Annotated in this window: 62 protein-coding genes, 3 tRNA genes and 4 pseudogenes (2 of these 69 cut by a window edge); 24 read left to right on the forward strand and 45 right to left on the reverse strand. The window is 48.6% G+C overall.

All coding sequences use genetic code 11. The annotated features are described in order from the left end of the window. From JVX88_RS11075 to JVX88_RS11085, 3 genes are all read left to right on the forward strand, one after another. Positions 1-238, forward strand: partial view of a hypothetical protein gene (locus JVX88_RS11075; RefSeq protein WP_211627365.1) — the 3' end only. The gene continues 764 nt to the left of window position 1, outside the view; 238 of the gene's 1,002 nt are visible here — the last part of the coding sequence; its start codon lies beyond the left edge, outside the window; the stop codon is at positions 236-238. A gap of 39 nt (positions 239-277) precedes the next feature. Beyond that, a complete protein-coding gene (locus JVX88_RS11080) occupies positions 278-1,030 on the forward strand; it encodes an FkbM family methyltransferase (protein WP_211627366.1) in 753 nt (250 codons plus the stop codon). A 133-nt stretch (positions 1,031-1,163) separates the two neighbouring features. Next, positions 1,164-2,114, forward strand: coding sequence for a hypothetical protein (locus tag JVX88_RS11085; RefSeq protein ID WP_211627367.1), 951 nt, complete (start codon positions 1,164-1,166; stop codon positions 2,112-2,114). On the opposite strand, the gene JVX88_RS11090 is transcribed toward JVX88_RS11085, so the two are convergent. Then, on the reverse strand, positions 2,002-3,348 hold the full coding sequence (locus JVX88_RS11090; RefSeq protein WP_211627368.1) for an HAD-IC family P-type ATPase: 1,347 nt from the start codon (positions 3,346-3,348) through the stop codon (positions 2,002-2,004). The genes JVX88_RS11085 and JVX88_RS11090 overlap by 113 nt on opposite strands. Positions 3,349-3,845: 497 nt before the next feature. Between JVX88_RS11090 and JVX88_RS11095 the strand changes: the two genes are divergently transcribed. Together JVX88_RS11095 and JVX88_RS11100 are read left to right on the forward strand one after the other, a co-directional pair. Then, entirely contained in the window at positions 3,846-5,708 is a 1,863-nt protein-coding gene (locus tag JVX88_RS11095; protein ID WP_211627369.1) for a hypothetical protein, read from the forward strand. A 287-nt stretch (positions 5,709-5,995) separates the two neighbouring features. Then, positions 5,996-6,784 (forward strand): response regulator, encoded by a 789-nt coding sequence (locus JVX88_RS11100; RefSeq protein WP_211627370.1) that lies wholly within the window; start codon positions 5,996-5,998, stop codon positions 6,782-6,784. Here the strand turns inward: JVX88_RS11100 and JVX88_RS11105 are convergent. Together JVX88_RS11105 and JVX88_RS11110 are read right to left on the reverse strand one after the other, a co-directional pair. Then, positions 6,666-7,166, reverse strand: a complete 501-nt coding sequence (locus JVX88_RS11105) for a trypsin-like peptidase domain-containing protein (protein ID WP_211627371.1) — start codon at positions 7,164-7,166, stop codon at positions 6,666-6,668. The two genes, JVX88_RS11100 and JVX88_RS11105, sit on opposite strands and share 119 nt — an antisense overlap. Before the next feature lie 155 nt (positions 7,167-7,321). After that, on the reverse strand, positions 7,322-7,687 hold the full coding sequence (locus tag JVX88_RS11110) for a DUF5658 family protein (protein WP_211627372.1): 366 nt from the start codon (positions 7,685-7,687) through the stop codon (positions 7,322-7,324). A gap of 300 nt (positions 7,688-7,987) precedes the next feature. Here JVX88_RS11110 and JVX88_RS11115 point away from each other — a divergent pair, with 300 nt between their 5' ends. After that, positions 7,988-8,890 (forward strand): LysM peptidoglycan-binding domain-containing protein, encoded by a 903-nt coding sequence (locus tag JVX88_RS11115; protein ID WP_211627373.1) that lies wholly within the window; start codon positions 7,988-7,990, stop codon positions 8,888-8,890. A 52-nt stretch (positions 8,891-8,942) separates the two neighbouring features. On the opposite strand, the gene ispH is transcribed toward JVX88_RS11115, so the two are convergent. Then, the gene (gene ispH, locus JVX88_RS11120) at positions 8,943-9,806 is read right to left on the reverse strand and encodes a 4-hydroxy-3-methylbut-2-enyl diphosphate reductase (RefSeq protein ID WP_211627374.1); all 864 of its coding nucleotides are present in this window, start codon (positions 9,804-9,806) and stop codon (positions 8,943-8,945) included. A gap of 152 nt (positions 9,807-9,958) precedes the next feature. On the opposite strand from ispH, the gene JVX88_RS11125 reads away from it, so the two are divergent. The 5 genes from JVX88_RS11125 to JVX88_RS11145 all read left to right on the forward strand — a co-directional run bounded on the left by JVX88_RS11125 (position 9,959) and on the right by JVX88_RS11145 (position 16,014). Beyond that, positions 9,959-11,410: a helicase-related protein gene (locus JVX88_RS11125; protein WP_211627375.1), complete on the forward strand. Its 1,452-nt coding sequence runs from the start codon at positions 9,959-9,961 to the stop codon at positions 11,408-11,410. Continuing rightward, on the forward strand, positions 11,392-12,015 hold the full coding sequence (locus JVX88_RS11130) for an NDP-sugar synthase (protein WP_263975491.1): 624 nt from the start codon (positions 11,392-11,394) through the stop codon (positions 12,013-12,015). Before JVX88_RS11125 ends, JVX88_RS11130 begins: the two co-directional genes overlap by 19 nt. An 810-nt stretch (positions 12,016-12,825) precedes the next feature. Further along, positions 12,826-14,181: a CmpA/NrtA family ABC transporter substrate-binding protein gene (locus JVX88_RS11135; RefSeq protein ID WP_211627376.1), complete on the forward strand. Its 1,356-nt coding sequence runs from the start codon at positions 12,826-12,828 to the stop codon at positions 14,179-14,181. A gap of 93 nt (positions 14,182-14,274) precedes the next feature. Beyond that, positions 14,275-15,174 (forward strand): nitrate ABC transporter permease, encoded by a 900-nt coding sequence (gene ntrB / locus JVX88_RS11140; RefSeq protein ID WP_317134622.1) that lies wholly within the window; start codon positions 14,275-14,277, stop codon positions 15,172-15,174. 279 nt (positions 15,175-15,453) lie between these two features. Then, the gene (locus tag JVX88_RS11145; RefSeq protein WP_317134623.1) at positions 15,454-16,014 is read left to right on the forward strand and encodes a nitrate ABC transporter ATP-binding protein; all 561 of its coding nucleotides are present in this window, start codon (positions 15,454-15,456) and stop codon (positions 16,012-16,014) included. 34 nt (positions 16,015-16,048) lie between these two features. Here the strand turns inward: JVX88_RS11145 and JVX88_RS43995 are convergent. After that, positions 16,049-16,156, reverse strand: a pseudogene (locus JVX88_RS43995) (hypothetical protein); the annotation flags it as partial. A gap of 98 nt (positions 16,157-16,254) precedes the next feature. On the opposite strand from JVX88_RS43995, the gene galU reads away from it, so the two are divergent. The 4 genes from galU (at position 16,255) to JVX88_RS11170 (ending at position 21,317) form a co-directional block, all read left to right on the forward strand. Beyond that, a complete protein-coding gene (galU, locus tag JVX88_RS11155; protein WP_211627377.1) occupies positions 16,255-17,124 on the forward strand; it encodes a UTP--glucose-1-phosphate uridylyltransferase GalU in 870 nt (289 codons plus the stop codon). A 122-nt stretch (positions 17,125-17,246) separates the two neighbouring features. Further along, a complete protein-coding gene (gene ribB / locus JVX88_RS11160; protein WP_211627378.1) occupies positions 17,247-18,374 on the forward strand; it encodes a 3,4-dihydroxy-2-butanone-4-phosphate synthase in 1,128 nt (375 codons plus the stop codon). Positions 18,375-18,400: 26 nt separating this feature from the next. Next, positions 18,401-20,644 (forward strand): hypothetical protein, encoded by a 2,244-nt coding sequence (locus JVX88_RS11165; protein ID WP_211627379.1) that lies wholly within the window; start codon positions 18,401-18,403, stop codon positions 20,642-20,644. Further along, positions 20,625-21,317: a hypothetical protein gene (locus tag JVX88_RS11170; protein WP_211627380.1), complete on the forward strand. Its 693-nt coding sequence runs from the start codon at positions 20,625-20,627 to the stop codon at positions 21,315-21,317. Before JVX88_RS11165 ends, JVX88_RS11170 begins: the two co-directional genes overlap by 20 nt. Here the strand turns inward: JVX88_RS11170 and JVX88_RS11175 are convergent. Together JVX88_RS11175 and JVX88_RS11180 are read right to left on the reverse strand one after the other, a co-directional pair. After that, entirely contained in the window at positions 21,314-21,826 is a 513-nt protein-coding gene (locus tag JVX88_RS11175; protein ID WP_211627381.1) for a hypothetical protein, read from the reverse strand. The two genes, JVX88_RS11170 and JVX88_RS11175, sit on opposite strands and share 4 nt — an antisense overlap. 174 nt (positions 21,827-22,000) lie before the next feature. Continuing rightward, positions 22,001-23,131 (reverse strand): glycosyltransferase, encoded by a 1,131-nt coding sequence (locus JVX88_RS11180; RefSeq protein ID WP_211627382.1) that lies wholly within the window; start codon positions 23,129-23,131, stop codon positions 22,001-22,003. Positions 23,132-23,178: 47 nt separating this feature from the next. On the opposite strand from JVX88_RS11180, the gene JVX88_RS11185 reads away from it, so the two are divergent. From JVX88_RS11185 to JVX88_RS11195, 3 genes are read left to right on the forward strand one after another with little or no spacing between them, the layout of a single operon-like run. Then, positions 23,179-24,144: a glycosyltransferase family A protein gene (locus JVX88_RS11185; RefSeq protein ID WP_211627383.1), complete on the forward strand. Its 966-nt coding sequence runs from the start codon at positions 23,179-23,181 to the stop codon at positions 24,142-24,144. A 23-nt stretch (positions 24,145-24,167) separates the two neighbouring features. Continuing rightward, positions 24,168-24,992: an ABC transporter permease gene (locus JVX88_RS11190; protein WP_211627384.1), complete on the forward strand. Its 825-nt coding sequence runs from the start codon at positions 24,168-24,170 to the stop codon at positions 24,990-24,992. A gap of 2 nt (positions 24,993-24,994) precedes the next feature. After that, entirely contained in the window at positions 24,995-25,168 is a 174-nt protein-coding gene (locus JVX88_RS11195) for a hypothetical protein (RefSeq protein ID WP_211627385.1), read from the forward strand. 183 nt (positions 25,169-25,351) lie between these two features. On the opposite strand, the gene JVX88_RS11200 is transcribed toward JVX88_RS11195, so the two are convergent. The 17 genes from JVX88_RS11200 to era all read right to left on the reverse strand — a co-directional run bounded on the left by JVX88_RS11200 (position 25,352) and on the right by era (position 37,786). Then, on the reverse strand, positions 25,352-27,286 hold the full coding sequence (locus JVX88_RS11200; protein ID WP_211627386.1) for an LVIVD repeat-containing protein: 1,935 nt from the start codon (positions 27,284-27,286) through the stop codon (positions 25,352-25,354). Positions 27,287-27,291: 5 nt separating this feature from the next. Then, positions 27,292-27,927, reverse strand: a complete 636-nt coding sequence (locus tag JVX88_RS11205; protein WP_211627387.1) for a DUF305 domain-containing protein — start codon at positions 27,925-27,927, stop codon at positions 27,292-27,294. A 290-nt stretch (positions 27,928-28,217) separates the two neighbouring features. Beyond that, a tRNA-Cys gene (locus tag JVX88_RS11210) sits at positions 28,218-28,292 on the reverse strand. A 97-nt stretch (positions 28,293-28,389) separates the two neighbouring features. Beyond that, positions 28,390-28,465, reverse strand: a tRNA-Gly gene (locus tag JVX88_RS11215). Positions 28,466-28,545: 80 nt separating this feature from the next. Beyond that, on the reverse strand, positions 28,546-29,622 hold the full coding sequence (locus JVX88_RS11220) for an ABC transporter substrate-binding protein (protein WP_263975492.1): 1,077 nt from the start codon (positions 29,620-29,622) through the stop codon (positions 28,546-28,548). Further along, positions 29,619-29,957, reverse strand: coding sequence for a hypothetical protein (locus JVX88_RS11225; RefSeq protein ID WP_211627388.1), 339 nt, complete (start codon positions 29,955-29,957; stop codon positions 29,619-29,621). The genes JVX88_RS11220 and JVX88_RS11225 overlap by 4 nt, the downstream gene beginning before the upstream one ends. A 12-nt stretch (positions 29,958-29,969) precedes the next feature. Continuing rightward, positions 29,970-30,593 carry a hypothetical protein gene (locus JVX88_RS11230; protein ID WP_211627389.1) on the reverse strand — a complete coding sequence of 208 codons (624 nt, stop codon included), beginning with the start codon at positions 30,591-30,593 and terminating at the stop codon, positions 29,970-29,972. 248 nt (positions 30,594-30,841) lie between these two features. Beyond that, positions 30,842-31,327 (reverse strand): hypothetical protein, encoded by a 486-nt coding sequence (locus JVX88_RS11235; protein WP_211627390.1) that lies wholly within the window; start codon positions 31,325-31,327, stop codon positions 30,842-30,844. After that, positions 31,317-32,018, reverse strand: coding sequence for a hypothetical protein (locus JVX88_RS11240; protein ID WP_211627391.1), 702 nt, complete (start codon positions 32,016-32,018; stop codon positions 31,317-31,319). Before JVX88_RS11240 ends, JVX88_RS11235 begins: the two co-directional genes overlap by 11 nt. A gap of 10 nt (positions 32,019-32,028) precedes the next feature. Then, complete coding sequence (locus JVX88_RS11245) at positions 32,029-32,307, reverse strand: hypothetical protein (protein WP_211627392.1); 279 nt, start codon at positions 32,305-32,307, stop codon at positions 32,029-32,031. Between the two features lie 80 nt (positions 32,308-32,387). After that, entirely contained in the window at positions 32,388-33,140 is a 753-nt protein-coding gene (locus JVX88_RS11250; RefSeq protein WP_211627393.1) for a hypothetical protein, read from the reverse strand. Between the two features lie 27 nt (positions 33,141-33,167). Then, positions 33,168-33,662, reverse strand: coding sequence for a hypothetical protein (locus JVX88_RS11255; RefSeq protein WP_211627394.1), 495 nt, complete (start codon positions 33,660-33,662; stop codon positions 33,168-33,170). Positions 33,663-33,830: 168 nt separating this feature from the next. Next, complete coding sequence (locus JVX88_RS11260) at positions 33,831-33,971, reverse strand: hypothetical protein (protein WP_211627395.1); 141 nt, start codon at positions 33,969-33,971, stop codon at positions 33,831-33,833. Between the two features lie 2 nt (positions 33,972-33,973). Continuing rightward, complete coding sequence (locus tag JVX88_RS11265) at positions 33,974-34,165, reverse strand: hypothetical protein (protein WP_211627396.1); 192 nt, start codon at positions 34,163-34,165, stop codon at positions 33,974-33,976. A gap of 11 nt (positions 34,166-34,176) precedes the next feature. Then, positions 34,177-34,542 (reverse strand): ATP-binding cassette domain-containing protein, encoded by a 366-nt coding sequence (locus JVX88_RS11270; protein WP_263975493.1) that lies wholly within the window; start codon positions 34,540-34,542, stop codon positions 34,177-34,179. 298 nt (positions 34,543-34,840) lie between these two features. After that, on the reverse strand, positions 34,841-35,779 hold the full coding sequence (locus tag JVX88_RS11275; RefSeq protein ID WP_211627397.1) for a glycosyltransferase: 939 nt from the start codon (positions 35,777-35,779) through the stop codon (positions 34,841-34,843). A gap of 1,020 nt (positions 35,780-36,799) precedes the next feature. Then, on the reverse strand, positions 36,800-37,786 hold the full coding sequence (gene era / locus JVX88_RS11280) for a GTPase Era (RefSeq protein ID WP_211627398.1): 987 nt from the start codon (positions 37,784-37,786) through the stop codon (positions 36,800-36,802). A gap of 709 nt (positions 37,787-38,495) precedes the next feature. Between era and JVX88_RS11285 the strand changes: the two are divergent. Beyond that, positions 38,496-38,663 (forward strand): annotated as a pseudogene (locus JVX88_RS11285) (DNA polymerase III subunit beta); the annotation flags it as partial. Between the two features lie 42 nt (positions 38,664-38,705). Here JVX88_RS11285 and deoC read toward each other — a convergent pair. Together deoC and JVX88_RS11295 are read right to left on the reverse strand one after the other, a co-directional pair. Further along, complete coding sequence (gene deoC / locus JVX88_RS11290; protein ID WP_211627399.1) at positions 38,706-39,536, reverse strand: deoxyribose-phosphate aldolase; 831 nt, start codon at positions 39,534-39,536, stop codon at positions 38,706-38,708. 18 nt (positions 39,537-39,554) lie between these two features. Continuing rightward, complete coding sequence (locus JVX88_RS11295) at positions 39,555-40,322, reverse strand: RpiB/LacA/LacB family sugar-phosphate isomerase (protein WP_211627400.1); 768 nt, start codon at positions 40,320-40,322, stop codon at positions 39,555-39,557. 90 nt (positions 40,323-40,412) lie between these two features. Between JVX88_RS11295 and hpt the strand changes: the two genes are divergently transcribed. Further along, the gene (gene hpt / locus JVX88_RS11300; protein ID WP_211627401.1) at positions 40,413-40,991 is read left to right on the forward strand and encodes a hypoxanthine phosphoribosyltransferase; all 579 of its coding nucleotides are present in this window, start codon (positions 40,413-40,415) and stop codon (positions 40,989-40,991) included. On the opposite strand, the gene JVX88_RS11305 is transcribed toward hpt, so the two are convergent. Next, on the reverse strand, positions 40,988-41,446 hold the full coding sequence (locus tag JVX88_RS11305; protein WP_211627402.1) for a hypothetical protein: 459 nt from the start codon (positions 41,444-41,446) through the stop codon (positions 40,988-40,990). The genes hpt and JVX88_RS11305 overlap by 4 nt on opposite strands. 182 nt (positions 41,447-41,628) lie before the next feature. On the opposite strand from JVX88_RS11305, the gene rplU reads away from it, so the two are divergent. Then, complete coding sequence (rplU, locus tag JVX88_RS11310) at positions 41,629-41,919, forward strand: 50S ribosomal protein L21 (RefSeq protein WP_211627403.1); 291 nt, start codon at positions 41,629-41,631, stop codon at positions 41,917-41,919. A 19-nt stretch (positions 41,920-41,938) separates the two neighbouring features. Continuing rightward, on the forward strand, positions 41,939-42,223 hold the full coding sequence (gene rpmA, locus JVX88_RS11315; RefSeq protein ID WP_211627404.1) for a 50S ribosomal protein L27: 285 nt from the start codon (positions 41,939-41,941) through the stop codon (positions 42,221-42,223). A gap of 415 nt (positions 42,224-42,638) precedes the next feature. Here rpmA and JVX88_RS11320 read toward each other — a convergent pair whose 3' ends face one another. Then, the gene (locus JVX88_RS11320) at positions 42,639-42,827 is read right to left on the reverse strand and encodes a hypothetical protein (protein ID WP_211627405.1); all 189 of its coding nucleotides are present in this window, start codon (positions 42,825-42,827) and stop codon (positions 42,639-42,641) included. Between the two features lie 304 nt (positions 42,828-43,131). Here JVX88_RS11320 and JVX88_RS44000 point away from each other — a divergent pair. Beyond that, positions 43,132-43,230: pseudogene (locus tag JVX88_RS44000) on the forward strand (hypothetical protein); the annotation flags it as partial. Positions 43,231-43,396: 166 nt separating this feature from the next. Here the strand turns inward: JVX88_RS44000 and JVX88_RS42990 are convergent. The 9 genes and pseudogenes from JVX88_RS42990 to JVX88_RS11365 all read right to left on the reverse strand — a co-directional run. Beyond that, positions 43,397-43,591 (reverse strand): annotated as a pseudogene (locus tag JVX88_RS42990) (class I SAM-dependent methyltransferase); the annotation flags it as partial. 20 nt (positions 43,592-43,611) lie between these two features. Beyond that, a complete protein-coding gene (locus JVX88_RS11330; protein WP_211627406.1) occupies positions 43,612-44,646 on the reverse strand; it encodes an NAD-dependent epimerase/dehydratase family protein in 1,035 nt (344 codons plus the stop codon). Beyond that, complete coding sequence (rfbF, locus tag JVX88_RS11335) at positions 44,570-45,421, reverse strand: glucose-1-phosphate cytidylyltransferase (RefSeq protein ID WP_211627407.1); 852 nt, start codon at positions 45,419-45,421, stop codon at positions 44,570-44,572. Before rfbF ends, JVX88_RS11330 begins: the two co-directional genes overlap by 77 nt. Before the next feature lie 1,142 nt (positions 45,422-46,563). Continuing rightward, positions 46,564-46,980, reverse strand: a complete 417-nt coding sequence (locus tag JVX88_RS11340; RefSeq protein ID WP_211627408.1) for a hypothetical protein — start codon at positions 46,978-46,980, stop codon at positions 46,564-46,566. 62 nt (positions 46,981-47,042) lie between these two features. Next, complete coding sequence (locus JVX88_RS11345; RefSeq protein WP_211627409.1) at positions 47,043-47,588, reverse strand: hypothetical protein; 546 nt, start codon at positions 47,586-47,588, stop codon at positions 47,043-47,045. A 72-nt stretch (positions 47,589-47,660) separates the two neighbouring features. Next, positions 47,661-48,197: a trigger factor gene (locus JVX88_RS11350; protein ID WP_211627410.1), complete on the reverse strand. Its 537-nt coding sequence runs from the start codon at positions 48,195-48,197 to the stop codon at positions 47,661-47,663. Positions 48,198-48,233: 36 nt separating this feature from the next. Then, complete coding sequence (locus tag JVX88_RS11355; protein ID WP_211627411.1) at positions 48,234-48,395, reverse strand: hypothetical protein; 162 nt, start codon at positions 48,393-48,395, stop codon at positions 48,234-48,236. After that, positions 48,357-48,441: transfer RNA gene (locus JVX88_RS11360), tRNA-Leu, on the reverse strand. The genes JVX88_RS11355 and JVX88_RS11360 overlap by 39 nt, the downstream gene beginning before the upstream one ends. A gap of 110 nt (positions 48,442-48,551) precedes the next feature. Next, complete coding sequence (locus tag JVX88_RS11365; RefSeq protein WP_211627412.1) at positions 48,552-48,815, reverse strand: hypothetical protein; 264 nt, start codon at positions 48,813-48,815, stop codon at positions 48,552-48,554. Between the two features lie 240 nt (positions 48,816-49,055). Between JVX88_RS11365 and JVX88_RS11370 the strand changes: the two genes are divergently transcribed. Beyond that, positions 49,056-50,549, forward strand: a complete 1,494-nt coding sequence (locus tag JVX88_RS11370; protein WP_211627413.1) for a UDP-N-acetylmuramoyl-L-alanyl-D-glutamate--2,6-diaminopimelate ligase — start codon at positions 49,056-49,058, stop codon at positions 50,547-50,549. Here the strand turns inward: JVX88_RS11370 and JVX88_RS11375 are convergent, their stop codons facing one another. From JVX88_RS11375 to JVX88_RS11410, 8 genes are all read right to left on the reverse strand, one after another. Beyond that, positions 50,550-51,323 carry a queuosine precursor transporter gene (locus tag JVX88_RS11375; protein WP_263975494.1) on the reverse strand — a complete coding sequence of 258 codons (774 nt, stop codon included), beginning with the start codon at positions 51,321-51,323 and terminating at the stop codon, positions 50,550-50,552. It lies immediately after the preceding gene. Positions 51,324-51,356: 33 nt separating this feature from the next. Continuing rightward, on the reverse strand, positions 51,357-51,620 hold the full coding sequence (rpsT, locus tag JVX88_RS44005; protein ID WP_211627414.1) for a 30S ribosomal protein S20: 264 nt from the start codon (positions 51,618-51,620) through the stop codon (positions 51,357-51,359). Positions 51,621-51,811: 191 nt separating this feature from the next. Continuing rightward, positions 51,812-52,144, reverse strand: coding sequence for a flavin reductase family protein (locus JVX88_RS11385; protein WP_211627415.1), 333 nt, complete (start codon positions 52,142-52,144; stop codon positions 51,812-51,814). Continuing rightward, positions 52,128-52,301, reverse strand: a complete 174-nt coding sequence (locus JVX88_RS11390) for a hypothetical protein (protein WP_211627416.1) — start codon at positions 52,299-52,301, stop codon at positions 52,128-52,130. Before JVX88_RS11390 ends, JVX88_RS11385 begins: the two co-directional genes overlap by 17 nt. Positions 52,302-52,306: 5 nt before the next feature. Further along, positions 52,307-52,981, reverse strand: a complete 675-nt coding sequence (tsaB, locus tag JVX88_RS11395; protein ID WP_211627417.1) for a tRNA (adenosine(37)-N6)-threonylcarbamoyltransferase complex dimerization subunit type 1 TsaB — start codon at positions 52,979-52,981, stop codon at positions 52,307-52,309. 1 nt (position 52,982) lies between these two features. Continuing rightward, positions 52,983-53,849 carry a nucleotidyltransferase family protein gene (locus JVX88_RS11400; protein ID WP_211627418.1) on the reverse strand — a complete coding sequence of 289 codons (867 nt, stop codon included), beginning with the start codon at positions 53,847-53,849 and terminating at the stop codon, positions 52,983-52,985. A 138-nt stretch (positions 53,850-53,987) separates the two neighbouring features. Beyond that, positions 53,988-54,494, reverse strand: a complete 507-nt coding sequence (locus JVX88_RS11405; protein WP_211627419.1) for a PqqD family protein — start codon at positions 54,492-54,494, stop codon at positions 53,988-53,990. 380 nt (positions 54,495-54,874) lie between these two features. Further along, positions 54,875-55,051: the 3' portion of a glycosyltransferase family 4 protein gene (locus tag JVX88_RS11410; RefSeq protein WP_211627420.1), read on the reverse strand. Its footprint extends 1,053 nt past the window's final position; only the last 177 of its 1,230 coding nucleotides appear in the window; the start codon falls outside the window, past its right edge; the stop codon is at positions 54,875-54,877.

The following is a 55,051-nucleotide window of genomic DNA, read 5'->3' on the forward strand; positions in this document are numbered from 1 at the left end:
GTTCAAATACTTTGAAAACTGCTTTCTGCTCCATCTCCCTGTTGATAAGGATTTCCTTGCAAAGGTGGAACCAGAGCAGGCCGAAAATCGAGAGACTTTTCTTAAGCAGTATAAATCTTATCTATCAACAATCTGGATCGTCAAAGGGCTTCAAAAAGTAAATCGGCTCTACCGAGCGTCCTATAACAGTAAACTGCAACAGAGATCTAAGAATTTGGTTCGACAGATCCCCAACTGAAATTGAATAAGGCAGTATATATAGAGGAGAGTGAAATTAATGAACACTTTAATAAAGAAAGTTCGCGTAGCATTAACTCCTAGAGATTGGCTCTTGAAAACAACCCTGTCAAATGGCGCGGTTGTCTACGGGAAAAATCGAACCGGATTTGGAGGACGTGGAATTTATATCAAAGGTGAATCAATAGAGCCTGAGTTTGAACACCTGGAAAAGTTCCTGGACAGAGACGGCGTATTTGTTGATGTTGGCGCAAATACGGGGATATATACCATTAAAGCAGCCAAGCATTTTGGTCCGAGTGGTGTCGTACTGGCCCTTGAACCATTTCCTGATATTATGGCAACTCTGTTTCACAGTATTCAGGTCAACGGTTTTACCAATGTCAGGTTGAGAAATGTTTGTGCAGGTGAACATACAGGATCGGCGATGCTATGGATGAATCTGGATCAACCGAATTCATTCAGCTTGGTCAAAATGCAAGCAACAAAGTCTTGCCTGTCAACCCTAACCGTCGCATTGGATGAACTGTTCGAATGGGAGAAACTCGAACGCCTTGACTATTTAAAGATTGATGCGGAAGGTGCCGAACAACAAGTACTTAATGGTGCAAAGAAAATCATTGAGAAATATCGTCCCATAGTCTTAATGGAAGTTTGGCTGGGTAAGATTTCGTTTAACCCACCCGATTATTCTGTGTTTCACGCATCTGGTAGTCCTAACAATATTTATATTCCTAACGAAAGCTCCAAGGTTCATATCCCAAAACAACTAGGATGGGAGCAGGTACAGTGAAATGTTCAAATACCTTTCTCCCTTGGCTAAAAAATTTAAGCTTAATCCTATCTTAGGATTTTTATTAATCCCTCTATTTTTTTGGTTTTTGCTCGTTGGTTGGCAGAGGTGGTTAGCAACTTCTCCCCAGCCCTTGCCAGACAGAAGCGATAATGAAGGCAAAACGCTGGCATTTGGGAAATACTACGAAGCTGCGATCGCACCTGTAGGGAGCGCAAGTAATGGGGCTGCTAGTTATCGACTCTGGATTCCTGATGGAGTACAAACTATCCGGGGTCTAATTGTAAAACAGCATGGGTGTGGCGATCCAGCCGCAGTGACTGGGTTGGAGCATGCTAATGATTTACAGTGGCAAGCATTGGCATTAAAACATCAGTTGGCTCTGGTGGGGATCAAACTTCCGACTGGCTACCCATTATGTACGGACGAGGCGATTAGGGACCGGGTGACAGAGCAGGCTTTTTTAAAAGCTTTGCCAGCTTTAGCCAAGGAAAGTCATCACTCAGAGCTAGATCAAGTACCCTGGATTTTCTGGGGACACTCTGGCGGTGCTGATTGGGGTATGCAAATGCTCCGTCACTACCCCGAGCGAGTCATTGCAGTCGTTAACATGAGATGCGGAGGAATTCTCAATACCTCAGGTGAGTCAGAGATATTAGACTTAGAGCCTGAATCAGCGGCAACAATGCTTGGCGTACCTGTTCTTTGGGCGGTGGGAGGAAAGGATCCTCATGTTGAGGAGTGTGTTGACCTTCCTAAGCAAATCTTTTCCAAATACAGAAGTGCCAACGCTGCCTGGACGATCGCGATCGAGCCAAATGCTCAGCATGAATCGGGCAATTCACGGTTCCTGGCGATTCCCTATTTGGATGCAATTTTATCTATGCGATTGATGCGAGGATCTCAGCTTCATCCCATTGATCCGACCCAGGGTTGGTTAGGCAATCCGAATACCTATGAAGTGGCGGCTATCAATCAGTATCAAGGGAACCCGCTACAGGCTGCTTGGTTGCCCAATCAACCTGAGGCAAAACAAACTCGGCTTTTCCAACCCACACTGGTTTACCTTCAAACAGACCGCTGATCCCTTTGCCGATCTGGGCCTGTACTTGGCTGGCCTCTGACCAACGAACCGACTGCTGTTGGGCCAGCCCTACAATTGCCGCTCCAATCGGATGCTCAGAACGGCTCTCAAGGGCGGCAGCTACCTGCAACAGTTCAGCTGAGCTAACCCCCGGAGCGGTAATCAGGTCTATGACTTGCAGAGTGCCGGTGGTGAGGGTGCCGGTTTTGTCGAAAGCGATGGCCTGCACCTGACCCAAGGTTTCGAGCTGAGCACCACTTTTGAACAAAATGCCCTGCTTGGCTCCATTGGCAATTCCTGACAGCAGCGTCGGCATGATTGCCGCCATTAGAGCACAGGGAGAGGCCACCACCAGAAAAATCAGGGCGCGGTAGATCGTCGTTTCCCAATTCCACTGCCACAGCAGGGGCGGCACCGTCGCTAACAGCACACCCACCACCACGATCACCCGAGCATAGCCCCGCTCGAAGCGTTCGATAAACTGCTGGGAAGGCGGTGTCTCGGTTTGGGCGGCTTCCACCATGCGGATGACCCGCTGCAACAAACTGCTTTCTGGCGGCTGGTCGAGTTCTATCACTAGGGCACCGGTTCCATTCAAAGTTCCACCATAGACCGGATCACCCAGAGATTTCTCGACTGGAATCGATTCGCCGGTAATCGCGGCCTGATTCACCGTACTTTCTCCTTCCACCACACGCCCATCGGTAGGAATCAGCTCACCGGGCTTGACGAGAAAACGGTCGCCCAACGTCAGGGCAGGGATGGGAACTGTTTTTTCTTGCCCCTGCTCGATCTGACGAGCTGTTTCGGGTGTGAGCGTCATTAAGCCGCGAATACTACGCTCGGTCCGCTGCATGGCATAGCTTTCTAATGCCCCGCTAATGCAGAAAATCAAGATCAGCACTGCCCCATCGATAATCAGGTGGTACTCCTGTCGCCAAAGCCCCAGCCCTGCCGCACCCAATGCCGCCACAATCATCAGCAGATCAACATCGAGTTCTTTTTCCTCAACTAGGGTGGTCAATCCTTCGCGGGCACTATCGTAACCCCCTACTCCATAGGCCACAGCCAAGCTCAGCAGCGCCAACCCGATCCAGTTCCAATGCAGCAACAGCCCACCCAACAGAATCAGTAGACTACAGGCAATCGCCGCCAAGGCTTCGGGATGTTGAGACAACGCCCTGAAAAACCGGGGTAGTTTGGCCGCAGAGAGATTCGAGAAAAAAACCGCCATTGATTTAACTTGTAAGCTAACTTGCTAGATACACCAACCATTGGCAGCTTAAACCTTAACATCAGTGTCAATGTCAAGCGGTGAAGAATGTCAAGCGGTCAAGTGGGACGGAGAGGCAAGTAAGTAGATCGACATCAATAATTTGACGATCCGTAGTGCCAGCGTTTCGCTGGTACGGGCATCTTGCCTACACTGCATTTACCGTTTAATCTGGTTGACCTACTTGGCCGGGAATAAGTAGGAAATAGGTGAAAATAAATGTCCCTTGTGGCAGAGGAAGAGTTGAGGTACATCTTTGTAAAATCTAGCGGTAGTGACAAATACTGTTTGCTAAACGCAGATTGCTAGACATGTCTTGCCAGATACAAGTTTCTGGAAGATTGGTTTTTCACGCGATGTGTACTCTATTTGTCTAGTGGTAAAACCGCAACTACACAAACAATATCCGCACAAACAATGTCCGCCTTTGCGGACGCAAGCTAACCTTTTAATTTGCCATGCTGGGTGACACACTGCATAATTCCTATTCACCCGATATGAGCTGGAGTAGTAGCTCAGCGGTAGCGAGTCAAATCATCGCAGCGTTAATTGTTGGATTACTAATTGCCTATGGCGCTCAGTTGATGCTGACCAACCTAGGCGTTGCTATTGGTCTGAGCCTCTATCGATTTGGCAATACGGGATTGAGCAGCAAATCGAAATCGCCATTAGAGACACCGCGATTAATTCCCAGTATAGCTACCCTTACCGGCCTGGGAATTTTACTCACTACCGATGGCGTGTTATTTGTCGCCTGTTTTTTGGCGGTACGCTTTGCTCAGGTGCACGACTGGTTCGCGGGTGTGGTTGTGGGAATGGTGATTTGGGCCGCCTATTTTGCAATTTTGCTGTGGTTGAGTACGGCTGCGATTTCCACATTAGTCAGCCAGCTTCTAGGATTTACCGTAACGGGTATGAGGGGTTTGCTAAATCTAGTGCGGTATGGCTTGGGTTGGAATCAGGTCAGCCTAGACCGAAAAACAATAGCGGCCCTGCGGCAACAGGTGCAGGTAGTAGTGGATACGAGCGAGCTACAGCAAACGCTAGAGGATTATTTAGCCAAGTTGCCCCTGCTGAGTTTGGAGACAATGCGGCAAGATTTGAAAACCTGGCTTGAACAATCTCCTGAACTGCGGGTTTCTGGTTCGGCTCAACCCTTTGATGCAGCGATGACAAAGCAGCAAATAAAGCAACGCGCTCAGGTCAGTGATGCAGCATTGCAACAGGCAGTGAATGTTTTGCAAGAGGTTTGGCAGGAAGTCATTGCGCAAAAGACTGAACAATCTACTCCGGGTGAGCGAAATAAGCCTGAGAGTGAATTAGAGGATATAGAATCTGAACCTAATCAAGAATTGCAAGTTCAAGCAAAAGAGAAAAATTTTGTAACGCAGAACGCTGACCAAGCCCGTCCACTTTCCAGTCGAGTCGAAACACTTAGTGAATCGCCAAATCAGCTAATTAGTGAATTGTACAGTCAATTAGAGTCCTATCTTCGTTATACTAATCCGAAAAAGTTGACGCCTAAGCGAATTGAGCGCAAGCTGGAAAAGCTGTTGACCATAGTGAAAACCCAACTGACGTCGTTTGAGCTGCCTGCCTTTGACTCAACTGGCCTTGCCGCTATACTGAGTCGCCGCAAGGGTTTGAGTAAAAAGCAGCGGCAGCAGATTTTGCAGAGTATCGAACGAATTTGGACACGAACGGCAGTCGTTGCCAATGTTGTGGATGGTATGACGAATCAGTCCCCTTCTGCCGAATCCATCTCAGAACCCGATCCCGAAAACTCTTCAACGCTTCCTCCCGATGCCTTGATCGAAAAACTGGCTGCTTATCTGGAGTCAACGCTGGACCTCCCCGACGCAACCGATCAGCTCAAGCAAAATTTGATTCATTGGTTAGCTCAGTTTCAGTCTGAGCAGTTGGTCAAGGAGCTATGGCATACCCTGCGCCAGCCCATGAGCGAGAAAACGCTAACGGCTGGATTAGAGCAGTGGCGGCAATCCCTAACCCAACTGTGGCAAGAGCAACTCAGGCGAGGTGAAGCCGTGCTGCTAGAAGGACTACCATTATCATCCCTGTCTTCATCTACGCAAACTGTCCTTCAGTCCCAAATTGACTGGGTAAAGCAACAGACGCAGCACTATCTTGAAACGGTACAACAAACCATGCAATCGCAGCTGCAGCAGTGGCAACAGCAGGTTGAGCGCCGTCTGGAATTGGCGCGAAAAATGGCGCTTGTGGCAGCTTGGTGGCTGTTTTTGATCACCCTAACTGCAGCCGTCAGCTCAGCCGCCGCCGGAGGATTGGCAGCCGCAGGCTAGAAACTTAGCCAAAAAGTCACGGTAGTGAACGAATCCTCATATCGAAAAATTCTGCCAATTTCACTCGCCCCTGCGCCATTTCTCGGCGGAAGACTGGACAATTCTTCGTCACTACAGCGATGCTGATACTTCCTTAGATTCAACCCAATTTTTGGATTGCAACTCCTGCGTGCACTGCCATGCCAACTGCGGGGAACTCTAAAGCTGAACTGCCAGCACGGCACCCAGTTAGATTGACACCCCCTTTAGCCTCACGTTTGGCAAACCGCTAGCGCAGAGAAACGGCGATGAAGACAATTTTGGTGATTGAAGATGATCCCTTGATTCGCGAATCGATTGGCGACGTGCTGGAACTGGAAGGCTACCAGGTTGTGACGGCTGCTAATGGCGCTATTGGTGTCGCACTGACTTTTCAGCATCTGCCTGATCTAATTCTTTGTGATGTATCCATGCCTGAAATGGATGGCTTTGAAGTGCTGAAATCGCTGCAACAACATCCCGAAACCAATACGATCCCGTTTGTGTTCCTGACGGCTCGCACCACCAAGGCCGATCAGCGCCAGGGCATGAACCTGGGAGCCGATGACTACTTGGCAAAGCCTTGTACGGTCCCTGAACTACTCAACACGATCAGCCGCCGATTCGAGAAGCGGGCTGTTGTGCAAGCCAAGTCCGAAAAACAGCTGGAAAACGTGCGGCTCAACATTGCTCAATCTCTGCCCCATGAGCTGTATACACCACTGAACGGAATCTTGGGATTTTCTGAGCTGCTGCGCGACTACGATAGCCTCGATCAGGCTGAAATTCAGGAGATCGGTGAGGCGATTCACACCTCAGCATTGCGACTCCATCATCTGCTCAAAAACTTTGTGCTCTACAGCAAACTGGAACTCATTGCCCATCATCCAGAACAGGCAAAATTCTTGCAAATTCCAAAGGTGCAGTCTGCGGCGGCGATCATTCAAGCCACCGCTCAACAGGTTGCTCAGCAAACAGGCCGCCTACTCCAGCGAGATCGGTATCCGGATCGCCGCCAACAAGCGTTGCGGGATAAACGCGGTCACCTCCAAAGCTGACCGTTATCCTTTGGGCACGCTCAATTACGTGAAAATTGGTAAGAATATGGCCTTGATCGTCAATAACGGAACCGCTTCCGTTTCCCGAACGTTCCTGGACCGACCACCAATCCTGGACCAGCGTCGTTGTAGATATGAAGGCAACGCCGGGCGAGATCGCCTTGTACACCTCTATGCTGTTCTGCTCGTCGGAAACAAGTGACGGATCAGAGATCGTTACCGGTGTTGCCTCGGCAAAGGATCTTCCAGACGGATCTGCTATGGTCCAAAGCTCGTAAAGCTTGATAGCTGCGAAGGTTCCACCGATCGCTATAAATGCGGTCGCCAATGACAGTAATAGTATTTGACGTATAGATAAATGATAAACCGGACTACTGGACATCAAGCTCACCTCCAACCAAAGTCTAGATCAATACCAAAATTGGATGCAATTTATTAAAACGCCGGTTGTTCTGAACCGGTTACCACTTTAGAAGTTGTACCGGAAGGATCAACTGCTCACAGTGCTGGTCGGATCTGGTTATCACGGCATTGCTTTCAGAAGGATACTGCAAAAATAGACCTTGACCAGAAGCCAAGGTTATGAAAGAAAGATTCTGAGATGAGTCCGAACGCCGCAAGCCCTGTCAGCAAATGGATGCCCATCAAACCGATGTAGATGGCCAGAGCAAATGAGACCAATGGTTTCGCGATCCGTTTGTACCCAAATTTAAGAATTACGAGGGCGGTGATAGTTCCCATCCCGAGTTTTGCGAGAAAGAAGGTATAGTCGCCGATCTCAAGCAATCCGGCCATTAAGTGATTGGCCTCTGTTGCTGTACCGGTTCGCACCCAAACCAAAGTGAGCATGGCATCCAACATATTCAAGAGAAATAGCAAGAAAGTCTCACGAAATAAGTGCATAAGCCTCCGAGTGCAAACGATGTTTAAACCTCCTTCCTAATGAAAATTACCCCCGAGAACGAACTCGGGGGCGGAGGTGTGAAATAAAAATGAACGACTGACTGCCCCTTTTATATAACTAAATTATTCAAACTTTCAGAAAACTTTTAGAACGATTTAAAGATTTTCTCTATTTTGTTCCGGTGCTATCATAGCGGATGTTGTGTGAGGTATTGAAAAATATTGCAACGATGTCTTAAGCAGACGCGTCGAAGCGAGCGTCCAACGAAACGCAGGGACATATTCACCAGGAGGGAAACTATGAATAATCGGAAGAAGACGACAACCGTACTTTTGTTAGCCGCTACCTTTGCGTTCGGTTTGGTTTTGGAGGCAGCAGGACAACGCCCAACGATCAGGCGAGCGACAACGTCAAAGAATGCCGCTTCCGGACAATACACCGTTCCCGCGGGAAAGAAGATAAGGGTTCGGATCGATCAGAACTTGAACTCTAAAGTCTCTAAGGTCGGGGACACATTTACTACCACCACCTTGAATCCGGTCTATTCTGCTACAGGTCAGATCATAATTCCGCAGGGCTCTGAAATAATTGGCCGAGTCGATCGTGTATCGCCGGCAGTCAAAGGCGGAAAGGTTGGCGAGATAGATGTCAGTTTTCGTCAACTGGTATTGCCCAATGGCACAAAACGGACTATCAATGGCTCTTTGACAGACCTTAGCGAGGACGACGCTAAGAGTGATAATGAGGGCACCGCTCGCGGGGACCGCATGCAGCACCGTAAAGTTATATTTATCGGCGGCGGCGGCGCAGGAGGCGCTATCCTTGGCGGAGCTATCGGAGGAGGCAAAGGAGCGCTGATTGGCGGCATCATTGGTGCAGGAGCTGGATTGCTGGGCGAACGGCTTACAAAAGGTGAGGAAGCAGAAGTTAAGTCTGGAGCTGAGTTTGGCATCTATTTGAATCAGCCTGTAACTCTGCCGAGATATGCTGCAGTCGAAGAGGCAGATGACCAAATACCTCCCTATGATGGACCTGTTGGTTCGGGAAGAACATACGTGGTTCAACCGGGAGACACACTAGGCATAATCAGCCGCAAAGTTTATGGAACTTCTGCGAGATATATGGAGATCTACAATGCGAACCGGGACAAGCTTGCCAGCCCGAACAGCGTTACAGCAGGACAAGTGCTTGTGATACCGTAAAGGTGATGTATGCCGTAAGTTTAGGGCCGGAGATGATCCGGTCCTAATTATTTTAGGACAGATCTTCGGGACTTTGAGGAGCTAGAGCCTCAAGATACTTAACCACTCGTTGAATAAGCCATTCGGGTGTTGAAGCTCCGGCCGTTACGCCAACCGTTTCAACACCAACAAGCTCTGCCGGATCAATATCTGCCTCCGTCTCGATCAAAAAGCTCTTCTCGCACTGCTCTTTGCATACCGCCTGAAGCTTGACACTGTTTGAAGAATGAGGTGCTCCGATGATGAAGAATGCATCAACCATTCCGGCAAGCGCACGCGCGGCATCCTGGCGGTCGCGTGTTGCCGAGCAGATAGTGTTTATAACTTCTACTTCATCATTGGTCCGCGTCTTGATGGCCTCTGCAGTATCGAAGAAAGTCTTTGCCTTTATGGTTGTTTGCGAAACGACCAGCGGTTTCTTTAGGAATGGAAGTGTTTGCACCTCCGATTCGTCTTTGATAATGAACGCATGCTCCGGTGCGTAACCTTTTACGCCGATCATCTCCGGGTGGTCCGGATTTCCCACTACGACAACATGGCGATCGGCGGCCGCGGCGCGCGAAGCTAGTCTCTGAACTCGCGTAACGAAAGGACAGGTTGCATCGACGACCTTGGCCGCATTCTCTTTGAGAGCCTGTTCAACCTCAGGCGTTACACCATGAGCACGAATAACGGCTGTTTCATCTCGACCGATCTGCACAGGTCTTTCGATCGTGGAAACTCCCTCTTCGGCAAGCCTGTTCATTTCTTGCTCGTTGTGGATAAGCGGGCCAAGCGTCCGAACGGTCTCACCCTTCTCAAGAGAATCTTCGACCATCTCAACCGCACGTTCTACTCCAAAACAGAATCCGTATTCATCTGCAAGCAGGACTTTCATAATCTAATGTTCGTCGGTCGGAGCATATCGGATCCATAACGAACTCTCAATTCAAGTTTAACATCTTGCCTGAACAATTGTAATCTGCCGTTTTCTGGATAAAGCTGCGGTCTTGAACTTCGTTTCACACTATTATATGAGACAATCGCAAAATGGACGGACGGCGAAGTGATATCTCACCACCGAAGTTGATCAGCGCACTCCGTGGGTACGACCTGCTTCCGGCGATAGTTTTCCTTCCAACGCGTAGAAAATGCGATGAAGCCGCAAGTGAAGTAGCGACAAACAAAGGTCAGCAGGCTAACGCCGAAAAACACCTGCAACGTCAGGAGTTATTTGAGTCCTTTGCCGAAAAGAACCCCGAGGTTCGTCGGCATAAGCATGCGAAGATACTCGTAAATGCCGGTGTTGCATCGCATCATGCAGGCCACATTCCCTCGTGGAAGCTTTTGGTTGAAAAGATGATGTCTGCCGGCCTTTTGAACGCCATCTTTGCCACCTCAACGGTAGCTGCAGGGGTTGATTTTCCTGCGCGCACGGTTATCATTACGAACGCAGATACACGCGGAAACGACGGATGGCGGCCCCTTTCGGCAAATGAGCTTCATCAGATGACCGGCCGCGCCGGACGGCGTGGAAAAGACCTTGTTGGATTTTGTGTATTGGCGCCGGGCCAATTCCAGAATGTTAAACGTATCGCTGAACTTTTAAGGGCGAAACCTGATCCTATCCAAAGCAAGTTCAGGGCTACTTATACGACGCTGCTGAACCTATTAGATGCTTTTGGAAGTTTTGATCACGTCCGCGAGATAGCTGAAAAGAGTTTTGCTCATCGCGAGATCGTAAAACGGATCGCTGCCGCAGAGCGATCTAGATCCACTGCGGAGAAGCAGATATCCGAGGTTGGGGTAGCTGTCGCTGACGCGAGAGGTTTTGAAAGGTTACTTAGTGCTCGTAAAAGGCTTGAGGGTCGTCCGCGTGCGACACGAGCGGAACTTCGCCACAGGTGGCTGCAAGAGAACGTAACAACGGGCAGGATCGTAACACGAGGCCGAAGCGGCAAGCGTCTTTTTTTGGTGATCAGCGTTCATGGTGAGACCGTAAATGCGATGCGTGACGACGGTAAAGGAACTACGCTTTCACTCTCCAGCATCAGCCGCGTTTACAGCAAAACATACTCCATTTCGGATCGCGATGTTGAAACAGCGTTCATAGAAACGATCGAAGGAAAGAATTCTCAGTTGGCCGAGCCAAAGATCTCCCTGAATCCAGACAACGAAGATGCTCTTGCTATTCTTGACGATCGAATAGCAGAGTTCACAAAAAGAGATCCGGGCAGTACCCATGGACCATCCAAACTTTTCTCGCTTGCAGCGAATGCTGCCGCTATCACCGAGGCAGAACGCAGTATCGAGAGGCTAAGGGAGAGGGTTTGGGAACCATTCCGAAAGCGATCGCGTGTGCTTGAGCATTTTGGCTACATCGACACCGTAACAGAACAGGTTACCGAAACCGGTAAGTGGTTGGCCGATCTAAGGATCGACCGGCCCTTGCTGGCGGGAGAGGCGTTCCTAAGCCCAAGGTGGTGGCGCACTATTTATTAGAGAAGATGCAGCGAGCCGGGATTCAGAAAGCGTTTTTTGTTTTGCGTCCGGGCAAGTGGGATATTCCGGCCTATTTTGGCGATGGAGCAATGGTGAATATGCATTTGGCCTATCTGACGGTGCATGTGCCCTATGGGGTGCCCTACACGTTGGACCAAGCCTATCCGTTTGTGCAACAGGCAATTGTGGCCTTGGGCTTTCCGGATATCTTGTTTCAGCCTGAAGATGCCTATGCGCGAGTTCTAGAGCGCTTACAGTCCGGTGCCGCCGATGTGGTGTTGGGTTTATTTCCTACCGAACAGTACTGGAAAGCTGGTATGGTGGCCTTTGATGCATCGGGCCGGGTTCAGCAAATCATCGAGAAACCGTCCCAGACCGACTTGCGCTACATGTGGGCAATTGCGATGTGGAGGCCCAGCTTTACCAGGTTTTTGCACCAATTTCTGAACAGCCACGCTCCTACAGCTGAACTGCCGATTGGTAATGTGATTCAAGCTGGAATTGAGGCAGGATTGCAGGTAGAAGCAGAAGCCTTTCCAGACGGCAGCTATCTAGATGTGGGCACTTCTGACGATCTGGCCCGTGCGATTCGGGAGCTAACCTAAACAAATACTAATCAAGTCTGGGCCGATGGTTGCTGTTCCAGCAAAAATTTGAGAAAAGCATAGGTGCGCTCAGCCAAAAAAGATCGCCACCGGAGCAATATCGTGGTATCCGCCAGGGTTAGCATCGAGTTGCTTCTAAAATTAGTTTTTGAATTCATCCTATCAATTGGACTCTATCAGTGAAACTTTTAATTCTATTGATTAATTAACCTTTATTAATTGCAGAAAGAGGATGTGCTCTGTTGAAGAACATGAGCGTGGCAAATCACAAGCCATAAAGCTTAAAAACATTGGTTTACTGGCAACTTCAGCCACTTTTGAAACACAAAACGAACCGCTAAAACTACATAAATAAAATTATGCAAACTATCAATTAGATAGCAGGCAATCCTAAATGCGAGTTTCGAGAGAAAAGATTCAAATTTTTACTTATAGAAGTGATATAAGATTTCTTTAATAATCACCAGTTTAACCCCTAGACTTTGTCTATCAAAAACAGTAGATTCATAGACATAAGTTGATGGAGCAAGCACCCAGTCAGCCGTGGCAACGCTGATTGCTGATCTAGACCCATCTCGTCTATGTCGGTGAGTTGTTCTCTAAAAACTTTTCTCTAGTGAGAATAGTCCAGCCGCTTTTAGGGAAGGTTTGTTTTCCCTAGAGGGTAGCTGAACCTAATTTTCCTCATCTGCGACGCAGATCTGGGGTGGAAAGATTGTATTGCAATCTTTTCTACCTTGCTGTGCCGCGATTTTGTAAGTCGCATTTGTGTTGGTCGCATTAGTTCTAAACGTTCTAAATGGAGGTACTATGACCCAATTTCCCAGTCAGTTCTCCCGACGCAGGTTCTTGTTTACCGCTGGTGCATCTACGGCTGCAACCATTTTGCTGAAAGGCTGTATGGGCAATCCACCTGATACAACAACAGGTGCTCAAAGCTCTCCGGCAGCATCTCCGGTGACGATTGCTCCCGGTACTGAACCAGAAGTAACCACGGCTAAGTTGGGTTACATTCCTATCGTAGAATCGGCTCCCTTGATCATTGCCAAGGAAAAGGGCTTTTTTGCCAAATATGGCATGCCCGATGTACAGGTGGAAAAACAGGCCAACTGGGGAGCCGCGCGGGATAACGTCAAGATTGGTTCCAAGGGAGGCGGTATCGATGGCGGACAGTGGCAGATGCCGATGCCTTATCTGATTACCGAAGGGCTAATCACTGATGGCACTAAAGTTCCGATGTATGTGCTAGCTCAGCTAAACACCCATGGGAATGGAATTGCGATTGCTGGAGAGCACAAGGGTAAGAACATTGGGCTGAAACTAGAAGGACAAAAGGCATTCTTCTCTCAGCTCAAATCTGCCGGTACTCGGTTTAAGGCTGCCAATACGTTTCCAAAAGTGAACCAAGATTTTTGGATTCGCTATTGGGTTGCAGCCGGTGGGCTGGATCCAGATGAGGATGTGGAAATGCTGACGGTACCAGCCGCCCAAACGTTTGCCGACATGAAGCGGGGTGCAATGGATGCCTTCAGTACGGGCGACCCCTGGCCTTACCGGATTGTGTCAGACAATGTGGGCTTCATGGCTGCCTTAACTGCCGAGATTTGGAAGAATCACCCAGAGGAATATCTCGCGATGCGGCAAGATTGGGTGGATCAGTATCCCAAGGCTACTAAGGCAATTTTGAAGGGGCTGATGGAAGCTCAGCAGTGGTGCGATGATTTTAATAACCGCCAAGAGTTGGCTGCAATTCTAGCCCAGCGCGAATACTTTGGTTTAGCGGAAGACATTCTGATCAACCCGTTGATGGGTAAGTACAACATGGGCGATGGCCGCACGATCGATGATCGCTCAATGGCCGTGCTGTACTGGAAAGATGAAAAGGGTAGTGTTTCCTACCCCTACAAGAGCCATGACCTATGGTTCCTGACTGAAAGCGTTCGTTGGGGCTTCTTGGAGAAAAGCTACCTGACAAACGCTAAAACCTTGATCGATAAAGTCAACCGCGAAGACCTCTGGAAGGAGGCAGCTCAAGAATTGGGAGTACCAGCCGCTGATATTCCTAGCAGCACCTCTCGTGGCGTTGAACAATTCTTCGATGGCATCAAGTTTGATCCTGAAAATCCCGAAGCCTATTTGAACAGCTTGAAGATCAAGCGAGTTTAAGAAATCAGCCGGCTTTCGTGATTTGTGATTCGTGATTTGTCATTTGTCATTTGTCATTTGTTGTTTTACCAACCAGCTAATCATCAATGACTAATGGCTAATGACAACTATCTCGTCCATAACGACCGCTATGCATTAAGGAGAACAACCGTGACCATTGCTCAGAAACGACCATCGAATACCGCGAATTCTTGGCTACGCAATCCAAAGGTTAGAGAGCGTCTAGATGACATCCTGACACCCTTGGTTACCATCTTGATTCTGTTGGTGATTTGGCAACTGCTGTCTTCGCTACCAGGTGCTGAATTGCCAGGACCGATTCAGGTAGTACAAGATACCTGGATTTTGATTCTCTATCCTTTTTATGACCGAGGTGGTACCGACAAAGGTTTGTTTTGGCAGGTGTTTGCTAGCTTGCAGCGGGTTGCCATTGGCTATAGCATAGCTGCCGTGGTTGGTATCAGCCTAGGCATTCTAGTTGGGATGAACAAGCGCGTTTCTAAGGGTTTGGACCCTGTGTTTCAAATCTTGCGAACCGTTCCTCCACTAGCATGGGTGCCAATCGCGCTGGCCGCTCTTCAGCAAAACCAGCCTGCAGCATTGTTCGTGATTTTCATTACGGCAGTCTGGCCGATCTTGATCAATACGTCCGTGGGTGTAAAGCAAATTCCGCAAGATTACAACAACGTGGCTCAAGTGCTGCAATTGCCGCGTACCGAGTACTTCTTCAAGATTTTGTTCCCGGCTGCTTTACCCTATATCTTCACCGGATTGCGGATTGCGATTGGTTTGGCTTGGTTGGCAATTATCGCCGCAGAGATTGTAATGTCGGGGATTGTGGGAATTGGCTTCTTTATCTGGAATGCGTATCAGAATGGACAAGTCAGCGAAATTATCTTGGCTCTGATCTATATCGGATTAGTGGGTTGGCTGCTGGATAAGTTGATGGCCTATCTACAACACTTGATTCTGCCGCAAAGCCAGCGCCAGTAGGGATAAAGAGTCAACCGACACAAAGTTTGCTGCGTAGCAAATCCTGCGTAGCGGTCGGATGAAGGGTGACGGCTCTAGCGTCGTCTTCTGTTCTCCAACGGTACACGCTAACTGTCATCCTTCATCTTTTCTCAATCTTTGTTTGGCATTATTTCCTAACATCAAATCCGCCTAAACGCCCTGATTTGTACAGGCGTTTCGCAAAATGCCTCTACGCGAATTCTGGCTAATCAACCGGATTTGATATCACCTCTATCCTTTTACTTTCTAATCTCTGCTATGGCATTCGTTACTATCGACAATCTCGAAAAAACCTTTCCCTTGGCCGGTGGCAATCGCTACATTGCCCTTAAAGGTATTGACCTGGTGATTCAACAAGGTGAGTTTGTTTCATTAATTGGTCACTCTGGTTGCGGTAAATCAACCCTGCTCAACATGATTGCCGGACTAGACATGCCAACCGATGGCATTGTGATGCTGCAAGGCGAGCAAATCCTCCGTCCTGGCCCTGACCGCATGGTGGTATTCCAAAACTATTCGTTGCTGCCCTGGATGACGGTACGGCAAAATATTGCCCTAGCAGTCAATAACGTGCTGGGACATTTGCCGAGTACAGAGCGGGAGCAGATCATTGAACAGCACATTGACATGGTGGGATTACGTCACGCCGCTGACAAACCACCCGATCAGCTCTCTGGTGGTATGAAGCAGCGGGTTGCCATTGCCCGTGCTCTAGCGATTCGGCCCAAGCTGCTGCTGCTCGATGAACCGTTTGGAGCGCTGGACGCTTTGACGCGCGGCAACCTGCAAGAGCAGTTGATGCAGATCTGCGATGATTGATCGAGTCCGATTCGCTGATCAAACGACGGCGTTCTTGGTCGAGACTCGTAAATTCATCGAGCGCGTCGGCGGGAAAATTACGGTTCGTGAGCGACTGCCGAACAGCCTCGAGATTTTCTCTTACATAATTGAGATCCAGCATAATTTTAGTTCGGATGCGGTGTTTGTTTCGCCGCCCAAAAAGCCATAAACTTTATGTTTGCCCAACAAAAGGCAAATCCATAATTTAGCAATCTTTATATGGCTCAAACAATTCGAAAAGCAGTTTTCCCAGCCGCAGGATTAGGCACTCGGTTTCTCCCAGCGACAAAAGCCTCGCCAAAAGAGATGTTGCCGCTGGTTGATAAACCCCTGATCCAGTATTCGATCGAAGAAGCGGTCTCGGCCGGATGCGACTCTATCCTGATCATTACCGGCCGTGACAAAAGCGCTATTGAGAACCATTTCGATATCTCTTTCGAGCTGGAACAGTTGCTGAAGGAGAAAGGAAAGAATGATCTTTTTGAACAGGTCAGAGCGATCTCAGACATTGCAAAGATCTCTTATACGCGGCAGAAGCAAGCACTTGGGCTGGGCCATGCGATCTATCAGGCCAAGGACTTTGCGGGCGGCGACCCGTTCGCCGCTCTTTTGGCTGATGATATTGTCGATGCTGAGAAGCCTGCATTAACGCAAATGATCGACGTCTTTGAGCGTTATGACGCTCCTGTGATCGCAACGATGCAGGTTGAGGGAGAAGCGATCTCACGATTCGGTGTGATCGACGCGGATGAAGTTGAACCGGGAGTTTTTAAGATCAAGGATATGATCGAAAAACCAGCTTTTGAAGATGCTCCTTCGGACCTAGCCATTATCGGCAGATACATTTTTACGCCCGACATCTTTGACGCTATCGAGCGAACAGCCCCCGGTGCAGGTGGCGAGATACAGATAACCGACGCGATGCGGTTATTGCTAAAAGAGCGTCCGTTCTATGCCGTAAAGCTCGATGGCGTTCGCCACGATGCAGGAGACAAGCTTGGTTTTTTGATCGCTACCGTGCAGTATGCTCTCAAGCGAGATGATCTTGGTGACGCATTCCGCGCATATCTTAGATCCCTTGAACTTTGATCCAAATGACCGCGTTTTATGATTAACGTTTATGCCGGACGCTCTCTAAAATTCCCAACCGGACCGTCGTTGGCTATTATTTAACTTTAGCAACAGAACGCTGATAGAGGCTAAGGAACCGGATGCCGCTCGCAACTATAGAAGACGCCGTTGACGATATTCGAGACGGCAGAATGGTGATAATCGTTGACGACGAAGATCGTGAGAACGAAGGCGATCTTGTCTGCGCGGCGGAAAAGGTAACCCCTGAGATAATTAACTTTATGGCCGTTCACGGACGCGGCCTTATTTGTCTTCCACTTACTGAAGAACGCTGCGATGAACTGAATTTACCACCACAAACCTCTGAGAATACCTCGAGTATGGGAACCGCATTCACCATCTCCATCGAAGCAAGAGAAGGCGTTACCACAGGCATCTCGGCGGCAGACCGTGCGAAAACGATCCTCACCGCAGTAGATCCAAAAACACGTCCTTCAGATCTTGCACGCCCGGGCCATGTGTTCCCCCTGCGTGCGAAACGCGGCGGCGTGCTGGTACGCGTCGGCCAAACGGAAGCAAGCGTCGATCTTGCCCGCATTGCCGGTCTTACCCCGGCAGCAGTAATTTGCGAGATAATGAATGATGATGGGACAATGGCCCGGATGCCGGAACTGGAGGCATTTGCTGAGCGGCACAAATTGAAGATCGTATCGGTTGCCGATATCGTTCGATATCGAGTTTCGAAGGAGATGCTGATAAAAAGGGTTTTTGAGGCCGACCTTCCCACGACTTACGGCACCTTTCGTGCGATCCTCTATGAGAATACGATCAACGGCGAGACACACCTTGCCCTAACGCTCGGTGACATTGCAAAGGCAACGGGTCCGGTACTTGTCCGCGTCCAAACGGAGAACATCACTTTTGCAATGTTCGGCTCTACACTTGGTGAGGCAGCCCCGGCCATCCAAGCCTCTCTCCAGCATATTTCAAGCGCCGGATGTGGAGTGGTCCTGTATCTTCGTCAGCGAGAGAACAATCTTGATCTTGTGAATCAACTGCGCACGTACGCGGTGATGAATGAAAAAGGGATTGATTTTCAGGCTGCGAAACAGGAAACTGGTTACGGTAATGTCCACGATCATGGGATCGGCGCCCAGATGCTGAAAGACTTGGGCGTAAAGCAGATAAGATTGTTGTCAAACCATCCCCCAAAAGTTAGCGCACTGGATGCGTTCGATCTTGAGATCGTCGAGACTGTTAGTCTCTAATTGAGCGGTCGCCGTCTGGATTCGAAATGCCTAAAGAGTCAAAGGGAGAACAAGCCAATAATGCCACTCCAAGGTCCACTTCCGGCCGCTTTAGACGTTTGTTCAGTCGCCGGAACGTATTACTTGCCCTCTTCTCCACCGGTGCTCTGCTTTTATTGTTCGGATTGCTCGGCATAGTGTCCTATCGAACCGGTCTCATTGATTCCTACATAAAGTCACAGTTCATCGACAAGATGAACTATATTGGCATCGAATTTACTGCGGACGAGTTCCGTGTTGGGGCCTCGCCGCTTGAACTGGTCTTGAAAAATGCACAATTCAATGACCGCGTATCCGGCGAAAAATTATTCTTTGTTGAAAATGCAAGGATCGGACTATCAGTAGAAAATCTGTTCGCCTGGCAGCTCTCGCGGGACATCTCGGTCACGTCAACTGATATCTCAGGTGCTCAGGTTTGGATCAAGTTCGACGAGAATGGACGCTCAAATTTTGCGAATATTGTTGAAGATACACGCGAATCGCGGCTGAATTTCAAATATGACACTGTAAAGCTGAATATTTCAGACAGTGTGATCCACTTCAATGATCTTTCGCGGTCGATAGGCGCGGAAGCTCGCAACTTCCGGCTGACGCTTGCGCCGGAAGCTGGTGAGAATGGCGGACCGGCAAGATACGCTATCGACATAACTTCTTCAGATTCCAACTTCCGCTACGACGACCGGACCGTTGAAGACATCTCTATTCGGGCAAAACTGCTAGCTAATTCCGAGAGCGGGGAGGTCAAGGAATTACGCATCGATACTCCGCTCGGCACTTCTTACCTAAAAGGTGTCATATCCAATTGGGCAGAATTTGCCTATGACCTCTCGATCGAATCAAGCGTGGATCTGACGCGGGCATCAAGTATTTTTCCTTTAGGTGCATCGCTGGGCGGCGTTGGGAATTTCAAAGGAAGGGTAAGCGGACGTGGTGAAAGGTACAAAATTGCGGGAGTGGTGGATTCGCAGGCGATCTCAGCAGAGAGTGTTTATCTTCGCGGTCTGAACGTGGATGCCACCGTTGAAGGCACGAACCGGAATTATGAAGCGAACGGAAAGGCGATCGCTGAACTGCTTACCTTTGAGGACTTTCGGATCGAGTTTCCGCAGATCTTCGGTAATGTACGCGGAACCGGTACAGATTTTCGCTGGGTCGGCGAGCTTCAGGCTATAGCTGCAAAGTCTCGATCGCTGACTTTGGGCCGTCTTTTCCTGTCTGACGCGGTCGCCGAATATAAGGAGGAGCAATTGACCGCGACGGTTGGGAATGGGCGAGCACAGCGATTTTCGGTAGCGGATTTTGAGTTTAGCGAAATGGTTGTCCGCGACCTGAACTTAAGAAGACGCAATGGGGAGTTGCAGCTCTCAGCCCCGACCGCTCGTGCAGCAAGCCTTAAAAGCAAAGATATAGAGTTGACCGGTATGCGTGGTGAGGGCGTGAGCGTCTCGGATAAAGGCGAGCGTACCCAGGTCAGGGTTAACCGCTTGGTCGCCGAAAGCGGAAGGATAAAGGATACACGAGGACAAAAGATCTCAGCAGAGGAATTTCAGTTGGTCGATCTTCCCGGTTCGACCGAGCTTACCGCCAAAGATCTTCGCGTCGATCGAACAATTATTGAAGGCGCGAGGATTGACGGGTTGAATTCACCTTTCATCACGCTACGAGATAATGAACGCGAGACCATCGTTTATTCAGACAAGCTTCGAGTTGCCAAGATCGATACAGGGAGCGCGGTTCTCGGAAGTCTCAACATAGCAGGCGTAAGATTGACTATTCGACAAGGACGGCTTCAGGCAACATCGAACGATATCGATGCGGGAAACATTCAGCTTGCGGGTACAGAAACTTTTCCTGAGGGCGGGACGTTGGAAAATGTAGGTATAGCCAAACCAATATTCGTTCTTGAGCCGTCGGGTCGATATCGCGCAACCGCAGACATGAGCATCGGCGGCGGGATCATCGGGAGCATTTCTCTTGGTTCGGCAACAGCACGCGTTGATATAAATAACGATCGAGCAGCTTTTGATGACCTCGTCGCAGAGGTGATGAATGGAAAGCTGGAAGGGAACGCTGCGATCGCTTTGAACCGAAGAGGCGAAACTATCGTGCGTGGAGATTTTCGCGGACTGGATCTTTCAAAGCTCATCGCCGTTAGATCAGGCCGAGTAATGCCGATTGCCGGGCCGGAAATTGATCTGCCCAGGCCTGGCGATGAGCACGACAATCGCTGAAACACACCGCCTTGCTTTTGACTGCGAAACGCTTTCCCGACGCGAAGGCGTCGGCCCCGGACTGCTTGATGGCAACGCGGTCAATGAAGCATTTGAAGAAGTGATGGCAATGACAAATATTCGCTGGGGTGTGAATTCAATTGTCGATGCCGGAGGCGACATAACAGAAGTTTATTGTGGTGACCCGACTGCTTCGCATCGCGCTGCATGTGAAGCATATAGGGCGGCACATTCGATCCAAATATCGGAACGGAGGCCTTTGGTGATCGCTGGCAGCGGCGGGTCACCCCTGGACGTGAATTTGATACAGGCCCACAAATCTCTTGAAACGGCCTCAAAAGCATGCTCTCCGGGTGGTACGATCTATTTCGTTGCGGAATGCAGAGAAGGCATCGGCCGGGGCGATATGCTCGAATGGTTCGAAGCCGGATCAAGCCGAAACCTCGCCGAGCGGCTCTGCAACAATTATAAAGTGAACGGACAGACCGCCTGGAGCATTTTGAAAAAATCAGAAGAATTCGATATCAGGATCTTAACCGAACTTAGTGATGAAGTACTCGAAAAGCTCAGGTTCAAACGAACCGATCTTGATGAGATAGAAAAAGCCGCGCTCGCTAACGGGCCCGGCTATATCATTCCATTTGGAAGCGGTCTAGATATTCAGTATCACTAGCTTTTAGCCGCTTCAAATGTTCTTCCAATTATGTCCGTATGATGTCGGATAGAGCGTAGCTTGTCGCGAAACCCGGTAAAGCGGAGTATATAAACGCTGTCGTCCGACCGCAAAAAGTAATACCTTCCGGCCATCGGCCTGCCGGCCCGAACGAACTCGAAATTGAACACTGCTCCGGTCAGCTTTCCGCCAAAGGGTTCCTCTTTGCCGGGTACGTAGCCGGTCATGAACTGCAGTTTAGCTTCTTCTTCACGGATAACATCGGAGATCTTTGTAGTTCTTGGTGAAGCTATCCTCCGCACCTCAAGATGCCCGTCGTTGCGGTCAACAAATACCAACTCAACACTTTTGTTGGTGGCCGAAGGTTTAACGGTCATCTTCCAGCGCTCATCCGGTATGTCGAAAGAATATTCAACGTTCGGATCACTAAAGCGCTCGGTTTGTGCAAAAACTGAAATCGCGGAGAGAAAAGCCGCAAGAATTGCTATAAATTTGCCTGCATTCTTCATAATTTCCGGCCTCCGATAAAAGCTTATTTTATAATATTTGGTCTGTTTTGGAAACAAACTCTCTGATGCCTTATGCTGGCCTAATGTTGTATGCCGATCTCTGAAACAGAGCTCCGATCGAATCATCAGATCCAACGATGTCAACGGTATTGCACCGCGATTTCCCTGTCGTGGCTATCTACGTTCAAGCAAGGATCCGTAGATCTGCTTTAAATTGCCCAAATGTGCATCTATGCTGAAGTTCGCCATGGCGTATTCCTTCGCCTTCGACGCAGCGGTTTGTCGCCGTTTGCTGTCGGTCCCAAGCGCGATCATCTGATCTGCAAGCCGTTCCTTATCGCCAACGGGGAATATCTCAGCAAATTTACCGCCACCGGTGGCCTCTAAAAGCGGAGGTATATCTGAAACTATCATCGGCAGCCCGGCGAGCATAGCCTCCGTAACCGCTACCGGCAAACCTTCCTGAAGCGACGAAAAAACGAACACGTCCAGTTCCGAAAGGATATCCGGAACATCCGACCGCGAACCGATGAAATGAACACGATCTGCGATCCCCATCCGTAGGCAGTGATCAAGGCAATCGGCCATTTTGTCTTCCGCACCGGGTTCGACCCCGCCGGCGAAAATGAAATGGGCTCCCGGAAGTTCGCGAAAGACTTTCGGAAGAGCTCGGCAGATGGTCAACTGATCTTTCCGCGGATCGCGATAAAAATTGGCGGTCATGCCAAAAACCAGTGCTGAACGGCTTATACCGAGTTCTTCACGGATCGATCTTCCCGTCGGGCGAAGCCGTTCCGGGTCGGCTCCGTTGTAAAGAACAGAAAAGTTTGTTTTTGTGTCCAACCCATCCGTTTCGGAAAGCCATGAGCGAAGTCCTTCGCTTACCGAAAGGTTCGCGTCCATTCTCGGAATAAGGTAGCGGAGTGATATGCGATTCTTTCGATCCGGAACGAAACCCTGAAAACTGAGCACACGTTTTACGTATTTCAATCCGCGCGTCGCCAGATAAAGATGTATCCCATCAACCGCCTGATATCCATGAACAATGCGGATCTCTTTCTCCCTTATAAGCCGCCTTAGCTGAGATGCAAGATAGATATCAACGGGAAGCCGCCTGTCCAGTTTTATGAATTCCGCACCTGATGCAATAATGTCCGATTCAAGCGGTCCTCCGCGAGCGGTTGCCAGGGTTACATCAATGCCGAACCGTTTCGCATTGCGGCAAACGTCGAGCGCCTGCGTTTCCGCACCGCCGCGGCCGAGCGAATCGATGTAATAAAGTACCTTGATGTCTTTCTCCGGCACGTTATGCTTCCTTTAGCAAAATATGATTCTATTTCATTTGGATGAAAATGCCGGAATCCGAGCCAAAGAAAAATGAACGGAAAGTGTTCGTTCTTGTTCCGTCTTACCATCACGCGGGATACGTGGAACGCTGTCTCCGTTCGATCTTTGCTCAAACTGTTAGCCCTGCAAAGTTGCTCGTTATAGATGATGGGTCGAGCGATGATTCGCCCGCGATCATCGAGCGTGTGCTTAAGGAGTGTCCGTTCGATTCTGAGCTGATCGTAAGAGAGAATCGTGGTCTTGCCAGAACCTTGAACGAAGCTCTGGCCAATAGTTTCGGTGAATATTTTGCCTATATCTCATCGGACGATCTTTGGCTGCCGGAATTTTTAAACCGTCGCACCAAAGCTCTTGATGGGCGTGAAAATGCGGTGCTTGCCTACGGCCCGGCCTACGTTATCGACCGCGATGATCGGATATTTGATATAACCTCAAACTGGGGACGATATATTGACGGCAATGCGACCGAAATGCTGCTTGAGCCTGTATTCCCGCCGAGCGCCGGCGTCGTTTATCGACGTTCCATGCTTTTAGATGAAAAATGGAATGAGGCGGCCGCACTTGAAGATCACGATCTTTATCTTCGCCTTAGCGTGCGAGGCGATTTTGCTTATGATGCTGAGCCGCTTTCTGCCTGGCGCGTCCACGGAAAGAATACAAGCCGCGATGCAAAGCGAATGCTGGATGAATGGCTCGCGGCGGCTGACCGCAATGCGGAAAGGCTTGGAATCGCAGATGAGCAGCTGCAAAAGATACGCTCAAGGATGCGCTCTAATGCTGTCCCGATGCTCGCACGCGCGGGCGCACGCCGAAAAGCAGTGACCGAGCTTATCGAAACCGCTGGCGGCAGAAGGTTTAGATCGATCCTGAGAGATCTTGCGGTGGTATTGTTGCCCGCAGCCGGATATTCCGCTTGGCGCTATCTTCGCGATTCGCTTAGAAAGCGAAAATACGGCAAAGTATCCTTTTAACATCTGCCGGTTCTGCACTGAGAATGAGCGATCAGGAGACAATATTCATAAAACCACGGCCGCGGTTGGGAAAGCTTGGGCTCGGCGAGATGTTCCGCTATCGCGAACTACTCTTTTTTCTGGCACTGCGTGACATCAAAGTCCGATATAAACAAACCGCGATCGGAATTGCATGGGCTTTGCTTCAACCGATCGTCGCATCCGTTATCGTCGTCGTTATCTTCGGCACATTTGTTCGTTTCGATACAGGAACTATCTCTTATCCGGTCTATGTCCTCAGCGGAATGCTTTTTTGGCTTTTCGTATTCAATTCGGTCTCAATGTCGGGGAATGTATTTGTCGGAAACGTGAACTTGGTCACAAAGGTCTATTTTCCCCGGATGCTTTTTCCCATCGCATCAACGCTTGCCGGACTTCCCGATCTTTTGATCGGTGTCCCGATCTTGATAGGTGTTGCGGCTTGGTATGGTGTTTCGTTCTCATATTCGCTGCTGTTGGCCCCGGCGGCAATTTTTCTTCTTTTCGTTGTGGCTGCGGCTCTCGGCATCTTGTTTTCCGCGTTGAACGTTCGTTTCCGCGACGTCAAATTCGCGCTTCCGTTCTTTCTGCAAATATGGATGCTGGCTTCTCCTATCTTTTATCCGGTGAATTTCGTCCCGGAAAGATGGCAGGCCGTTTGGGCAATAAATCCACTGGTCGGGATACTGGAACTTTGGCGTTCGCTGCTTTTCGGAAGCGATCTCAATTGGATCGTGGTCGGTACTTCTTTGCTCTCGACGGTTTTGCTTCTATTCGCAGCGGTCTTTGTTTTTCGTTTGATGGAGGACGATTTCGCAGACATTCTTTGATTATGACGGCGATAGAGGTAAACGGCATTTCAAAGCTCTATCTGATCGGGCAGAACCGGTCAAATTCGCTGCGCGATTCGATCATCGGGATCGTGCGCCAGCGTGCTGCAGCAACACGCGAGCATTGGGTGCTCAAAGACGTATCGTTTCAGCTTGAATTGTCCTCCCGAATTTGACCTGTGTTGATTGTCTGTTGTCTTTCCGGAACGATAAGGCCCCGGACCAATGAATGAGAAACTTTAACTTTTATACGGGAAGAACCGCAAAAAGGTTTCGGGGATGAAAATCCACAAAATACAAGAACCACCCTTGATCTCAGGTGGTTCTTGTATTTGAGTACATGGAGCTATCGTTGTTCATCAAAGAATCGGATCCCTCAATATGTCCGCCAGAGCCCTTACCCGTTGCGTATCGGCCGTATTCTTTGCCGGTTTTGCTTTCTGTAATGAGGATCCAAGACTTTTAAGTTTTTTGGCCGATCTGTCATCAAGATTTGAACTAACGGCATTTTGGATCGCAGTTCGGATCTCGACGATCCGTCCGGAGGTCAAAGCCCCCGAACGCTCGAGCTGATCAACATAAGCCTTTGCGATCGTTAGAGTTCGAGGCCATTCTATCCTTTCTTGGCTCTGGACATTGAACTCCGCGAATCGGACTGATTTAGCTGCATCGATCTCATTCTGCGTCAGGAATTTTGATGGCGTCAGTTCAAAAATATCCAGCCCGCGGGCGATCTCGGATGAATAGATAAAACCATTGTACCAATATGCCGACCATGAACCTCCCATAACTAGCACATTCGCGTCGATCGGGCCGCGGTCGAAATAACCGATCTCAATTGGCTTTGCTGGATCAGTGAAGTCCATTATCGAGATGCCACCCTGATACCAAGCCTGCACCTTTATATCGCGTCCCGGTACCGGGATGAGCGAACCGTTATGGGCCACGCAATTCTCAGCTTCGGTCTGGGCCGCCGGCATCTTGTAGTATGCGGCGAATTCAAGCTTTTGTCCGTTCAAACGGAAAAGTGCATTAGCACCCCAAACATTCGGGTCATTCTCACGACAACGCGGCCCCATCCCGCCGCCCCACTCATCTGTGAAAACGACCGTTTTTCCGTCATTTGAGAAAGAGGCAGAATGCCAGTAAGCGTAATTAGGATCGTTCACCGCATCGACGCGCTTAGGATTCGCCGGCTCACGTATATCGAGCAGAATACCATTGCCGGCGCAGGCTCCTGCCGCCAGACCGATCTCAGAATAGACCGTGATGTCGTGGCACTGATTCGTTTCAACCGGACGCCCCATATTTTCATGTGAACCGCCATCTGTCAGGACATTGATCTTACCTGTTTCACTGTCACCGAAGATTCGTGGTTCAGCGACAACCGCAGCTTTCTCGGGGGTGTCGAGCGGAACCTTGATAACTTCGATCCGAAACAATGCGGTATTTGGGTCTTTGTCCGGTGGACCGCCCGAACAGCCGGCAAGCTCCTCACTGGGACGCACGAATGACGTGCCTGAGACGTAAATATACACATTCTTGCTGTCTTTGGGATCTTTTACCAAGGTGTGAGTGTGAGAACCTCGGCAGGTTTGCACCGCTGCGACCTGTTTCGGCTTGCTGATGTCGCTGATGTCAAAGATACGAACACCGCGAAAACGATCCTTATTAGCTGCCGGAGGTGCTGGTTGACCCTGTGGGCCAACAGTCGGAGGGAACCCTTGTTCTCCGCAATCAAGCCGACCATTTGGCATTTCAACGGACATAAAGAGTAAATTCTTATGAACAGAAACGTCTCCTTGGCCACCGGGACAAATCAGCGAGGTGATCAGGCTCGTATTTGATGGATCGGCGATGTCATAAATGTTAATTCCATAAAAATTGCCAAGGAATAAGCGGTTGCCCTGAAAAGCGATGTCAGAATTAGAGAACGCCAGCCCGGCAAAGCCCATACGCATCTCAGGGGGAACCATCGATGCATCCGGTACCCCAAGAGCCTTCAGAGCGGCCGCAACTTTCGGCGAATTGGGATCTACGCCCATATCGAATACTTCAGGCTTCTTTAAGAGCTTTACGTGCCGCATGCCGAGAGCTATCTCTCCGGCATCGAATAATCCGGCTTTTAGTTTTGCACGAGGGTCGTTCGGATCCGAACCTTTAGAGCCGGCCGGGAATTTGGATCCGGTATTCGACTGAGAACCTGCATTTTGAGCATTAAGCTGGGATGCCGCAATGTTCAAGAGTAGGATAGCTGCAAGGGCTATAAATGTACATTTATTAGAAAGATTCATGGCTATTAGTTTGTTCTCCGTTTTTTGAGAAGGTTTTGCATCGTTGTTATTTCTGCTCGTTGGCCGCTATCTACATCCGTTGCAAAGTTAAAAAGTTCAGCGTCCTGGCCCGCACCTGAGGTGTCAAAAAGATCTTTTACCATCATCAATGCACCTTCGTGATGTTGGATCATTCCTTCTAGAAAGAGTCGGTCGAATTCGGGACCTTTGGTGTTGCGCAGTTCACGCATTTGTTCAGGACTGAGCATCCCCGGCATTAGTGGCTTACTAGATGAAGCAGAATGGCCGCCATGATCATGTCCAGCGTGTCCACCAGAAGTGGGCAAAGGCTTTTCCCCCCGGAAGGTGAGCCAGCGCTTCATGAATGCGATCTCATCCGCCTGAGACCTGCTTATGCGTTCACCTAACATAATGATGTCCCTGTCGCTAGTCCTTTCAGCGATCATGTCGGTTATCTCCACGGCCTGAGCGTGGTGCATTATCATACCCTGCATGAATTCGATGTCTTTAGGCGAAACCGCAGGCAAAGACGCACGTGTCCCTGATGGAAGGATCGTTGTTGGTTCGCCCGGAGCACCTGGACGAACGATATTTGGCCTTGAGTCCTTACCAGAATTCTGAGCAGATGTTTCTGTTGGCATTGCAATATAGCCAACTGTCAACAGTAGAAGCAGTATATAAAAGCGCAAAGAATGTTTTAACAACCCTGGACGACTGTCGGGCTGGGGGTATGACAGATTCTGGTTTAAGATGTTTTGGTTTGCGTAATTTATATTCAAGGTCGATCTAGTATTGGCCCATAACAATTGACAAACTTTCAGAAGTTAATACGGAAATACGGGAGTGATGTTTCCAAAAAATGAAATGCCCCTAAATTGAGTTAAGTGATGGATCGTATGTCATGGGAGGTAGGGAAATATAGGGATATTTTTGGAGGCGGCGATCGGAATCGAACCGATGAATAAAGGTTTTGCAGACCTCTGCCTTACCACTTGGCTACGCCGCCTTGAAATGAGAAGTAGGCAGTTTGCCGGGCGAAAGCGGCAGTCTGGAAAAGTTCTGCCTACTGCCAACCGCGAACTGCCTACTTAGGTAACAAAAACTGGAGCGGGAAACGAGACTCGAACTCGCGACTTCAACCTTGGCAAGGTTGCGCTCTACCAACTGAGCTATTCCCGCGTGGCAAACTTTGATTTTAGCGTTCAAAAATCAGTTGTCAAGCAAATGTGGGCACGATGGGGGTTCTCTGCGTATAACCATCACTTGCTTAGCTCTATATTTCTGATAAAGCCCCAATCGCCGCTGGGGCTTACCCTAATGCCACTTATCCGTTTGTTCGCAACGACCATATTGGCCGGATACCATAAAGGCATTAGCGGAAGCTCTTCCGAGATCTTAGCCCAGGCAGCTTGGTATTTTACTTTGGCAACTTCACGATCTATGGCATCGATCGCTTCTTGGATAAGCGTATCTACCTCTGGGTTTGAATATCTGCTCCTGTTACAGCAAGCAACGCCCGGACCTGGGATTCGACCAGTAGTAAACAGATCTTTCAAAAAAATCGGGTCTTGATTGCCGCCTATCCAAACGCCAGTGTTTAGCTGAAACTGCCCATTCCGCAATTGATCTCTTAATGTGCCAGGGTCAAGCGGTTCTATTTCAACATTTAAGCCGACTTCCTTAAGGTTATTCTGTATGGCTTGAACATAACTGTTGAATGCCGCATTTCCGGAAGAGAATTTGAATTTTATTGGCTCATTCTTGTATCCAGCTTCTGCCAGCAATTGCTTCGCCTTTGCGGGGTCGTAATTGTATTCAACCCCAGGAGTGTATGCCCAGGAGCTTTCAGGCAAGATCGAATTAGCCTTCTTGGCTTGTCCGGAGAGCAATTCCCGGATCAATTTATCGCGGTCGACCGCATAGCCGATAGCCTGCCGGACCTTAACCTTATCAAGCGGGGCAGAGCGTGTGTTAAGGCCGATGTATTGAATGTTCGATCCATCGAACTGCTCGATCTTGAGGTTCGCGTCTTGACCAAGGATGTTCAATGTGTCCGGCGGGAGGTTTGTTGGCATTGGCGCAATATCAACACCACCTGTTTGGAGTTCAGCCTGTAAGGAACTCGCATCTGTAACTGTCTTAACCAGGATCTTGGGGACTTTCGGCGAACCTTCGAAATAGTCAGCAAAAGCTTCCATTTCTACTGTGTTCTGTGAGGCGTCGAACCTAACAAACTTGAACGGTCCGGAGCCAATCGGAGTATCTTTCTGAGTTTCAGCAGTGCCTTCGGCAATTACTGGGATCGCAACCAAATTCGAAAGAAGCTGGTTCTTCAAGGATGGCCGAGCGACCGTGAAAACAACTGTCTTGGAATCGGGCGTTTCAATGGCCGTAGCGGGGCGCCGTCAAAAGCCCCGCCGAAATCAAGCCTGACGGTAAAGATGCCGTTGACAACGCTAACACCATTCTGTTGCTGCGTACCGAGAAGCATACCACCGCTCTGTGCATCAAATAGCGAGAAGTCAAAATCATAAACCGCATTTGCCACAACGGAGCCCTCCATTAGGCGTCCCTGATAAGTAAACTCCGTTGTCTGACCCAAACTGAAGATCGCGAATGACGCTATAAAAATAGGAATTATAATGATCTTGCTTATTTTATTTCGCTGCATAGTGTCTCCTTATTAGCCGTTGTAAACCCGCACCTCGTAAAAACAGGGTTCGCCTTCTTCGCTGCATCCTTCTGACAGAAGTAAATTTCGATAGAGCGGATGTTCGGTAAGCCTCCTCCGGATCCGCGCGATCTGAGTCTCTGTGGCAGAGCCGTTTCTCTCTATCGAAGCAGCAGCGGCCCATAGGCTTTCATACAGAAGCCGAGTGCCCACTGTTCGCGTTCCCAGGCGATCAAGCGGATAGTGTGTCCCCCTGAGATAAAGTGTGTTGGCGAGGTAGGCTGCAACCTCATCGTCCACGCATGCGATGGCGGTTCTCGTCGGGCCCAAGGTAAGATCGAATGATGCGTGAACCGCCTCGTGTACGACCGCGGACTTGTTGTATCTTCGATTTCGGATCGGCCGGAGGTTCAAGGCTCCGCCATTTTCCGGATCAGGGTCATATTCGCCGCCCCTTCCTCGAGCAAGCGGTTCGGAGGCTACCTGTATTCTGTTTGCCTCGATCGCAGTGATCACTCTGCTGAAAGTTGTGCTGTTGACTGATATTGGAGTTTGGTAGATCGATAGAAAAGTGAAACCGAACCCCATTGCCTCCGCGCTCCGTAATATCTCTAAAACTTCGTCTCTTAGTGACATGGTTTTGTGTTCATTGATTGCAGTTGTCAATGACTCCTTTCGTTTGGTTTTCTCAATATCCAGATAAATTTTTACGATTTACTTCCATCGCTCGAGTGTTGACCTTATTGCATCAAGAGGTGATTCAAATTCATCCTTAACACCGACCTTGTACTGCGAGTTGATACAGCCTGTAAAACTACGGACTCTGGACAAAGCTATTGTTAAGATCAGTATTTTCATTTTTCCCTTTTTTTCATCTATGCCGCTCAGCAACCGCATTCGCCGGCTGCCTTTATTGATTGAGAAGCTGCTCCTTTCCTCACGGTGATCGTTACGTTGTATTTCGTCCACTCGCAGCCTTCGTCGCGCGGCGGGCAAACCCGCGTCACCGTGTAATCTATGCGAACTGAGAAGCCCGGTCCGCTGTACTCCTCAAAATATCGGTCCCCGACCCTAACCCTACCGCTTGTCTTCTCGGTTGACTTGATCAATTTCAGGCGGGTGTCTCTGCCGTTTATGTTCATCCAGCCGACGTTCGAACCAAGCTCTGAGACGAAGATAAATTTTGTAGAGTTTCGCTTACTCGCTTCGGCTGGCACCTGAAATGAGCAGGAGCAACCTTCGGCTCGATCAGAGTTCTTTAACTCGGCGATCTTTACCTGTCCGTGAACTGATGCGCCGACACAGAGAAGCAGTATCAGCGCGGTTGAAAGGCCCAAGTGTTTTAGGAATGTTTTATCTCTAGTTACCATCGCTTACCTCAAGTTTGAATGTCGGTCTATTTTTGATCACCCTGTTTCTAAATATCTTTTTCAGGTCGTGGGTCTCGGTCTTGTTGGGCATTACGCCAGGCCGGGGCGGTATTACGGTGTGTTTGTCAAGGCCGGGCATATCCCTCGGGTCGCCGCTGTCTCCCCATAGATAGTCGCTATAGACACCAAGAGTAATGTTGTCCCCTTCAAGCGTGAGCAACTCGGCCCATTTTCGGAAGAAGACCTCGCCGCGTTTCGGATCGACCACAGAGAAGTAAGATGCCCCCAGGCCGCCATCGCTCATTCTGACCAGTAACGGTGTTTCACCGCTGCTAAGTGTCACGGGCATCAGAGCGTCAACAATATAGTATTGCGACATGATCTTGCGCTTCTTTTCGGCCCTTGTCTCGTAGATCCACAGGGCATGGCCTTCGTCCTCAAAGCCGCCGGCACCTCCAAAGGCAGACCCCCTGGTCGAATAAACAACTTCTTTCCCTTCATTGATAATCCAGACGTTAACAACACCGTCTGCGACCTTTCGTTCCTCGCCTACAATGCGGAGATAGAGTGTTCCGCTGAATCCCGCAGATTCAATGCGAAACTCTATCGCCGGTGTCACGACGGGTTCCTGCGACAGACCGGCCATTGAACAGAACATCAACAAAAGCAGGAAGATCGAAAGTCTTTTCATAACTCAGTCTTCACTTCATCAGGCCTGTAAGAATAAACATTCCAACAGGGAATATGATCATGATCAGCCACCAAAGGCCCGATTCGAAATAGCGGTCCAGAAGCCAAAAGTAGAGCCACATCAATGCCATCGTGACCGGAGCGGCCAACACCTCAGCAAGGAAGTCCTCACTTATCGCCAGATTGAGTAAAAATGCCACTGCGGTATATGCCCCCGCAAGAACGATCGGCTTGTGGTAGTGGACACTCAGCTTTACGAAAGCGGCCAGTAGAATTATTCCAAGGATCATTCGTCCCTCGTCTAGCTATGTGAAATAAGGATGTGACGGATCGTCATTTTTGCTGCACACGTAAGCCGCATAGATTCCGATCACAGGCTCCCATAGTCATCTGAAAAATCGAAATCTTCAAGAGAATGGCTACGCGAGACCCGACTTCTATAGCGTTGAACCAATGGCCTCTCTTTGCCTCTCTGACGCTTTACCGTCACCTGTCCGGTGACCAAATTCGTTACGGTCTCAATTGATGTATCTGATCCTGTATCGAGCTCGAACTTCCGCAGACCGACCAGCTCCCACGACCCCTCGTTGAGCCCGAACGTGTAGTGAACCGCCTTTGCTGTTGCCAGTGTCTTAGTGTTGATCTGAACGATGAGGCGTGAGTTTTTGATCTCCATGCCTTCATACAAAACTAAGCCTTCCCTAAAAGGGGCCTCTTTTGACTTTTCTACACATCGAAAACCGGCAGGGCTTTCGCCAATAAGAACAAATAGTTGTAGGGTCTCTATGTTTAAGGTAATGCCAGTTTCCAGTTCCTCTTTCCTTTCGCGTTGAAGCAGCCCCACCCAGTCGGGAATCCTGTCGCGATCAAGATCGCCGCGCGCCTCGTCGACTAATTTACCGCCATCTGCTATCGGCGAACCGATAAAGTCATCTATAGATGTAAATTGCTCGCCGCGACAAACATTGTTTTCAACGGCGATCCCATGGAAAAGATCGTAATTTGCATCGATCAAAGGAGAGGCGACCAAATGCCCTGCAAACATCACTACTATCAGACACAGAACGGCACCATTTGGCATTGCCATTGAACAGCCTTCGCCGAATTCATAAGTTGTTCTCATCTTTGTTTCCTTGTAGTCTGTTAGCATTCAGTCTAACTTCGCTCCGACTATGGCGATCTGTTCACTGCCGGGCATATATTTGACGTTGAGTATCCGTCCGGGTTGAATGTTGGGCAGATGTGTCAGTGGTATATTCATCCTTTGGTTGGTCACAAAGCTCGGCATATTCGTCGGCCTGACCTCCAACGTGACATCAATGACCGGACTGTGATTGATCCTGACCCCGGTCTCGCTTAAGCGAAGGACCTCGGCCTCGGCGTCTAAGCCGTTAGCAATTATGCGCCTGGTCTTGATGCCGCCGACCACGTAAGAAGTAACGAAAAAGAATGCCGAACCTATGCCCGAAGCCACCGCCAAGACGATCCAAATACCGGTTCCGGCGAAGAAATCGTCGCTATCTGCCTGGGCTGACCCAAAGAGCGTTTCTGCGAGCGGCCCTCGGATCATGACCATCGCAAAAAAGATCCATACGAAGATAAAACAGATCTTCCCCAACATTTCGAACGGTCTCTTAGAACTCATTTCGATCCTCCGTTATACTCATTCCGATCCTTTGGTCGTCTCGATCTAGAGAGACCTGGTCGAAGAGCTCCAATTCCGATCGCATATTCGTGTCTTTCATTACTTTCTTGTTGCCAAGATCTACCTGAAACGTCCTTTTGTTTCCGTTTCATCTTTGTTAAGGGGCCATTAGATCTCTGTAAGAATTACCTCTATGCCGCCCACGATCTTCGCTTGACCGAAAACATCGCCCGGCCAGCAGAAATAAAGAAAGATAAATGCCGTAAGAACAGCTTTCCGAAAATATGGAATCTTATTCCTGCTCCGCATAGTTATAATCCCCCCTCGCCGCGGCACGGCTTGTCCGCCGAAACATCGGCAAATTCCCTTGCTTTCAGATTCTGATCTTTTCCGGGTTTGACGATATCGGTAATACAGGCGGTCGGGCCCGCGACCTTAATAACGACCAGAAACGATTCCGCTTTATCAAAGCGAGTCGGGTCCTCATAAGCATTGAAACGCACGATCAAGGCTCCTACGCTTTGGCTCTTGCCGTTAATTGTGACCCACTAAGGCCCCGCAAAACGCCGAAATACTCCAGATTCTCTTCAGGGGTCAGCCGCCAGTAGACATTGCGATTTCCTTCTAAAACAGCCCCAATTGACCGGAGGGCTTTAGGATCTCGGTGAGGGTCACGCCCGCTAATTTTTACCTGACCTGCATCTGGCACAATTAACCCGGCGATAATTTTAATGGTTGTCGTTTTACCAGCACCATTTGGCCCCAGAAACGCCAGCACTTCGCCTGCTGAAATCTGCAACGAAACATTCTGTACCGCTGCAACGTTTTTGCTCTGGGCACGATAAAATTTTTGGAGGTGAACCGCTTGCAAAACCTGCATAGAGACACAAAACACTTGTCTCTACAGTGTAACGAAAGTGTAATAAGAACCTCTAGTGTAGCGGGCAACTATCGCCAGCGTCGATCGGACGAAAGGGTGATCATTAATCTATGCTATTTAGCGCTATTTAGCACCTCATTGGCGCGGAAGTCTGCCTTGTAGTTTTAGGCATTGCTGAATTTAGGGATGATTTTGCCTCTCTTCCCAAAGTTGAAGCAACCAATCCCTTTTACGTTTCCGTGGATATAAACTCAATTTAGCTTATACTTTATATCCGACATATGCGATTGGTAATACTCTAACAGGTCGTTGAGGTAGTCCATCGTCGAGACAAGTTAGCCAACAACTCTCTAGCATACCGAAGCAATCCCTGTGGGTAATAACGTAGCAATAGATAGAAGGATTGGGCCGCTAATTGAGGCTGCTTTGTGAGCAAATAGAATTTGATGTCATAGACCATATGACGGCCATATATCTTGATCCAGTGCTGCTTGCCTTGACGATAGGCAGTCTGATACTGCGGATTCTGACGGAGGTGGGGCTGTTGTTTTTTCAAAACTTTCAGAGTAGAGGCCAAATGATGCGAAGGACGGGCCGTTGTCGAAGCACTGACATCATGGGTCCGGTAGGCTACAACCTCCTGATTGTGACAATGACCTGGAAACGCGGCTGCAACCCGCAGGTACATATCATAATCTTCTGCCACCGTCAGCGTCGTATCAAATTTTCCTACTGTTTCAAACACCGAGCGATGAAACAAATGACGAGCTGGTGGATGGACCGAATTGCCTTTGAGAATGTTGGGATAGATAGGCTGAGGGTAAGGGTGCTCTAGGACGGCACGATTGGAACCTTGAAGGCGCATTCCATTGATATCGATGTTTCTACAGACGCCAAACACAAAACCACAGTCAGGGTGCTGGCGAAATGCTGCGAGTCCAGCCTCTAGCGCGTTAGGCAGCAGGTAATCATCGTGGTCTAAAAAAACAATATATTCTCCACAACTGACCTGTAAACCATAGTTTCGAGCAGCAGATACACCTTGTCGAGATTGATAAATATATTTAACTTGCGGATAGCGAGCTACAATCGCTCTGGTTTGATCAGTTGAACCATCATCAACTACAATGATTTCTGTTGCCGCAATCGATTGGCCTAGTCCGCTTTCAATTGCTTCAGCTAAAAATCGTTCTGCGTTATAACAAGGAATGATTACCGATACAGTTTGCAAATTCACGTTAATGTACCCCGAAAAGTATCATCAATCTAAACATTTAGATACAAGCTCTAAGATCAAGTTACTTAAACCAGAACATTCTTTATCTAGAACAAACATTTACTCTGATCATAAAAAACTATGCATTCACAATTTAGTTTTCTGGAACCCTTTGGAACACACCTTATTGCGAATTCAGCTAATTACAGATCTAACGACAAACTCATTCAGAGCTAGGATTCAGCTAATTTACTAACGTAATTGATTCAGACGCACCCAGCGTTACAACTAGTGGAGCTAGTTCAATTTGACTGCATTTACTTGATCTAGAGCCTAATGATCTAGAACCTAATGATCTAGAGCCTAACCAGTATCGCACTCACAAGACCGTACAAGGCTTGCAGGTATGCTTCCAGTTTATCTTGGTGTTAGCATTTCTACTGAGGTTTTGACTCAATTTCATCACTACTTTACCAATAGATCTACGGAGGAAAGGCATGGCAGTACTACTCAATTCGATCAGCCTACCGTCTAAAGCGGTTGCAATTGGTCCCTGTAACTCTCTACAACTACGCTGAGTACCAATCCAGAACCGCAGCAGAATTGGCAAAAACTTTATAATTACCGCATAAGTACTGCCGTAATCACCGCTAGCAGCACCGAGTGCGTTGCACGGGTCTAGACCTAGGGTGAGCGTTACCTAGGCGGTAACCATCCGAGCCATTAGCAGAATAATTGGCACACTAATTGGCAGATTAACTAGCAGACTAATCGGCACACCAACCGACAGATTACAAAATCTGATTCAAATGAGCAAATCAAAAAGAGCAGCCCCATCTACTGGATGCAAGCACCAATATCGATGAGGCTGGAGACGCAGTTAGGAGGTATCTTGAATTCCACATTAACTGCAGAAAGCAAAAATGCCGTTCGTTTTAATAAGTTCTTAAGCTATGCCGAGAAAAACAAGAATTTTTTACTATATTTTGTTGTTTTTCTTACCAAATCATAGAGTTTTATTGAGGCGTACTGATTCTAATTCTATTCTTCGACCCGATAGCCGAGTTCAGACAATTGCAGTCGAGACTGCCGCCACTTGGGTTGCACTTTGACAAACAGTTCTAGATAGACCTTTCCCATCAGCAGCTTCTGAATTTGCTGACGGGCATTTGTGCCAATAGTTCGCATCATGCTGCCCTGTTTGCCAATTAAAATACCCTTTTGCGAATCGCGCTCGACATAGATGGTGGCTAGAATTCGGGTAATCTCCGGATCTTCTTCAACCCGGTCGATAATCACCGCAACTGAATGGGGCACTTCTTCACGAGTCAGCGCCAAGATCTGCTCTCGAATTAACTCACCTATGATGAACCGCTCTGGCTGATCGGTAATCAGGTCAGGCGGATAGTAGTAGGGACCAGCTTCGAGTCGGTCGATCAGACAAGTCTGTAGCTCTTCGAGACCATCCCCCGTCAGGGCAGAAAATTTAGCAACGGTCCAGCCATGGACTGCTGCGAGCTGCTGATAGGATTGATCGAGTTCGGACGTTTCTGTCGGCTGCTGGTCAATTTTATTGATGCCGAGGACAACGGGCACCGAAGCTTGGTTGAGCAAATTTGCAATATAGCGATCGCCTCCGCCCGCAGGCACGCTACCATCAACCACAAACAGCACCAAATCCACTGACCCAATTGCGTTTTGCGCATTACGCACCAGCACCACCCCCAACTCGTGCTGAGGTTTATGAATACCGGGTGTATCCACAAAAATAATTTGGGCTGTAGGCAGGGTGAGGATGCCCTGTAGACGATTGCGCGTCGTTTGGGCCACTGGAGAGGTGATCGCAATCTTCTGCCCTACTAATCGATTCATCAAAGTTGATTTACCAACATTGGGGCGTCCAATAATGGCAATGAAGCCTGACTTAAACCCCGCTGGTGCAGCAGGAATTAAGGAACCTAGCGTGACGAACGGAATAGAAGAACCGGAACTGGGATCATTGGAATCATTAGCATCAAATGTGCTCATATCATGCGGCCTCGGTAGGTTGCACTCAATGGGGATAGGTTGAACTGGTCCTGCCTTCTCAGGCTAGCCCAGCCCCGCTTAGATCGACAGCCCCAATCAATCAAGCCAAATCATAGATTGAAATGAATCGGTCGGTCGAAAAACTGCATTCTACGACATAACAGAACATTACAAAGTTTCTTTAAGCTAATTTGCTTTGTGGAAAACTCTTAAATTTCTGTGGAAAACCCTGGGGAAAGACTGGGGAAAACGACCGGTTTTGGGAGAAAAGATTCACTCTGTCTCCACACTTGTGCAAAACTAAATTCTCTTTCCACAGCTTTTTCACAGCCCCGCAAGCGCCAGAATCCAGGGATATCAATCATCACAGGATGTTTTCCACAGTTTCCACAGCCTCTACTACTGCTAGATCTCTTTAAAGCTATTTCAGGATATAAGAATTTGGTGATCGAGAATCGAGTTATGTTGTTCGGTTCGGTGATTCCTATTCTGTAGGCATAAAGTGAGGCATAAAGTGGCAAACCCCCCGTTGCTGTCAAAGAAATTAGCCCAAAAAATTGCATCTTTTGAAACCAGGGGTGCTACGATTACGCTTCGAGCTAACCCATGGTTAAAAAAATCGGTTACGATTAACGTCCAAATTCACAAAATTTCCGCTGTGGGCCAGTAACCACGCAGTCGGAAGCTGCACCAGAAACGACCCAGATCCATGAAACTCATCTGCAACCAAAGCGAACTGAACACCCACCTCTCCCTTGTAAGTCGAGTTGTGCCGTCTCGTCCTAGTCACCCAGTTTTAGCCAATGTGCTGTTGAGTGCTGATGCTGCAACACAGCAGATTAGCCTGACCGGATTTGACCTCAGTTTGGGTGTGCAAACCAGCTTTCCGGCTCAGGTTCAGCAAGAGGGCACCCTGACCCTACCTGCAAAGCTGCTGGGCCGCGATCTTCACCCCGACGCTTGCCCCTATCCTGGTAGCACCGGCTTCAAACATCGCCCGGGCATCTTCTATACCTTTGACGCCACCAGAAGCCTTTACTCCGAGTGCATTGCCGACCGTATGCCGCATCAGGGCAACATCGTGAACTGTTGCTCCGCCTTTGGCAAAACCGGTTGAGGTCTTTACGAAATCTGCTCCGGCATTTTTTGCGGCAATACAGGCTCTAACCTTTTCTTCATCGGTCAATAAAGCGGTTTCTATAATTACCTTGCAAAGAACGTCATTCTCGTGCGCCGCTTCTACAACAGCACGAATATCGTCTTCAACGGCGCAATCATCACCTGATTTAAGGGCACCAAGATTGATAACCATATCAACCTCTCGAGCGCCATTAAAGATGGAGCGCCGGGCCTCGAATGCTTTTACATCCGGAAGCGTCGCCCCTAGCGGGAAACCGATGACGGTACAGACCGGCACACCACTTCCCTTCAATTGTAGAGTTGCCTCTCTGACCCAGGCTGGGTTTACACATACAGATGCGAAACCAAATTCCCTAGCCTCATTGCAAAGTTGACGGATATCCTCGATAGAGGCATCCGGACGAAGAAGGGTGTGATCAATAAGGCTGGCCCAGTCGCGCGCGGTAGCTGTTTCACCGAGTACCGTGCCGATGCGAGACGCCCCGGCATCTACAATTCTCCTGACGTCTGTGTCACAAAACGACGGACACTCCACCTCGCCGCCAAGTCTGGCTACAATAAGATCGGTGATCCGTTCAACTATCTGGTCGTAATTCCCGTTGAACTCCATTTGACTTGAATACCTCTCTCAGAACTCGCGTTCTATCGAAACGATCTTGCCAACTCGGCGAAGATGTCGTTCCTCGCTTATATCGTGAGCAATAAAGGCTTCCACGATCGAAGCAGCTTCATCAAAGGATGTTATCGAACTACCAAGTGTCAAAACATTTGCCCCGTTGTGTTCCCTCGCATTTATGGCCAGTTTTACCGAGTAACAGGCCGCCGCCCTAACACCGTTGACCTTGTTCGCGGCCATCGCGCTTCCGATGCCCGCACCGTCTATCAATATTCCCGCGTCAGCGGAACTGCCGGCAATAGCCCTGCCAACAGCGAGGGCAATATCAGGATAATCCACCGGATCTGTTGAGTGTGTCCCAAAATCTCGAATGCTTATCCCAAGGTTTTCGATAAAGGGCTTCAGCTTTTCCTTGAGCTCGAATCCTCCGTGATCCGCTCCGATAGCGATCGTCTTTACCTTCGTGCCGACTATCCGTTCCTCTTTAATTATCAGTTCAATACCGCGTTCTAAAACAATATCACGAGCAAGCGGTGTAAATTTAGAATCTCGTTTTATTCGAAGCCGGGAACCATGATCGAGTCCTCGAAGATCGTCTTCCGTAATAAGCGACTTTGCCGATTCGTCGCGGTCAAATTCCCGTTCGTGTCTCTCCTTAAGGGAGTTTACGATTATATGTTCGGGGTCGGCATCCCGCTTCTCGGACGAGCTTTCAGGAAATCGCGACAGAACCTCCTGCACGAGCGCTTTTATCTTATCTCTTTGGATGGTTGAACTCATTAGATCGTATAGACATGTACGAACCCGCTTGTAAATTATAGACCCATTGACTAGTATTTCTAAAAATCGCCGACCAGATATTCACTTTTTATGGAAGCAATACAAACTCCGTCCAACGTTACAGAATTCACCGACCCATCGCTTGAGGTGCTTTTTTCCGCAGAGCAGATCCGCGAAAGGATCCGCGAGCTAGGACGAACGATCACATCGGATTATCAAGGGAAAGAATTAGTTCTGGTCGGCGTATTAAAGGGATCCTGCATCTTCATGGCAGACCTGATGCGGGAAATAGATCTGCCGCTTACGATAGATTTTATGTCAGTATCCAGCTATAAGGACGGGACAGTTTCAACAGGCGATGTGGAGATCCTGAAAGACCTAAGCAATCCGATACGGGGAAAACACGTGCTCGTTATCGAAGACATCGTCGATACCGGGCTAACTTTGACACGATTGCTTGAGATCCTCGGTTCTCGCGGAGCGGATTCCATCCGCCTCGCAAGCTTTCTTGATAAGCCGGAACCGAGGATAAAGAAAGAGCTTGTTATTGATTACACCGGTTTCGTTGTTCCGAACAGGTTTGTCGTCGGATACGGATTGGACGCCGCCGGACGCTACCGAAACCTGCCGTTCATTGCCGTACTCACATCCGCCGAGACTAAGACCTAGATCGTCGTCGCATTCTCACGAAGATGTCGGCTGGCCAATAAACCTCGCGTCAAAAAATACAGGCCCACCAAGTGAAATCCGAACCCAAAAAGGTCTCTTAGCCCGATCATCAGCATCGAATCGAGTACATATAGAAAGATCCCGATGACAAAGGCCAGATCGCTGCCGCGACGTGCAAAATAACCGAACAGAGCAAAGCCCGCTGCGATCAGCAAATTGACGATCAGCGCCGAAAGAGTCAAGGGTGGCACGACCCCATCCGCTGTCAATGCCCCGGAAGTACCATCTATCCATCTCGTTATCCCAAAAGCTGCCATTGAATTCGGTGTGTTGAAATAAAAGACGATCAGCGAGTTCACGGCGGACGCCAATGCAAGCCAGTAGAACCAGTGCGCACCCGCATTTCGGGCCTGGCGCGGCGAATACTGGATGGTCTGTTGTTCAATGTGCTCCATTTCTAAGCCTCCCGATCAGATTGATTGAACTTGCGCGCAACGATAATAACATAGCTTTTCACCGTCCAGAGCAAATTTTGCAAATGTGTGTGAGCAATTGACGAGAACTAAATATTTAGCTAGAATTTAGGTTTTTCGGCTGCGTAGAGTAATAGCCGGTCGAAAAGGAGAGCTGAACACAAATGAGTTACGCGATCATAAAAACCGGTGGAAAGCAATTTCCAGTTCAGGAAGGACAGACGGTTCGTGTGCCTTCGCTGAAGTCTGATGAGGGCAGCAGCCTTGAGATAGATGCGCTGGTAATGGGCGAAGGAGCCAAAGCCAAGATCGGAGGCGGAAAGGTTTCCGCAACGGTCATCGGTCACGGACGTGGCGATAAGATAATCGTATTCAAGAAGAAGCGTCGCAAACAATACAAGCGGAAGCAGGGACATCGTCAAGGATTTACAGAGATAAGAATCGAAAAGATCTAGTCTCGAAATAGGAGTTAATATGGCTCATAAGAAAGGTGTAGGTTCATCAAGGAACGGGCGGGATTCGAACGCCCAACGGCTCGGCCTCAAAAAGTTTGGCGGACAAAAAGTATTGGGCGGCAACATTCTTGCCAGACAGCGCGGAACCAAGTGGAAGCCCGGCAAGAATGTAGGGCGTGGGAAAGACGATACGCTCTTTTCCTTGATCGATGGTGTGGTCAAATTTGAGGATAAGGGACGTAAAGGAAAATTCATCAGCGTTTATGCTGAAGGTTCAACTGAATTAACGGCTACAACAGCCTAACTTTACAATTTCCAGATTCGTAACTTTAAGGGTAAATAGCCAAACCGGCTATTTACCCTTTTGATCGTTTGCTGGGAAAAATTTTTGTTTTCGATTTTTTTTCAGAATGCTATAAATGAGTTTTCCACAAGGGTTGTCATTGGACCCGACGCGACTGCCTCCGTTTTGGCTAAGCATTCTAGCTAGTGCCAAAAATATCCACAGTTTTATCCACAGAATATCTCGAAAGTTTTCCACAATTAGTCTTCCGATGCTGATAGGAGAGCAGCTATTTCTTAAAGTATTTTCTACTTGACTTAACAAAAATCGGGTGTATTATCGCTACATAGTCGAAATTGCTTACGGGCGTTTTGACCGATTCAAGGAAGTGGGATGGATGCGGTGACGCTTTATCCGGCTGCGACAGACGCGGAGATCAGTTGCGTGCGACGCCTTGGATCGAAGCCGAAAGGCTTGCTAGGGTAACCCCGGTTACCTGAGTTGTTCGGATAAAAACGGACAACGCCTTCGAGAAATGATCAGCTCGAAAGGTGCTTAGTCGCTCGCGTCTTCGGATGCTGAGCCTCGTTGCCGGGAACGTAACCGGCGGTGGAGGAAAAGCCACCAATCAAAAACCTAATGGCACCGTGCATTGACTTGCAGCGAAAAGCTTCGGTTTTTCGGGTGCTGACCGGAGTAGGGAGCCCCCCGCAGGGCCGCTTCGGGATAAAAAATAAGCGGTTCGAACGTGTACATGCGAGAGCCGCACCTCATTCTGAACATTTCGATGTTCATAATGAAATTCAAAGGCGTCGTTTTGAGCGATCAAGACGACGCTTTTGTATTTTGTTTCCCTTATTTCTAATCGATAGCTACCTAAATCGCTTTTGCCAATAGTCGCCCGCCGAAATAGAATTCTAAAGCAGGCAATGTTTTTAGATCGCGTAAAGATCCGGGTCAAAGCAGGTGACGGTGGGAATGGCGTAACCGCGTTCCGTCGTGAGAAATTCGTTCCGAGAGGTGGGCCACAAAGTTTTTCAGCATATAGCCATCGTTGCTTGCTGCTTCGATCACCAAACTGTGTTCGTTTAAGTTTCTGGTTTGGATCAGAGATTGGGCACTGGCACCAAAGTGTTGCAGCAGGGATTTCGAAACCGAAGAGAAATAGGGATAATCCCGACAAAACAGAATCTCTGGAGGCACGATTTCAGTAATCTGAACCAGCCCACAGTTGGGGCAAAAGGCCAGATCAAGCGGCGCAAAAATTTCTGGCTGCGACAGTTGTTCTTCTGTCAGCAGGGCGTCTGCGAGCGGTGTCGTTCCAAACGAAAGAATCAGATCCAGATGCGGGTTGCGACAAGAATGACAGGCAATTTTTGAATCGTGCATGATGATGCGTATCCTCTTTGTTAATCGGCAACAGAACGCCAGCGTAGGGTAGGGTCAATTTGGCCGCTGTTGAGCAATTCCTGAATATGAGTAATGCGGCGGTAGCGAGGCCCCTCAAACTCATCGAGAGATAAACCTACTTTGCAAAAGGCTTGATATAGCTCTTGCGCACCTCGACGAGCATCCCATTCAGGCTTAAACTCAGGCACCATCCGGAGGATTTTGCGACAATCAACTCGGTAACAGCGCTTATCAGGTCCAGCATCCTTCGCGTATTCAATTTCACATCCTGGTACCGTTTCCTTAACGATTTCGGCAATCTCTCGAATTCGGTAATTGTCTTCGTTGTGTCCAACATTGAAGGCTTGATTATGAATTGCCTCACGCGGAGCCTGGATCACGGCAATGAATGCTCTGGCAATATCGGCAATGTGAACGATTGGACGCCAGGGAGTCCCATCACTTTTGATATAGACTTTGCCCGTCGTGAATGCCCAAGCCGTCAGGTTATTCAAGACCAGATCAAATCGAATCCGAGGAGAAACTCCATAGGCAGTCGCATTGCGTAGAAAAGTAGGACTGAACTGATCATCTGCCAGCTTAGCAACATCTAACTCGGTCCGCACTTTGGAGAGACCGTAGGGCGTGACAGGATTAAACTCCGACTCTTCGGTTAACCAATCTTCACCGCCTGCTCCGTAGTTACTGCAGGACGAAGAAAACACATAGCGAGTTACCCCAGCGGCTTTCGCTAGTTCAGCCAGTCGGACTGAAGCCAAGTGGTTGATCTGAGCTGTCAGATCGGGATTGAGATCGCCCAAGGGGTCGTTCGATAACCCAGCCAGATGCAGCACGGCATCAAATCCCACCAAGTCGGCCTGCTCTACATCTCGCAGATCCTTGTGAATTTCTGGTACTGGATAGATGCCCTCACCAAAGGTACTACCTCGATAGAGATCGGTGTCGAGTCCAACCACCTCATGCCCCTGAGCCAACAGCATGGGCACCATGAGAGTTCCGATGTAGCCCTTGTGCCCCGTTACCAATACTCGCATCCATTTCCTCCCAAATTTTCCAAGGTGCGTTCCCACTCGCCCAGAGGCTTTCCAGCCGCCGTTTATCGCGCAAAGTATCCATACATTGCCAAAAGCCGGTGTAGCGATAGGCCATCAGCTGTCCGTCTTTTGCTAGCTGTTCCAGCGGCTCTTTCTCCCACTGGGTGTTGTCGCCTTCGATGTAGTCGAACACTCCTGGTTCGAGAACAAAGAAAGCGCCATTGATCCAGCCTTCAAGGGTCTGGGGTTTTTCTGAAAACTCTGTTACCTGATCACCGTCCAGTTCTAAGTGTCCAAAGCGAGCAGGTGGGTGAACGGCTGTTAGGGTAGCGAGTTTACCATGGGACCGATGGAATGCCAACAACTCCTGCAAGTTCAAATTAGAAACCCCGTCTCCCCAGGTCAACATAAAGGTTTCGTTGTTGACGTAGGGTGCTAGTCGCTTGATTCTCCCTCCGGTGTTGCTATACAGTCCTGTATCAATTAAATCAACGGTCCAGTTTGGCTTGTAGCCACCGTGCATTTTGACCGTACCATCTTGCATACTTACAGTCAAATTACTATTTAATGAGCAGTAATCGACCATGTATTTTTTGATAATTTCTGATTTGTAACCTAAGGCAATCAAAAAATCTTTGAAGCCGTAATAGGAATAATGCATCATTATGTGCCAAAGGATGGGCTTTCCACCAATCTCTACCATTGGTTTTGGCTTCTCCACGGTTTCTTCAGATAGGCGTGTGCCAAGTCCGCCTGCAAGTATTGCAACTTTCATAAATTAATCTACCTCCGAGTCAATATTGCAGCAATTGATCGCTGCTGCATGTCAACAAACAAATGATCAGCCAATTTTTCATCGTTCTAAGCCCCTGCCAGATGCTTCTAGAACCAGTTTTCGCAAAACGATCAGGCACTAGGCTAAAAGCCTAGAGCAGCCGCCCTAATTAGCAAAGCTAACCTAATCATTTGAACTAGGGCTGCTTTACCTATTAGCCCAATGGCTAATTTATGACAGAGCACATATGTGGCCGATTAGGTGATCGTCTGAAGGGCGAGTTAATACAACTCAAGTTAACACAACTCATAATTCTCATAATTCTCATAACAATCACTGATTGTGCAAATACAACGTATCGACACGCCAATCAAGTTATTGGGAAGCTAACAGTAAAATCTTGGAAAAAATCAGAACGAACAGAATCGAATCTTATAGAGCTGAAGAGCGCTAAAAACTTGCGATCTGAAGATTAATTTTCAAGCTAAGAATAGTTTGAACAATCAATGCTAAAGCTAAGCTCAATCAGGAGTAGAGAATTAGTCCATCAACCTGAAACAGCACGATTTAGTATGGCGGAAATTGATATGACGGACCGAGATCTATTGAACGAACTCTATTGAACGAACTCATTGTACAAAAATCACAATCAACAGGTGAATCTAACTCGGAATCAGCAGGCACAATGAATGGAACGTTGTTTACCGCTAACTGACTAACGACTGCAGTAAGTCTAAAAGACCTATGCAACTATTCCCTTACTCCTACTTTGACTAATGCGGAATGAATCTAGTTTATCGTAACAGCTAGTACATGAAAAGGTGCTGCAATGCTAAATTCTCGTAAACACAATGAATGTCAGCATAGGTTGCTGAACACGAACCCAGTAAACAGATTGGAGAGAGCCTTTTTGAAGCATGGGCACCACCTTTGCTGTTGATATTGTTTACATTACCACTCGTTTATACAACTCGTATAACAGCTTATAAATTGGACTTGAGTTGAGATGCTGGTAAGTTATCACTGCACTAGGGGCAGTACAAGGTATACGACTCAACTTATTGCGATTTTCATATTAGAATGATTCTGCTTGATAAATTCTTTATGAAGTAATTTAGGCACATGAGTAGTAATACGGTTCGTTAACTGTGTGCTCTATGTGATTTATAAAACACTAGTCCGGACAGTTTTTGAGGCAAGACGTAGACAAACTGGTATTGTTCAGGGGTGTAGTTAATCCAACGGTTCTGAAATGTCATCGCATCATGGAGCACCATCAGAACCTCCGTGAGTGGTTCGCTAGGGGCCTGGTCAAAGAGATTCTGCATGGTTCGGAGCAGACTATCCGCATAAACAGCCGAAGGAGACCCATCATGGAGCCATTGCATGCGACGGAGATCGGGCAGAAGTTGCTCGGCAATTTGTCCCCAGTGGATTTGCTGGGCTTCAGCTTCAGGCTTCAGCTTTTGCTGTAAAGCTTTGATGTAGGCCAGCACTTCCTCCTGGTTCTTAAAAGGCAGTTCACGCAGGTTGTCTAGAACGGCTTGTTCGATGTTCATGGCGATAGCTCAGTGGTGCGATCCTGCTCTCTGATCTTAACCCTTAGTTAAAAAACATCATTCTAGGGATCTCGACCTGGCGTGAGAGTATCGGTGAGGAAGTCATAGTTTGGATCTACGCGATCGTCCCACTCTGGAATGTAATATTGCATTCCCAAGTGAACATTAGGTGCTGGCGGGCAGGGAGGAATGGCTAAATAGTCCTCTGCTGAGGGCTTAATGACTTGTTTAGACGCCTTTTTAGTCGGAGGGATAGACAACCCCAATGTCAACTCTAGCTGGGTTTCCTGCTGGTCGATCACTTCTTGAAAGACGGTCGGCTCCTCATAAACCGCTTTTAATAATTCAGCGTCCTTGCAGACTGCTTCTGCAAATCGTTTGAACAGAAACCCCTTTAACCCAACCAATCCATAGCGATAACGTTTTGCATCAGCATTTGATAGCGGCAATATAATTGCTCCAGCAGTGGTAGAAAAATCAGCTAATTCAGCTTCCCGTTGGCGTAGGCGATCGGCATCCTTAAAGTCTGCCAAGACCAATTGATTCTCGGGTTTAGACTGCTTCTCCCCAGTGCAGGACGTAATAACTAAGACACGGGGATAAGACATTGGGCTTCCTGCTCATACAACTTACGACCTACTAACGTTGCCAGATCAGGTCTACCCGAGTCAATTAAAGCCTTATCTCGAATCCGGCATGAGCGCAATGACCGTATCACCAAGCTCAGATCTGCGCCCCTCGACAGGGATCAATGCCGCTTCCTGATTAAGCCTGTTTGCGATAAGGTCTTCGATCTCAGAATCTTCTACCGGCCTTACCCGCCGAACAAGCTCTATGTTCTTATACTTCGGTTTTGGAACATCCGGCATTACTTCAATGTGAGCGTGAAGATTTATAGGTTCCGAACCATTTACCTTCAAGTTCTCCACATTATCAATATGAAGATGTGGTTCTGCGAGCGGATGAAGTTTGTGCTCCTGTATAGCGGCCGTTACCTTCTCCGGAAGCAACAGCTGAAGAACCTCATTCTTTATCTCGTCCTTATAGCGGACGCGGATCACGTCAAGCGGAGCAAACCCCTTCCGAAATCCGGGCACATTTGCTCCCTTCGCGTAACGCTGACTTACCTTTTCGTAGGCGTCTTTTAATTCAGCACCAGGTATCTCAATTACCAGCTCTTTTCTGGTCGGTGTTATGTCTTTAAGTTCGGTTTTCATTTACTAAAAAGAGAATAGCGCGTCGATCAATGGTTGTCAGTTGGGGTCATCCGGTTTCCGACAAAGATAGCTTACATTCGGTGCGAGCCGAAGAAAATGATCGGCCTGATCTGTCAACGCCTGACAAACCTTGGCCGACCGCTTTCGGATCAAATTCTTTGGTGCCGAGGGCGAGACTCGAACTCGCACGTCTTTCAACGCCAGATCCTAAGTCTGGTGCGTCTGCCAATTTCGCCACCTCGGCTTAACGTTTTTAAATTCTGGAGCCTGCTTGTTCGATTGTCAAACACAATGCAGCTGCCGGACATCTTCGCCACCGCTTACACATTCGCGCCACCGTGTTGTTCGAAAAAGCTACTTGTTCAAATATTTTTTCTCGTATTCATCCCAGCTTAGGTCAAAATCGCGGTCGCCCAGTTCGGTCCGGGCTGAGCCTGCTCCAACGTATTTGTCCTCTGCTTTTCGAAACAGTCTATACGCGCCGTAACCGATGCCGCCGATAACTGCGATCCATAAACCGTACCAAAGCAAAGACGTTACAATGCCGAGCAACCAAAAGAACAACATCACGCCCAATATTATCCCCAATATTGCCAGAATTATTTTGATAATGTTCATCACCAAAAAACCTCCGTTAGCAGTATTATACGATGCATTGTGAGATCTGTTCCGACTATCGATCTTTATAGAACTCATGAGCAGCTATAGAATAAGCTTTGCCAAATGCAGTTCTAGCTTTTAGTTATTTAGTTATTCCGGAACAGACGGCGCGGAATGGGTTAATGCAGGTCTTTGTTCTATAATCGAGCTTCCACATTTGGCAGACGAAGTCGGCCCGAAAAGTCTCAGTAAATAGAAATGAGCGGCATTCCACTTACCATATTGGCAGAAAAACTAAACGCCTCGTTGTTCGGCAAGAGCGATGGCGATGTAACCAATGTAACGCACGATTCAAGGCAGGCCAGTGAAGGCACCATTTTTGTCGCGATAAAGGGCTCCACAGTTGACGGGCATCGCTTTGTGGGAGACGTAATGAGGCGCGGCGCAGCCGGGGTAATCTCCGAATTTGAGGCTCCCGATGCATTCGACGGAGCTTGGCTGCAGGTCGCGAATGCCCGTGTTGCGTTGGCAAAGGCAGCTTCCCTGGTCAATGATGATCCTTCGCATAAGCTTGACCTGATCGGCATTACGGGGACCAACGGCAAGACAACTACTACGTATCTTTGCTATGCCTTGGCAGAAGCTGAGGGCATTAAACCCGCAATGCTTACAACGGTCGAATATCGTATTGGCGACCGCACCGAAGAAGCGGTCCGGACAACCCCTGAAGCGAGCGACACCAACAGATTTCTCAAACAAGCAGTTGAGGAAGGCTGCGGCTTCGCGGCAATGGAAGCCTCATCGCAGGCCATCGATCTGCACCGCTGCGATTGGCTTCGGTTTCGTGTTGCCATTTTCACGAACCTTAGCCGCGATCATCTGGATTACCATCTGACGATGGAAAACTATTTCGACGCGAAGAAGAAACTCTTCGACGGACGTTTGGGTGAGAGACCCGGTTCGTGCGTGGTGAACATTGATGACGATTGGGGGATAAGATTGGCCGATGAATTAAGAGCGAATGGCCAAAAGGTAATGACCTTCTCGCAGAACTTGGACAAGAATGCCGACCTTTCAGGTGACGATATAAACGTCTCGTTATTGCAAGGGACCTCTTTTTTATTGAAAACACCGATCGGAGAACGAAAGATCACATCTCCGCTTGTCGGACGTCCGCACGTTTACAATATGCTTGCTGCGTCGGCCGCAGCCCTCGAACTCGGATATGGTCTCGACAGTATCGTTAAAGGTATCTCACGGTGCGTCGGGGCACCGGGGCGATTCGAACGAGTCTCACATCCGGGCAACTTCGCGGTGATCGTTGATTATGCCCATACGGATGATGCCCTTTTGAATACGTTGAAAACAGCAAAGGAATTAGCAACCGCAAGAATTATCACAGTCTTTGGCTGCGGCGGTGACCGGGACAAAACCAAGCGCGAGCCTATGGGCCGTATTGCCGGTGAATACAGCGACCTCGCCATCATCACCTCAGATAATCCGCGCACTGAAGACCCTCTAAAGATCATTTCTGAGATCGAGGTCGGAGTGAAAGCCTCAGGTGGTAATTACGTTGCGATATCCGATCGCCGAGAAGCCATCCGCCTTGCTATAAATGCCGCAGCCCCCAATGATGTTGTCATCATCGCCGGCAAAGGTCACGAAAATTATCAGATCATCGGAAATGATAAGTTTCACTTTGATGATCGGGAAGTGGCCTTAGAAGCAATTGAAGATCGGAAAGACAAGTGATCAGGTTTCCAAGGTGAAGGGATTAAAGTCGGTTTCGGTGTCGAAATAATCCTCATTCTCAGCTTTTTTCAAAAAACCAACGATCAGATATGTGAATGGTGTAGCTATGACTTCCCATAGAACCTTCAATATATAGTTCCCAACCATCACGCTGATCAATTGTTCGTTTGACCACGTTCCGAAGAATGCCACCGGATAGAAGATGAGCGTATCTGCAACCTCACCGCAGATGGTTGAACCTATGGTCCGCGTCCAAAGAAATCTGCCTGCGGTCAAAATCTTCATTTTTGCCATCACGAAGGAATTGACAAATTCCCCTGCCCAGAAGCCAAGTAATGAAGCTAACGCGATACGCGGCGTCTGCGTAAAGATTAACTCGATCGCCTGAACCTGTTCTGGCGACATCGTTCGAGCTATCGGAAGCTGCACAACGACCGTCGCCATTAACGAAGCAAAGATCAACGCCGCAAAACCTGCCCAGATCACCCTCCGCGACCGAGCATACCCGTAAACCTCGGTGAGGATATCACCAAAAAGATAGCTGATCGGAAAGAAAAGAACTCCCGCGCCGTAAATGTACTCGCCATAATACGGCAGATCGATTGTCGAGACCTTATGAACACCGATAAGATTTGAGCAAAGCAGCACGGTAACGAACGCCGCCATCAGAAGGTCATAGTATTTATAACGCCTTGCCTGCATCGCACGGATTTTAACAAACACAAAAGCGCAAAAAAACACGAGCCGGAGAATACCTCCCACAGCCCGTGTCATACTATATATAAAGATATTGGCTTTACCCAGGACCTATTGGATCTCGGCTACATGCTTCGTAAGACGGGATTTGTATCTGGCTGCCGTGTTCTTATGAAGGATGCCCTTGTTCACCATTTTATCGATGATAGAGACGGTTGGCGTGAGCAATTCGCTGCTTCCGGCTTTATCGTGCCCAGCGATGGCCGCCCGCAATTTCTTGATCTGCGTGCGCAGCCTGCTGCGATTGCTTCTATTTATCTCATTTCGTCGGGCGTTCTGCCTTATCCGCTTCTCTGCTGATTTATGATTTGCCATCTATAACTTTTGATCTGACTGAATAATTTGTCTTTATTCTTATGGAACAAACTTAGAATTGTATAATTTATGCCTGCTAGAAGTCAACCTTGGACAGCCCTCTGAGAGTGTATCCGTCGTTATCAGGAACAGAACATCTCTCTTACAAAAGTGCGGTTAATACTGGGATCTAATTTTTGCTGATCTGCACTTCACCCTCCGATAGTATGGTAATCTGATCGGTAATAGATCAGCGGCTCGCCATCCCGGATCCTTACCGATTCTACCTGACCAACGAAGATAGTGTGGTCGCCCCCAACATAACTTTCTTTTAGAGAGCACTCAATATTGACAAGGCAGTGTTCCAACAGCGGCACCCCATTTTCTGAGAGCGAGAATTCGGCGGCAGCAAGTTTGTCATCGGAGTTAGTTGCAAAATGTTCGGACAACCATGCCTGTTCCGTCGATAGTATGTTCACGCCAAATACGTTGCTTTCAAGAAACGCGTAGTGGCTGCCGGTGGCCGACTCAACCAATGCAGCCATCGTCAGGAAGAGAGCATTGCAGCATTATCGCGTCCGGCCTTAAAAGTTCATCGCGGTAGTCTGCGTAGCTCCACGGGCTGAGTCCGCACTCCGCTTGGAGTTGAATTATCTCCCTTATGTGCCCCGAGCCGACAGTTTTTACCGGAAATGCCTCCATTTAAGTTAAAAGAGGCTGTTGCTCCTCTTAGGATTGCGCAGGTAGATCGGAGAAAACGGCGACCGCAAACCCACGTTATCGCAGTGCAAGCCAATAAACTCTGCCATATTAATTCCTATATCGATCACTTTTGTTTGCAGGAGTTTTTCATTAAGAATCAATGCCATATCGGAATGTGCGGCAATTGATATCGACCGGTTCTGTCCGACGAATGTAACAAAGTCGTCAAGATTCATGACATTCCCTAACACATCGGCGGCCTCCTCGCCGTTGTTCGATCCGAATTTGAACGCTACCTCATTACGTCCCATCGGGACAGCGGAACATAGCGATTCACCATTATGACGCGATGCTATGATCGCATCCAGTACAGAAACGCCGATGATCTCAACGTCCTTGGCTTTGCCCAAGCCTAACGCGGTTGCGATGCCGATCCTAATACCTGTAAAACTTCCCGGTCCTCGCGAAACAGCGATCTTTTCGACCTCGTCTAGTTCCATCTGAGCTGAAGCCAAAAGCTGGCGGATCGAGGGTATGATCTTTTCGGCACGTGAAACATCTTCGGAGCCTGTACTTTTGGCTACTACATCCGTTCCGCGTAGGAGCGCAAGGCTTCCGCCGCGGATGGCGGTCTCGATCGCAAGAGTGATCTGATCCGGATTGTGTGTCTGCTGATCCAAGCTATCGTTTTCTGGTTGCGACGGTGAAGATGCGTCCCAGCGAAGGAGACGCCCGGTGCACCATATTCCGTAACTGTATCAGTCCGCGTGGGCAATCGTCTATCGAAGCCTCCATCTCAATGGTTGCCTGAATAGGGTTTGGCGGGATGCGTTTGCGTAACTGACGAATAAAGAGCTTTGGATCGCCGAGGCACGTTTGCAGAGGCTGAAGCCTTTCGCCGCGGGGCCATTCGCGTTCGAGCGTTGCTGTGATCCATTTTGGGATTTTCGATGCCTCATCGCGAAATGGGAGATCGCTGATATCTAATCCGAGATACTTGTGAGCTAAACCGATCGCACATATCACCCAGCCGCGACGCGTATCGCTTACAACATCAAGACATTTAGACCAGTCAAAGTCCGCCGGGCGATTCGCGACAGCGTAGTAGATGTCCCACAGCCTTTCCTTGTTTTCACCGCCGTCATTCAGCCAGTGTGTCGCAATGATGCGGAGATGATCTTCTGGGCACGGGACCTTAACCCGGACATTTTCGATCTCGACCGTGATCGCTCTAGATAAATGTTGCTTCCACGGAAGCGTGTCCAGATGACGGAATTCTGAGTGGAGGTCGATACCGTTAAGCGAGCTTTTCGCCCCTTTGCAAATCTCCTCGACCTTTTCAAAGTCATTGCTGCCAACCGCGATATCAATATCTGCATAGGTGCGTGGCGAATCCGCAGGGTAGGATCTGGCGGCCCCCCAACCTTTGAACATAATGAATTCGACATTGTGAGAATGCAGTTCGTCGGCAATGGATGCGATGCGGTGTTCCATCCGCTTCGCCATGAGCAGGTTCCATCGAAGATCGTCCGTCAATGTTCGCCCCATATCGATCCTCAGGAAACTTTATTACCGGAAGTATATGAATTTTAGGCAATGAATACACCCAAAGCAAAATCCAAAGGCGGCAGGAATTTTCTAACTCCCTGCCGCCACGTATCTTTCTAAAATTATCTTTTCAAGTTTTCAGTTACAAACCATATCCGGCAATGCTGGCGCACAAATAGCATCGGTATTACAACATACAGTCGAAGGACAGCCCCCCATTGAGGCACATTCACTGGAGCTTAAGCATTGACAAGACACGCTCGCCAAGGCGCTTGAAGGAGCACCGAGCGATGCAATGATCGGAAGGGCTATAACCGAAGCCAAACCTATTTTCTTTAGAACCTCGCGGCGTGTTTGGCCGCCAAAATCGGCTTTGATCTTTGTTTCAAGGAGGTCATTCTCATTCAGCTGATCGATCGCCAACCAGACCATTTCATCCGAGACCTTGCTTCCGGTCTGTGCCTCAAGGATCGCCGCTATATCAGAGATAGAATTAGTACCGGTACAAGACTGCCAAACTGTTGCGGCTGTTTTATTAAGGCAGTGGGCTTTGTTCGCGTCCAGATCATAAACCAGCACCTCGTCGGGGACTTCCTGGACAACCAGACCCGTCTTTCGAGCAGTTGGGAATTGCGAATTACTCATCTTTTCCTCCAATCACAGCTCAACACTATATTTGTTGAGCCAATTAAGTTTATACAAATAGTTAAGGTGAAACACTAAGCCGAGCTAATTATTGCACGTTTCTAAATGCAATTTCAATACTCTCAGCAATAAATTACTGTAAACAAAGGAATTCGCTAAGCTCAATGCCGCTTGGGGAACGCACCAGAACCCGACGAATTCGCTGGAAAGAGACGGTAATGATCGACCGCTACTTTCGCATGTTTGCTAAATGTCCTGCAAAACTAACATTTTTCGGGAGTTACGTCAAACATTTTTTTTCCACAACGTCCCAAATTTGGTTAAACAACGAATAAATGCCGCTTTCCTGATACCTGTCAAAACAATAGCCCCAATTCCTATCAGATCGCTGACCTGTAACGTTCTATTGCCGTATCGAGCGAGTATTCTGATTCTGCTGCTTGTCTGGCCCTCAAGCCCATTTCGGCATATTTGTCATGTTCAGAAACGATCTGCTGAATAGTGACGTAGAGTTCTTCAGGTTTTTGCGGAAAAACTGACCAACCCACGGCATTTTC

The organism is Leptolyngbya sp. 7M, from assembly GCF_018128485.1.

What these genes read in the sequence shown, in the direction of transcription:
- JVX88_RS11170 (WP_211627380.1), top strand. Translation starts at nt 20,625, where the DNA reads ATGAGCACGACAATCGCTGAAACACACCGCCTTGCTTTTGACTGCGAA.
- JVX88_RS11400 (WP_211627418.1), bottom strand. Translation starts at nt 53,849, where the DNA reads ATGGGGCGAACATTGACGGACGATCTTCGATGGAACCTGCTCATGGCG.
- JVX88_RS11105 (WP_211627371.1), bottom strand. Translation starts at nt 7,166, where the DNA reads ATGTCCAGTAGTCCGGTTTATCATTTATCTATACGTCAAATACTATTA.
- deoC (WP_211627399.1), bottom strand. Translation starts at nt 39,536, where the DNA reads ATGGAGTTCAACGGGAATTACGACCAGATAGTTGAACGGATCACCGAT.
- JVX88_RS11295 (WP_211627400.1), bottom strand. Translation starts at nt 40,322, where the DNA reads ATGAGTTCAACCATCCAAAGAGATAAGATAAAAGCGCTCGTGCAGGAG.
- ntrB (WP_317134622.1), top strand. Translation starts at nt 14,275, where the DNA reads ATGGCTAATGACAACTATCTCGTCCATAACGACCGCTATGCATTAAGG.
- JVX88_RS11110 (WP_211627372.1), bottom strand. Translation starts at nt 7,687, where the DNA reads ATGCACTTATTTCGTGAGACTTTCTTGCTATTTCTCTTGAATATGTTG.
- rplU (WP_211627403.1), top strand. Translation starts at nt 41,629, where the DNA reads ATGAGTTACGCGATCATAAAAACCGGTGGAAAGCAATTTCCAGTTCAG.
- JVX88_RS11240 (WP_211627391.1), bottom strand. Translation starts at nt 32,018, where the DNA reads ATGAAAAGACTTTCGATCTTCCTGCTTTTGTTGATGTTCTGTTCAATG.
- JVX88_RS11385 (WP_211627415.1), bottom strand. Translation starts at nt 52,144, where the DNA reads ATGGCTGCATTGGTTGAGTCGGCCACCGGCAGCCACTACGCGTTTCTT.
- era (WP_211627398.1), bottom strand. Translation starts at nt 37,786, where the DNA reads ATGAGCACATTTGATGCTAATGATTCCAATGATCCCAGTTCCGGTTCT.
- JVX88_RS11225 (WP_211627388.1), bottom strand. Translation starts at nt 29,957, where the DNA reads ATGCAGCGAAATAAAATAAGCAAGATCATTATAATTCCTATTTTTATA.
- JVX88_RS11250 (WP_211627393.1), bottom strand. Translation starts at nt 33,140, where the DNA reads ATGAGAACAACTTATGAATTCGGCGAAGGCTGTTCAATGGCAATGCCA.
- hpt (WP_211627401.1), top strand. Translation starts at nt 40,413, where the DNA reads ATGGAAGCAATACAAACTCCGTCCAACGTTACAGAATTCACCGACCCA.
- JVX88_RS11115 (WP_211627373.1), top strand. Translation starts at nt 7,988, where the DNA reads ATGAATAATCGGAAGAAGACGACAACCGTACTTTTGTTAGCCGCTACC.
- JVX88_RS11200 (WP_211627386.1), bottom strand. Translation starts at nt 27,286, where the DNA reads ATGAATCTTTCTAATAAATGTACATTTATAGCCCTTGCAGCTATCCTA.
- JVX88_RS11230 (WP_211627389.1), bottom strand. Translation starts at nt 30,593, where the DNA reads ATGTCACTAAGAGACGAAGTTTTAGAGATATTACGGAGCGCGGAGGCA.
- JVX88_RS11080 (WP_211627366.1), top strand. Translation starts at nt 278, where the DNA reads ATGAACACTTTAATAAAGAAAGTTCGCGTAGCATTAACTCCTAGAGAT.
- JVX88_RS11090 (WP_211627368.1), bottom strand. Translation starts at nt 3,348, where the DNA reads ATGGCGGTTTTTTTCTCGAATCTCTCTGCGGCCAAACTACCCCGGTTT.
- JVX88_RS11175 (WP_211627381.1), bottom strand. Translation starts at nt 21,826, where the DNA reads ATGAAGAATGCAGGCAAATTTATAGCAATTCTTGCGGCTTTTCTCTCC.
- JVX88_RS11390 (WP_211627416.1), bottom strand. Translation starts at nt 52,301, where the DNA reads ATGGAGGCATTTCCGGTAAAAACTGTCGGCTCGGGGCACATAAGGGAG.
- galU (WP_211627377.1), top strand. Translation starts at nt 16,255, where the DNA reads ATGGCTCAAACAATTCGAAAAGCAGTTTTCCCAGCCGCAGGATTAGGC.
- ribB (WP_211627378.1), top strand. Translation starts at nt 17,247, where the DNA reads ATGCCGCTCGCAACTATAGAAGACGCCGTTGACGATATTCGAGACGGC.
- ispH (WP_211627374.1), bottom strand. Translation starts at nt 9,806, where the DNA reads ATGAAAGTCCTGCTTGCAGATGAATACGGATTCTGTTTTGGAGTAGAA.
- JVX88_RS11165 (WP_211627379.1), top strand. Translation starts at nt 18,401, where the DNA reads ATGCCTAAAGAGTCAAAGGGAGAACAAGCCAATAATGCCACTCCAAGG.
- JVX88_RS11145 (WP_317134623.1), top strand. Translation starts at nt 15,454, where the DNA reads ATGGCATTCGTTACTATCGACAATCTCGAAAAAACCTTTCCCTTGGCC.
- JVX88_RS11100 (WP_211627370.1), top strand. Translation starts at nt 5,996, where the DNA reads ATGAAGACAATTTTGGTGATTGAAGATGATCCCTTGATTCGCGAATCG.
- JVX88_RS11370 (WP_211627413.1), top strand. Translation starts at nt 49,056, where the DNA reads ATGAGCGGCATTCCACTTACCATATTGGCAGAAAAACTAAACGCCTCG.
- JVX88_RS11260 (WP_211627395.1), bottom strand. Translation starts at nt 33,971, where the DNA reads ATGCGGAGCAGGAATAAGATTCCATATTTTCGGAAAGCTGTTCTTACG.
- JVX88_RS11195 (WP_211627385.1), top strand. Translation starts at nt 24,995, where the DNA reads ATGACGGCGATAGAGGTAAACGGCATTTCAAAGCTCTATCTGATCGGG.
- JVX88_RS11095 (WP_211627369.1), top strand. Translation starts at nt 3,846, where the DNA reads ATGCTGGGTGACACACTGCATAATTCCTATTCACCCGATATGAGCTGG.
- JVX88_RS11350 (WP_211627410.1), bottom strand. Translation starts at nt 48,197, where the DNA reads ATGAAAACCGAACTTAAAGACATAACACCGACCAGAAAAGAGCTGGTA.
- JVX88_RS11125 (WP_211627375.1), top strand. Translation starts at nt 9,959, where the DNA reads ATGGACGGACGGCGAAGTGATATCTCACCACCGAAGTTGATCAGCGCA.
- JVX88_RS11205 (WP_211627387.1), bottom strand. Translation starts at nt 27,927, where the DNA reads ATGCCAACAGAAACATCTGCTCAGAATTCTGGTAAGGACTCAAGGCCA.
- JVX88_RS11405 (WP_211627419.1), bottom strand. Translation starts at nt 54,494, where the DNA reads ATGAGTAATTCGCAATTCCCAACTGCTCGAAAGACGGGTCTGGTTGTC.
- JVX88_RS11270 (WP_263975493.1), bottom strand. Translation starts at nt 34,542, where the DNA reads ATGCAGGTTTTGCAAGCGGTTCACCTCCAAAAATTTTATCGTGCCCAG.
- JVX88_RS11305 (WP_211627402.1), bottom strand. Translation starts at nt 41,446, where the DNA reads ATGGAGCACATTGAACAACAGACCATCCAGTATTCGCCGCGCCAGGCC.
- JVX88_RS11375 (WP_263975494.1), bottom strand. Translation starts at nt 51,323, where the DNA reads ATGACACGGGCTGTGGGAGGTATTCTCCGGCTCGTGTTTTTTTGCGCT.
- rpmA (WP_211627404.1), top strand. Translation starts at nt 41,939, where the DNA reads ATGGCTCATAAGAAAGGTGTAGGTTCATCAAGGAACGGGCGGGATTCG.
- JVX88_RS11340 (WP_211627408.1), bottom strand. Translation starts at nt 46,980, where the DNA reads ATGAACATCGAACAAGCCGTTCTAGACAACCTGCGTGAACTGCCTTTT.
- JVX88_RS11135 (WP_211627376.1), top strand. Translation starts at nt 12,826, where the DNA reads ATGACCCAATTTCCCAGTCAGTTCTCCCGACGCAGGTTCTTGTTTACC.
- JVX88_RS11345 (WP_211627409.1), bottom strand. Translation starts at nt 47,588, where the DNA reads ATGTCTTATCCCCGTGTCTTAGTTATTACGTCCTGCACTGGGGAGAAG.
- JVX88_RS11330 (WP_211627406.1), bottom strand. Translation starts at nt 44,646, where the DNA reads ATGCGAGTATTGGTAACGGGGCACAAGGGCTACATCGGAACTCTCATG.
- JVX88_RS11235 (WP_211627390.1), bottom strand. Translation starts at nt 31,327, where the DNA reads ATGGTAACTAGAGATAAAACATTCCTAAAACACTTGGGCCTTTCAACC.
- JVX88_RS11365 (WP_211627412.1), bottom strand. Translation starts at nt 48,815, where the DNA reads ATGAACATTATCAAAATAATTCTGGCAATATTGGGGATAATATTGGGC.
- JVX88_RS11255 (WP_211627394.1), bottom strand. Translation starts at nt 33,662, where the DNA reads ATGAGTTCTAAGAGACCGTTCGAAATGTTGGGGAAGATCTGTTTTATC.
- JVX88_RS11190 (WP_211627384.1), top strand. Translation starts at nt 24,168, where the DNA reads ATGAGCGATCAGGAGACAATATTCATAAAACCACGGCCGCGGTTGGGA.
- JVX88_RS11185 (WP_211627383.1), top strand. Translation starts at nt 23,179, where the DNA reads ATGCCGGAATCCGAGCCAAAGAAAAATGAACGGAAAGTGTTCGTTCTT.
- JVX88_RS11245 (WP_211627392.1), bottom strand. Translation starts at nt 32,307, where the DNA reads ATGATCCTTGGAATAATTCTACTGGCCGCTTTCGTAAAGCTGAGTGTC.
- rpsT (WP_211627414.1), bottom strand. Translation starts at nt 51,620, where the DNA reads ATGGCAAATCATAAATCAGCAGAGAAGCGGATAAGGCAGAACGCCCGA.
- rfbF (WP_211627407.1), bottom strand. Translation starts at nt 45,421, where the DNA reads ATGAAAGTTGCAATACTTGCAGGCGGACTTGGCACACGCCTATCTGAA.